Genomic DNA, 57,671 nt, shown 5'->3' with positions numbered 1-57,671 from the left:
GTGGTAATCAGCGTGGCGCGCAGGTTTTGCAGGAATACCAGCATCACCAGGAATACCAGGCCGATCGCTTCAAACAGCGTTTTCACGACTTCCTCAATCGAAGCGCTGACCACCGGTGAAGTATCGTAAGGAAACTTCACCTCCACGCCGTCCGGCAGGGAAGATTTAACGTTGTCGACCGTGGCGCGCACCGCGTTGATCGCATCCAGCACGTTCGCGCCGCTGGCCAGGCGCAGCGCCATGCCTACGGAGGGCTTGCCGTTATAGGTGGCGGAGATGCTGTAGTCCTGCGGGCCCAAATCGACTTTAGCCACATCTTTCAGGCGAACCTGTGACCCGTCCGCATTCACCTTCAGCAGGATATTTTCAAACTGTGCCACGGACTGAAGACGCGTTTTGCCGATAATGGTCGCGCTGAATTTCGCGCCGGGAATGGTCGGTAAACCGGCCAGCTTGCCGCTGGAGATCTGCACGTTCTGCTGAGTGATGGCGGTGGAAACATCGCTGGGGATCAGCTGATATTTGTAGAGTTTGGCCGGATCCAGCCAGATGCGCATGCCGTATTCGGAGCCCATCACCAGGAAGTCGCCAACGCCTTTGGTGCGTGCCACCTGATCTTCCAGTTTCGAAACCAGCAGATCGGCCAGATCGCCGTTGCTCATCTTGCCGTTGGTGGAGATCAAACTGACCACCAGCATAAAGTTGGCCTGATATTTACGGACGTTGATGCCCTGCTGCGTCACCTCGGTCGGCAGCTGCGACTCGGCCAGCGAGACTTTGTTCTGCACCTGCACCTGAGCGGTATCCGGATCGGTGCCCTGGTTGAAGGTGACGATGATAGTGGCGCTGCCGTCGCTGTTGCTCTGCGATTCGATATAGCGCAGGTTGTCGATGCCGTTCAGCTGCTGTTCAATCACCTGTACCACGGTGTTCTGCGCGGTTTCGGCGCTGGCGCCCGGATAGGTCACCTGAATGGAGATGGCGGGCGGCGCGATGTTCGGATACTGGTTGATCGGCAGCTTGAGGATCGCAAGAAAGCCGACCAGCATCACGATAATCGCCACGACCCAGGCGAAGATCGGGCGCTCGATAAAGAATTTAGACATGGGTTTCCCTTACTGCGCCGAAGGATCGGTTGTGGTCAGATTGGCCTGCGGCGCGGCTTTTGCCTGCGCTTCCGTCGGCTGAACCCTGCTGCCGGATCGCACATCCTGCAGCCCGTCCACCACGACGCGGTCGCTGGCCTTCAGCCCGGAGGTCACCAGCCATTTGTCGCCAATCATCTCGCCGGTCGTAATGCTTTGCTGCGCCACGCTGTTGTCCGCCTGCACCACAAAGACGTAAGGCTTGCCTTTGGTGTCGTGCATGATCGCTTCCTGCGGCGCCAGAATGCCCTGGTCGGCGACGCCCTGCGGGAAGCTGGCATGCACGAACATGCCGGGCAGCAGCACGCGCTGCGGATTAGGAAAAACGGCGCGCAGAGTGACGCTGCCAGTACCCTGATCGACCGTGACTTCCGAGAACTCCAGCCTGCCCTCCTGCTCGTAAGCCGAACCGTCTTCCAGCTTTAGCTTCACCGCTGCAGCGTTGTCGCCTGCCGCCTTCAGCTTGCCTTCCGCCAGCGCGCGGCGCTGACGCAGAAGATCCTGGGAAGATTCGCTGACGTCGACATAAATAGGATCGAGCTGCTGGATGGTGGTGAGATAGCTGCTCTGGCCGTTGGTGACCAGCGCGCCTTCGGTGGAGAGCGAGCGGCCGATATGCCCGGCGATCGGCGCGCGCACTTTGGTGTAGTTAAGATTGACCCGCGCGGTTTCCAGATCGGCCTGCGCTTCCCGCGCGGCGGCAACGGCGTCGTCATAGGTCTGTCCGCTGATGGCGTGCGCGGCGGCCAGCGGCTTATAGCGCTGCGCCAGTTTATTGGCGTTGACCAGCGTCGCTTCGGCCTTGTCGTAAGCTGCCTGATAGCTGGCGGGATCGATCTGATACAGCGGATCGCCCGCCTTGACTTCCGCGCCTTCCTTAAACAGGCGCTTAAGGATAATGCCACTGACCTGCGGACGAACTTCCGCCGTTCGCACGGCCGTGGTGCGGCCCGGCAGTTGGGTAAACAGCGTCACCGGCTCGCTGTGCAGCGTGACGACGCCAACGGAAAGCGGCTTGTCGCTGGTGGGCGCGGCGTGCTGGTCGCAGGCGGCCAGCATCAATATCAGGCTCGCGGAAAGGATCTTCAGGCGCATGGTGGGGTCTCAACAGAGTGAACTGAAATAGTAACGAGAGTGATCATTCTCATAAAAAGAGGCTAATTATAGAGGGGCGGCTGAGTTACCAGTGTTAAGTTTTCGCTAATTTAGTTATCCAAAAGCTTCCAGTTAGCGCCTGACAGGAAAACAGTCTGTGCTGTTGAGGGACACCAGCAGAAAGCAGGCTGACATACTGTTTCCCTGATGCAGAATATCGGTCAGAAGTTGTATGCTCTTTTGTTTATGTCATGACGTCAGCAAAGGAATAACGATGCCAGCAGAAATCCGTGAGAGTAAAATTACCGGCATCAAGGCGGGTAAAGATGTCGTTATCTATCAACCAGCGAATATTTATGGCTGTACGTTAGAGGATGGCGTTTTTGTTGGCCCTTTTGTCGAGATCCAGCGCCATACGGTGGTGGGAGCAGGAACTAAAATTCAGTCGCACTGCTTTATTTGCGAATATGTCACCCTAGGCCGCGACTGTTTTATCGGGCACGGTGTGATTTTCGCTAACGATATGTTTCGCCAGGGCCGTCCCGATCCTGACAGCGACAGCTGGGGGCGCATCACTCTCGGCAATAACGTTTCTGTTGGCAGCGGCGCGAAGATCCTGGCCGTAACTATTTGCGACGGCGCGGTGATTGGCGCCGGCAGCGTGGTTACCCGCGATATTCTGCGCAAGGGCGTTTATGCGGGCAATCCGGCGCGGCTGCTGCGGGAACTGTAGCGCCTGAAAAAAAGCTGGCCCGGAGCCAGCTTTTCAACTCAGAACGCGATATCGACGCCGCCGCGGAAGACCGATTCGTCGCCCTTCTCCGCCACGTGCTTATCCGCCCGCAGGAACAGCCGCGCGTCTCTGGCTTTGCCTACATCCAGCCTTACACCGTACCACTGCGAATCTCTGTCCAGCGTCATGCCCGGAATAGAGAAGCTTTCGCCTTCCGCTCCCGTGCCTGTCCACCTGGCGGTAACATCCAGCGAAGGATTGGTAAAGGCATGCTGATGCTCGCCATATATCGACAGCAGCGACCACCACTGGCCGACATCAATCAGCTGCGAGCTCAGATTCAGTCCGGTCAGGCCTACCGTGCGGCTGTAGCGTTCGCTGTCGCCTTCCAGACCCAGCGCGCCGCCCTTGTCGCTGAAGTCGCCGGTGTAGAGCTGGCTCAGCTTCATGCCGACATAGGGCTGCAGCGTCAGGCGATCGATCGGCGACCAGCGGTAGCCGGTTTTCACCAGCGCCTGCCAGCTGTCGTTGCTCGTCTCTGAAGAGGTTGAGCGCACGCCGTTCAGCAGCATTACGCGATCGAGATCGGTATCGCCATGCTGATAGCTCAGATTGCCCTGCCAGAACCACTCCGGCGTCACGGCATACTGGCCGTAGAGCATCACGCCCTGCAGACTGTTGGTGCTGTTGCCGCCGCTGCCTTCATAGCTGGCGCGGATTTCGCTGTCGGTGACGGCAGCGCCCAGCCTTAAGCCCGGCACGTCGAAGCTGCTGTCCACGCCGATTGCCGTGGTGTTGGTGCGGTAGTGGCTGCCCAGATAGCCATCCTGCTGCAGATCGCCGTGCAGCGTGCCGGTTTCCGCCCATACGCCGTAGTTCTTCTGCCGCTCGGGATCGAGACGGTTGCTCAGCAGCTGGTTCTGATAATCCAGGCTGTTAAAAAGAATCGCGTTGCCGCTGGCGTGCGCCTGGCCGGAAAGCGAGTCCAGCACCGCTTCGGCGGCCGCGCCGCTACCGATCCTCTGGAAAGCGGCCGCATCCTGCAGCAGCTCGCTTTGCTGTGCGGAAAGAGCCGACTGCGTCGAGAGCCTGTCCGCGACCTGCAGCGCTTTTTCAACGTTCGCCGCGCTTTGCAGCGTCGCCGCGCCGCTCAAACCTGCCGCCTGCGCCGCCTGTAAGGTATTTACCCGCTGGAAATGGCCGGTAACACTGTTGGCGCTGTAATCCACCGAGCCTTTCAGGAACACGCCGGTATCGACGCTGGTGAACTGGCCGCTGACGCCCTGACCGCTTTGCAGCAGCGACTCGTTGGTCTGTACGATATAGGTATCAGACGGCAGCGTAACCTGCAGCGCGCCGTTTAGCGTCGCCGGCCCGGCTACCGTCAGCGGCTGCGACAGCGTAATACGCAGCGTGCCGTCGGCGCTTTGCTGGTAGCTGCCAACCACATGCAGCGCGCCGGCGGCAGTCGTCACTACCGTTCCCTGATTGCTCAGGTTGCCGTTAATCCTGCCCGCGCCCGCCAGCACGCCGCTGCCGGTCACGCGCACATCGCTGGCGACGCTGCCGTCGATGTAAAGCGTGTTGCTTTTAACCTGAGTCGCACCGGCATAGGTGTTATTACCGGTAAGCCGCAGCACGCCGCCCGCATTGCTGGTGCCGCTGACGATCAAACCGCCATCGCCGCTGATATCATTGGCGAAAACGTAGTCGCCGTAGGTCAGCGCAGCGGTGAAATCGTCGCCGTAGAACATGCCCGGCCCTTTCAGCGCCTTATCAACATTGACGTTGCCCCAGCCGAAAGTGCTGTTATAAGGACGGCCATTCGCGGTGTCGGCGCTGACTCCCGCCACGGCATCGCTGTGATAATCCGCCGTGGTCAGCAAAGTTTGCTGAAAGTTATAACCGGTCATCCACGGGAACTGCGCCGAGACTCTGGAAGCGGCACCGGTTACGCGCGGCGCGGCGAAAGAGGTGCCGTATTTACGGGCCAGCGTACCGTTATCCTGCAGATAGTCGGCATAGCCCGGCGCCGCCAGGCACCACGCGGCCGCATCGCCACAGGCATCGAAAACAAACAGCTCCGGCGGACGACTTCCCTGCGCCACCGTATAGCCAGGCACATAGCCGGTAACGGCGATCAGCCCTTTTTGCAGGCTGGCGTCATTGTAAATCAACGGGATCTGGGCGTTTGGCGAAGGCGTTGAGGTGCCGTTGTTGCCGGTTACTACCACACCCAGCGCATCGGCATTGACGATGCTGCTTAAACTGTCGCGCAGCAGATCGTAACGCCCGCTTGTCCGGGCGCTTTGCTGCTGCGCCACGGTCGATAAACGCTCGCTGGAAGCGTAAGACATGTTAATTATTTTTACGCCGTTATTGAGTAGCCCGTTGATGGCTTTATTCGTATCCGAGTAATAAAACTGGTTATTACTGGAAGCCTGCGCTATCCACAATTCGCTGTCCGGCGCAACGCCGCCAGCGAAGGCGCCGCTGGCGATCCCGGCCGCAGTCAATGCCACCAGGGTACCGTGTCCGGCCTGCCCCATATTATCGTTCAGGCTTTGGCTGCCGCCGGATAAATAGGAGGCAAAATGCACGTTGTCGTAATTGATGTCAGAACGACCGGAGGCCAGCCCTGAGTCGACAATGCCCACTTTGACTTTGCCGTAAGTCACTACCGGCGAAACCGGCGTCGGCGCTGAATCCGTGTTCGGCGTCAAATCGGTGATGGACGTGGTTTCTTTGGTTGGCGTTGGTTCAACAACGGGTGTCGGCGTTGGCGTTGGCGTTGCGTTCAGCGTTTCGTTGCTTCCGCCGCCGCCACCGCCGCCGCATCCTGTAAGCAACAGCGTACTGATTAAAACAGCCAGTAATGACAGCTGAGAAGGCGCGGACAAGGTCGGTGTGATTCTGGTAATTTGCACGGATATCCTCTTTGATCGCCATTGCAGAAGGTAGAGCTATCCATGCTTGAATTTATACAGTTTAGATCCCAACTGGAGAGATAACAGATATTGATAGTTTAAAAGATCAAGGCTTTTCCAATTATGAGAAAAGCTGATGCTTTGATGGGCTATTCGGTGATTAAGGTTGTGCGACGGGAAGGGAAAAAAGGCGTAAAAAAACCCACGCCTTAGCGTGGGCTGGGAGTTGACGCTCTTATCGCGTCAGGCCGCCTGCGCGTTTACGCAGATTTCTGTTGGTCACCAGGATCAGGTTCCGCTGTGCGTGGAATAGAGCGCGTCCGGCGCCACGTTCATATGCTTGAGCACCGGGCCGATAATATTACCGAAGACCGGCGCGGCTACCGAGCCGCCGAAGTGATCGCCTGCCGTTGGATGGTTGATCATGATGACCAGCGCGACCTGCGGATTGCTGGCGGGCGCCACGCCTGCGGTATAGTTGATATAGCCGCCGTCATATTTGCCGCTGGCGCCCATTTTCTCCGCGGTACCGGTTTTAATCGCCAGGCGATAGCCGGGAACAGCTGCACGAACGCCACTGCCGCCAGGCAACGCGTCGCTCTCCATCATATGAATTACCGAGCGCACGATATCTTCATCCGCGACCCGTTTACCGATAACCGGCGGCGTCACTTTGGTGATAGAAAGCGGACGATAGACACCGAAAGATCCCAGCGTGGCGTATTCACGCGCTATCTGGAGCGGCGTGACGCGCAGACCATAGCCGAAGGAGAAAGTGGCGCGCTCGATATCGGCCCAGCGCTCGCGATGCAGCGGGAAGTAGCCCACGCTTTCGCCGGTCAGTCCCAGCCCGGTGGGTTTCCCCAGGCCGAAAGAGTGAAAGGTGTTGACCAGCACTTCCGCCGGCATCGCCAGCGCGATATGAGAAACGCCGATATCGCTCGATTTTTGCAGGATGCCGGTCATCGTCAGGCGAGGCCAGTGACCGACGTCGCGGATCAGATGGCCGTTGACGCGGTAAGGCGTGGTGTCCAGCACCGAGTCAGGACGCACCAGCTTGCGCGCCAGCCCTTCCATCACCACCAGCGGTTTGACCGTTGAACCCGGCTCGTAGCTGTCGTTGATCGCCGCATTGCGCATCTGCGCTGGCGAAACGTTGCTGAAATTATTTGGGTTATAGGAAGGATAGGACGCCATTCCCAGAATTTCGCCGGTATCGATTTTAACCAGCACCGCCGCGCCCGAATCGGCTTTATTCAGCAATACGCCGTCGCGCAGCTTAGTGTACAGCGTGTACTGGTCGAATTTATCAATGCTGAGCTGCACCGTTGGCGGCTGGCGAGGCGGCTCATAGTTGATCATGGCGATGATATTGCCGTGGGCATCCTGACGATATTTCTCTACGCCCGACGTTCCCTGCAGGACTTTATCGAAGCCTTTTTCCAGGCCGTTCAGGCCGGTATTGTCCGCGCCAACGATGCCGATAAGCGGCGCCGTGGCTTCGCTCATCGGGTAGAAGCGGCTGTCGTCATAAACGGTGGAAATACCGGTCAGATGCAGTTTGGCGATATCTTTAGCGATGCCCAGCTCGATCTTATGACCTAAATAGAGAAAGCGACGATTAGGATTGGCTTTGATTTGTCGGGCGATCTCTTCGGGACGCTGATCCAGCGCGTTGGCCAGATATTCCCATTTCGCGCTGGTAAAATCGGGGTTTGCTTCCAGTACGCGCTGCGGATCGGCGATGATGTCACGCGAAGGCACGCTCAGCGCCAGCGCTTCGCCGTTGCGATCCAGCAGCGTGCCACGATTGGCAGGAATCGTCACCGTACGCAGCGATCGCTCGTCCGCCTGCTTTTCCAGCATGGGATGGTTGATCAGCTGTAGATCGCCGACCCACACCAGCAGCAACAGCATCGAAGCGAAGACGCCAAGACAGATCAGGCGAAAGCGTGCGGGATGAAAAGGCGTTTTGGCCTGGTCTTTAGCCAGTGATTTTTTTAAGCGGGGCATGACTCTTCTGTCGGCGAAATAGCGAGTAACTGACCGGGAGTTATACAAAAAATGCGGGAGCGATAACAGAAAAACTGTGTTTCAGATCGTGATTGTTGCCGTACGGTTTACCCGATAAAAAGAGCCACAGCCCGGCTCAGTCGTTGGCGCAGCGGATAAAAAAAACCTGCGCGTCTGCGCAGGTCGGTGAAACAAAATAGCTTTTGATGTTCACCCATCAATACCTCTGGGACTTCAACTGTAGCAACGGCCTACGCGCGCTCGCTACTGCGCATTCGCAACAGTTGCCCGCAAAATGTAACCAGCCATGTGATTTCTGTGGCGTTTTGAAACGTCATCGGCCCGTCAGCGTCAGAACATCCCGCACCAGCGGGATGTTTATCAGGCCTCAGGAGGACAAAAAGAGTTTGATGATTGCCGGGATAGCAGGGATGAGCTGGGCAAAAATCACCGCGCTGACCATCCACATAATGATCGAATTTTTCGTTTCGCTGATTAAAGTGCGGGTATCGCTAATAGCGATTTTCAGGTTGGTCACTTCTTCCTTGAGCGTGCCGGTATTTTCTTTCACCTCTTTACTGAGCGCGTAGCTCCCCTCTTTCAGCTCGTCGATATCTTCTTTGAGCTCGTTCCTGAGTGCGCTGATATCTTCTTTGACCTCTGCCCTGAGTGCGCTGATATCTTCTTTGACTTCCTCCCTGAGTGCGCTGATATCTTCTTTAACTTCTGCCCTGAGTGCGCCGATATCTTCTTTGACCTCTTCCCTGAGTGCGCTGATATCTCCTTTGACCTCTTCCCTGAGTGCGCTGATATCTCCTTTGACCTCTTCCCTGAGCCCGCTGATATCCCCTTTCGTTGCGTAATTAGATTTTATTACGGCCACGTCAATACGGATTTCCGTAATATCCTCTTCCAGCTTCCTTACACGGTTGCGCATATCCCTTTCTCCGTCGTCGTCGCCGTTTCCCCAACAGCCGGGAAACGGCATTGCTTCCGTTCCGTACATCCTTTTGTCCTCCCTGATGCCGGGCCTGTGCTGAGTGTCAGGTCTGACCGTGCAGAGTGCCGCTCCATCCATTGACGCCGTTTGACTCTGCTCCCGGCGCTATCACATTGATCCGGTCACGTTTTCCCCCGCATCAAATCAGCCTGAGTTTTATGCTCTTTTTGCCGTCATAGCAATAACTACTGGCGCTAAAATTTACAATTTTCAGACAGCGCTTCCATATTATGCCTGGCTTTGTGCCATCGCCGCCTTTTTGATCTCTACCAGACAGCTCATGGCGTTCGGCCCCTGAGTCAACGACGAGGTACCGATATCCAGCGTCAGCACGTTCGGGTTGCCTGCGCGATCGAACGGCTGCCAGGCTTTGCCGAATCCCGGATCGAACCAGGCGCCGGTAGCGATCAGCACCACGCTGCGGCTGACGCCAGTGGTAAGCCGCGCGCCCGCCAGCATACGGCCACGATCGTTGCAGACTTCAACAACGTCGCCGTCGGCTATGCCGCGCTTTTCGGCGTCGAGCGGGTGCATCCACAGCGTTTCCCGACCGGCGGTTTTATTCGCCTGTACTGTCGGCGTGGCGTCCATCTGGCTGTGCAGGCGATCGCCTGGCTGAATGGAGATCATATGCAGCGGGAAGCGCTGACCGATCTCCGCGCCCAGCCACTCCTGCGGCGGCCGCCATTCAGGATGCGGCGCGAAATCCTCCAGCCCGAAGCCCGCAATGGTTTCGCTGAACAGTTCGATTTTGCCGCTGGCGGTCTGAACAGGGTTTTTCAGCGGATCCTGGCGAAAGTCTTCCATATAGATGAAAGGCTTGCCGCCTTCCGGAACCTCTACGTAGCCTTGTTCCCAAAAGCTCTGGAATTCAGGCCAGTGAATGCCCTTGCGCTGATGCGACACTGCACACTGCTGATAAAGATGCTCGATCCACTGCGCTTCGTTGCGGTTTTCAGTAAAGGCCTCACGGTAGCCCAGACGCTCTGCCAGATCGGCAAAGATATCGAAATCGTTGCGCGCCTGATGCAGGGGTTTAATCGCCTGATGCATCGCCAGCACAAAACGATCGCGTGAGGAGCCGCCAATATCGTTGCGTTCCAGCGTGGTAGTAACCGGCAGCACGATATCCGCCATCTGCGCTGCGGGCGTCCAGACGATATCCTGCACGATCACCGTTTCAGGCTTCTGCCAGCCCTGTACCAGCCGGTTCAGCTGCTGGTGATGATGGAAAGGATTACCGCCAGCCCAATGGATCAGATGAATATCGGGGTAAGTATGCATTTTGCCCTGGAAAGCGTAAGGCTCGCCCGGATGCAGCAGCATATCGCTGATGCGCGCTACCGGAATGGCCTGGTCGGCGATCGGGTTAACGCCGGTGGACATCAGCGGCGCCGGGCCTTCCACGCGTGGATTGCCTACGCTGTTCATGGAGCCGTGCCCGAAAGAGAAACCCGCGCCCGGCAATCCCGGCTGGCCCAGCATTGACGAGAGCGCGATCATCATCCAGTAAGGCTGCTCGCCGCGATGGGCGCGCTGCACGGAGTAAGAGCTGGTGATAAAGCTGCGTTTGCCAATCAGCTGCTTCGCCAGTAATGCAATGCGCGCAGCGGGAATGCCGGTGATTTCGCTGGCCCAGCCCGGCGTTTTCGCCACGCCGTCGCTCTCGCCCAGCAGATAGCCGCGCAGCTGTGGATAGCCCACGCAGTGCGACGCCAGAAAAGCTTTGTCGGCCGCGCCCAGACGCTCAATTTCGTAGCCCAGCGCCAGCATCAGCGCCACGTCGGTATTGGGACGAATAGGGATCCATTCAGCGTTAACAAACTCCGGGCAGTCGTCGCGCATGGGACTGATATTGATCACCGGCGTGCCTTTGGCCGCCAGCGCCAACAGCGCCGGTTTCAGGCTGTGCTCGCCCGCTCCGCCCGAAGCGACCTGACCGTTTTTCAACGCCAGACCGCCAAAAGCCAGAAAGATTTCGCAATGTTCCACCACATTCGGCCAGTCGGTTACGCGGCCGGTTAACGGCATATAGGTGCCGATAATATAGGGCAGAAAAAACTGCGCGGCGCCCCAGCTGTAGTTACCCAGCTGATCGACGCCGCCACCGCCGTTGAAGTAGAAACGGCGCACCAGCGTGCGGGCGTGATTGACGCGGCCCGCCGAAGACCAGCCGTAGGAGCCGTTAAAGATCCCTGACGCGCCGTAGCGGTCGCGCACTCGCCGATTCTCCTCCGCCACCAGATCCAGCGCCGTCTCCCAGTCGACCGCGACGAAATCTTCTCGTCCACGTAACGTGCGATCGCTTTTTTCGCGTGATTTTAACCAGGAGCGGCGCACCATCGGCTGGCGGATGCGCCTGTCGGAATAGACCAGTTCTGGAATGGTATTCAGCATCGGCGAAGGATCGCGGTCGGCGAAGAAAGGCTCGCAGCGCTGCAGCTTGCCGTTTTCAACAACGGCAGTAAAGGCGCCCCAGTGAGCGAGGTGCGGCACTTTTTTTAGGGTCATGGCAGGTTCCGGCAGGTGGTGTTTTCTGGCAACAGGCTATCATTTTTCGCCCACGCCGGAAAACTTCTCCTCTGCTTTCGTCTCTTGCTGCCGACAGAGATTAACGTCGAAGCCAATCTAGAGCCTGACGCGCTGAAATACCTCCACCGGCGAAGCCCTTTCCGAATAGTTGACGATGGCGATACCCAGCTGCCGGGCCACGCTGTCGGCCAGCTGCATTTTTGTTTTTATATAATCCAGTCCCAGTCCTGTTCGTAGTGGATCGGGCGTGCCGTGCCCATAGAAAAAGTCCGGCCTGAATTCTTTAAAAAAGCTTTCCGACCAGCTATTAATATTCGGAACTTTTTCAGGCTGATTAAACTGATTCTGAATATTGGGCTCGCCCGCCTGCTGCCATTTCACCACTTTATTTTGATCGTAGTCGTGGTCGAAGCCGAGCAGGCCGATGGTGGTGGGCGAAAGCGCCATCATTATCCAGTAAAGGCCCTGGAAAAACATGGTGTAGCCGATATAAAACTCGGGATCTTCATGGCGCCAGCCCAGCTTTTTGCCGATCCAGTCGCTGGCCTGCACATAGCGCTCATAGCCGATGTCCGCTTTGAAATGGGTGGCGACCGGATAATTTTCCTGTGGAAAGTCACCCGAATGCAGCCAATAGTCGAACGAGCCGCCGGCGAAAATTCGCCAGGCGTTATTGAGACAGACAATAATATGTCCCTGATATTTTTCCTCACGCGCCTGTAGCGCCGATATTCCGCTGCCTATATATAAAACTTTCATCATCTGTCCTGTATTTTTCAACGGCTGTCGCCGTCCGGCATGACCCTTTGCCCGGTGAAAGTGGCGTCACTTTATCAAAAAAGTTATCTCCTCAAAAAAATTATCAGATAATTGCCCGCTCCAATGCTTTTCATCAGCTTTGCGATGCCGTCAACATTCTGTTGCTTGAAGTAGCAGGAAATTTCCGCAACACTGGTGCGATGTAAACGTTTACCCTGGAAAACTTAGTCTCTATGGCCACCATTAAAGATGTTGCCAGGCTGGCGGGCGTCTCCGTCGCCACGGTTTCCCGCGTTATCAACAACTCACCTAAAGCCAGCGAGGCTTCACGCCAGGCCGTTAATCGCGCCATGGAAGAGCTGCAGTATCATCCCAATGCCAACGCGCGCGCGCTGGCGCAGCAATCGACAGAGACGATGGGGCTGGTGGTGGGCGACGTGTCCGATCCCTTTTTCGGCGCGCTGGTTAAAGCGGTCGAGCAGGTCGCCTACGGCACCGGCAACTTTCTGCTGATTGGCAACGGCTACCACAATGAGCAGAAAGAGCGTCAGGCGATCGAGCAGCTAATCCGACACCGCTGCGGCGCGCTGGTGGTGCATACGAAAAAAATTCCCGATGCCGATCTGATCCCGTTGATGCAGCAGATCCCCGGCATGGTGCTGATCAACCGCGCGCTGCCCGGTTTTGAAAATCGCTGTATCGCGCTGGATGACCGCTACGGCGCCTGGCTGGCGACCCGCCATCTGATCCAGCAGGGTCACCAGAACATCGCTTTTATCTGCTCGAACCACCCTATTTCCGACGCGGACGATCGCCTGCAGGGCTATTATGACGCGCTGAAAGAACACGATTTGCCCTGTAACGATCGCCTGGTGGCCTTTGGCGAACCGGACGAAATCGGCGGCGAACAGGCGATGACGGAGCTGCTGGGACGCGGCAAAGCTTTTAGCGCCGTGGCCTGCTATAACGATTCGATGGCGGCCGGAGCGCTGGCAGTACTCAGCGATAACGGCCTGCGGGTGCCGGAAGAGATGTCGCTAATCGGCTTTGATGACGTGCTGGTTTCTCGCTACGTGCGCCCAAGACTGACCACGGTGCGCTATCCCATTGTGACCATGGCGCAGCAGGCAGCCGAGCTGGCTTTAGCGCTGGCTAACAATCAGCCGCTGCCTGAGGTGACCAATCTGTTCAGTCCGACGCTGGTGCGCCGCCATTCGGTCGGCTCGCCGGATTAAATTTCCAGCGCCAGCAGCTCCTGCACGGTCTGCGGCCGACGAATTTGCCGCGGCTGGCCGTTTTCAAACAGCACTTCCGGCAGCAGCGGCCGACTGTTGTAGTTAGAGGACATGGAAGCGCCGTAAGCGCCGGTATCGTGAAAGACCAGATAGTCACCCGGTTTGACCTGCGGCAGCGCGCGGGTTTCTACTTTGCCGCCTTCCAGTTGGGTGAAGACGTCGCCCGATTCGCACAGCGGCCCTGCCACTACGGTGTCGATGGTCTTTTCGTCCAGCTCGCGTCCGTCGCCGGCGATAGCGGAGATATGGTGGTAGCTGCCGTACATGGCAGGTCGCATTAAATCGTTGAAACCGGCATCCACCAGCACGAAATGACGACTGCCCATCTGTTTAACCGCGCGCACCTGCGATACCAGCACGCCGGATTCAGCGACCAGAAAACGTCCCGGCTCGATTTCCAGCTTCACCGCATGGCCAAGATGCTGCGCCACACGCTGGCGCGCCGCATCCCACAGTCCAAAATAGTGCGCCGTATCAATCGCCTCTTCGCCAAAACGATAGGGAATGGAGAGTCCGCCGCCCGCAGAGATAGCCTGCAGATCCTGGCCGAAATCGATCACCAGCCGCACCATCGCGTCGCAAACCTGTTCCAGATGGCCATAATCCACGCCGGAGCCGATATGCATATGGATGCCGATTAGCTTCAGCCGATGCTGCTGAATCGCGGCCAGCGCCAGCGCCAGATCGCCATGCCAGATACCGTGCTTGCTATTTTCGCCGCCGGTATTGGTTTTCTGACTATGGCCGTGGCCGAAGCCCGGATTGACGCGCAGCCAGACTTCATGGCCCGGCGAGACTTCGCCCAGCTGATGCAGCATATCGACCGAACCGGTATTAACCGGGATTTTCAACTCCGTCAGACGGGCCAGCGTAGGCTCGTCCAGCAGATCGGCGGTAAAGACGATCTCTTCGCCGCCCGGCTGAAAGCCTGCCGCCAGCGCACGCTCCACTTCGCCCAGCGAGACGGAATCGACCCGCACGCCCGCCGCGCGCATTAGTCTGAGAATATGGATATTGGAGCAGGCTTTCTGGGCGAAGCGCACCACGTCAAACTGCTGCAGCTGCGCAATGCGCTCAGCGATAACATCGGCATCGTAAACCCAGACAGGCCCGCTGTAGCGGCGCGCCAGCGTCAGCAGATTTTCTTGAGTCAGAGCGGTTTCGGTGGTGGTGAGCGGGTGTGGCATAAGGCTTTCTCCTGTCAGTAATGGCTTTATTACGCCACGACGCGGAGATGATGAAAAATATCTGTTTTAGAGGAATCTATTCATTCATGATATGGATACCCTTTTCCTTTGAGAGCGCTTTATGGCTGGCATCACGCTGCGGCATATCGAGATTTTTCATGCGGTTGTCACTACCGGCAACCTGACCGAAGCGGCGGCGCTGCTGCATACTTCGCAGCCGACCGTCAGCCGCGAGCTGGCCCGCTTTGAGAAGCTTATCGGACTCAAGCTATTTGAACGTGTTCGTGGCCGCCTGCAGCCGACCGCGCAGGGGCTGCGGCTGTTTGAAGAGGTACAGCGCTCCTGGTACGGGCTGGATCGAATTATCAACGCGGCGGAAAGTCTGCGGCAGTTTCGCCAGGGCGAGCTGTCGATCGCCTGCCTGCCGGTGTTTTCCCAGTCGCTGCTTCCCCTGCTCTGCCAGCCTTTTCTGCAGCGCTATCCCGATGTCAGCCTGAATATTATTCCACAGGAATCACCGCTGCTGGAGGAGTGGCTGTCGGCGCAGCGCTACGATTTAGGGTTAACGGAAACCAGCCAAACGCCAGCCGGCACGGAGCGGAGCGAAATTTTTACCGCCGATGAGGTCTGCGTGCTGCCACAGGATGATCCGCTGGTGGAAAAAAGCTGTCTGACGCCGCAGGATTTCGCAGGGAGGAATTTTATCAGCCTGTCGCAGACCGACAGCTATCGCCAGCTGTTGGATCAGCTGTTCAACGAACAGGGCGTGCAGCGTCGGATGGTGATGGAGACGCACAGCGCCGCTTCGGTTTGTGCGATGGTCAGAGCGGGTATCGGCCTGTCGATAGTCAATCCGCTGACCGCGCTGGATTATGCGGGCAGCGGCGTGACTATCCGGCGTTTCAGTATTGCGGTGCCTTTTACCGTCAGCCTGATCCGGCCGCGCCATCGTCCCGGCTCGGCGCTGGTCGATGCTTTCAGTCTGCATCTGCAGCAGCAGAGCGGTCTGTTCAACCAGCGCCTTGAGGCGTTGCTGATTCAGGCGTAAGCCTGTTCAGGCGACGCCCGGCTCTCAGGCGCGTACAGGCTGTCGCTGACCGCCCGCGCGTCGAAAGGTCAACAGGCAAATCAGCAGTCCCACCGCGGCCAGCACCGCAGCGGCGATCGGCACGGCGGTCAGGCCGTAGCCGCCGTCAATCACCGCCCCGCCCGCCCAGGCGCCGAAGGCGTTGCCGACGTTAAATGCGGAGATATTCAGCGTGGAAACCAGGTTTGGCGCCTCTTTGCCGTGGCGCACCACGTTGATTTGCAGCCCGGGTACGGTAGCAAACGTTGCCATCGCCCATAAAAACAGGGTGATTTCCGCCAGCCACAGCGCGTGGCTGGTCCAGCTGAAAGCGAGCGAAAAGAGCGCGATCAGTGAAAAGCTGAGGATCAGGCTGAAGGAGACTTTCCAGTCGGCCAGCTTGCCGCCCAAAATATTGCCAACGGTCAGGCCAGCGCCGATCAAAAACAGCGTCCAGCTGACGCCTTTGCTGCTGATGCCGGTTACCTGCAGCAGCAGCGGCGCGATATAGCTGAACAGCGCGAACATGGCGGCGGCGAAGAATACCGTCATCAGCAGCGACAGCCACAGTTTGCCGTTAGCCAGCGCGCTAATTTCACTGGCCAGATCCACCGGCTTTTCGTCACGATTAGCAGGCAAGCTGACAATCAGCGCGATAAAAGCCAGCACGCCGATAACCGAAACGCCCCAAAAAGTTGTGCGCCAGCCAAACAACTGGCCGAACCAGGTGCCCAACGGCACGCCCAGCACGTTAGCCAGCGTCAAACCGGTAAACATCAGCGCCACGGCGGAGGCCTGTTTACCGGGCGCCACCAGGCTGGCGGCCACCACGGCGCCGATCCCGAAGAAAGCGCCGTGACAAAGCGCGGTGATCACTCTTGCCAGCATCAGCAGGTTATAGCTCCAGGCCAGCGCGCAGAGGATGTTGCCAATAATAAAAATCGACATCAGCAGGATCAGCGTGCGCTTGCGCGGCAGCCTGGCCGTAAGCAGCGCCATTATGGGCGCGCCAATCGCCACGCCCAGCGCATAGCCGCTGATTAACCAGCCTGCGGAAGGAATAGTCACGTTGAGATCGCCCGCCACATTCGGCAGCAGGCCCATAATAACGAATTCCGTAGTGCCGATAGCAAAGGCGCTTAGCGCCAATGCCAGTAAGGAAACGGGCATCTCATTTTCTCCAGGAAAAATTATCTTTCCGCCGGCAGTGACCGACAGGCAGGAACAGCGAAGGGAAACTATTTCAGAGTGTGAATCTTGATCTACATCACAGAAGAGATTAAAGCACAGGCCATCAGAGACTTACACCCCTGTTCAGGCAACAATCCCTTGCCTGAACGGCAATAATCGTTGGCAATTAAAGGATGAATGGGTCATTTCTGACGCTTTTTCACCGTTTTCAGGCTTCCTCACTTGTCTATACTTTATCAACAGGCTGCAGATTCTGGCTGTTTTACCGACTAAACAAGGCACAATAGATTACAGAAAATTATCAATTAACGGACAATCATTTGACGCGAATTGCGATTAAATAGATAAAGTTTTCTGAGCGTTAGCCGATACCTCGATGATGGATGCAACGGGCGTTTATTGAGCTTTGATTGATCGATTCATTACCGAGGAGTAAAGATGCGATTGGCTATTTGCCTGCTGGCGCTGAGTATCACCGGATGTTCGGTAGGAAAATATGAGTACAGCAGCGAAGCGGAAAAGCGTGTGGATATGACCGTGACCGGCATTCCCACTATCCTGGGTATAGGCACGCTGGGCACCACCATCCCGCTGACCGCCGATTACAGTCTGACCGCAGCGCACGTAGCAAAATATTCTCTTTACCGCGTTAAGTCTCGCCATCCTGACTGCGACCTGGCCGTGGTTTATCACAAAAACGGCAATGTCTCCGCGCCGCGTTTCCGCAACGGCTTTATGGGCGACAAGATTAATATGTATGGCTACAGCTTTATCTCCGCCATGCCGGTCGCCTCAACCGGCACCAATCTGGTTAACACCGGACTGAAAAACAGCTGGAATAAGCTAAGCTGCGTCGTGGTGGCGACCAACGCGGGCGTAGTGCAGGGCATGTCCGGCGGCGCGGTCTATAACGCTTCCGATGATTCCGTTGCGGGCGTTATCGTCGGCTACTCTGACAGAATCAACGATATTAAAAGCGGCAAAACGCTCTATAAAAACGTCTCTCTCTATGTGCCCTACGCCCGCTTCAAAGAGTGGCTGGACGAGGCGACCCGATCCTGACCGCTGTTTTACGACAGCATAAATTCCACCGCCATATCGGCGTGCAGCATGGTGGTGTCAAATACCGGAACGGCACACTCCTCCGCTTTCAACAACGGGCCAGGTACAGCCAAACCCTGCGCTTTCTGCGCCTCGATAACCTGTTGAGGCGACCGTTTCGACAACTTTATGCCTGGTGCTAACGCGGATCGCAATGCCCTCCGCACCCACTTATTTCGCTCTCTGAGCTTCGCACGGCGGCAGAGATAAAAAAAGGGGCGAAAATTCGCCCCTTGATGTTGTTATCGTCGCTTACTTGCCTGAAGGGCGCAGCGCCGGGAACAGGATTACGTCGCGGATGGTGTGGCTATTGGTAAACAGCATTACCATGCGGTCGATGCCGATGCCCAGACCTGCGGTCGGCGGCAGGCCGTGCTCCAGCGCCGTAACGTAGTCTTCATCGTAGAACATCGCTTCGTCGTCGCCCGCGTCCTTCGCGTTAACCTGCTGCAGGAAACGCTCGGCCTGATCCTGCGCGTCGTTCAGCTCGGAGAAGCCGTTGCCGATTTCACGACCGCCGATAAAGAATTCAAAGCGATCGGTGATTTCCGGATTCTCGTCGTTGCGGCGCGCCAGCGGCGAGACTTCCGCCGGATATTCGGTGATAAAGGTCGGCTGGATCAGATGGCTTTCCGCCGTCTCTTCGAAGATTTCGGTAACGACGCGACCAAGTCCCCAGCTCTTCTCAACCTTGATGCCCAGCGACTGTGCGATGGCGCAGGCTTTGTCGAAATCGTCCAGATCCGCCAGATTGGTTTCCGGACGGTATTTCTGAATCGCTTCCTTCATCGTCAGTTTGGCGAAAGGTTTACCGAAGTCGAACTCCTGGTCGCCGTAAGGCACTACGGTAGTCCCCAGCACATCCTGCGCCAGCGTGCGGAACAGGCTCTCGGTCAGCTCAATCAGATCCTTGTAGTCCGCATAGGCCATATAGAGTTCCATCATGGTGAACTCAGGGTTATGGCGCGGGGAAATACCTTCGTTGCGGAAGTTGCGGTTGATTTCAAACACGCGATCGAAACCACCGACCACCAGACGTTTCAGATAGAGTTCCGGCGCGATGCGCAGATACATATCGATATCCAGCGCGTTGTGATGGGTGATAAACGGACGGGCCGAAGCGCCGCCAGGGATCACCTGCATCATCGGCGTTTCCACTTCCATAAAGTCGCGGCCGACCATAAAGCTGCGGATGCCCGCCATGATCTGCGAACGAATTTTAAAGGTGTTGCGCGACTCGTCGTTGGAGATCAGATCCAGATAGCGCTGACGGTAGCGGGTTTCCTGATCGGCCAGGCCGTGGAACTTGTCCGGCAGCGGACGCAGCGCCTTGGTCAGCAGGCGCAGCTCGCTGCAGTGAATGGACAGCTCGCCGGTTTTGGTTTTAAACAGCTTGCCGCGAGCGCCGACGATATCGCCGAGATCCCACTTTTTAAACTGCTCGTTGTAGATGCCTTCCGCCAGATCGTCGCGGGAAACGTAGAGCTGGATACGACCGCCCACGTCCTGCAGCGTCACAAAAGAAGCCTTGCCCATGATACGGCGGGTCATCATACGGCCAGCGACGCTGACCTCGACGCCCAGCGCCTCCAGCTCTTCGTTCTCTTTCGCGTCATACTCTGCGTGCAGCCGATCGGAAGTGGTGTCGCGACGGAAATCATTGGGAAATGCCACGCCGTTCTCACGCAGCGCGCTCAGCTTTTCGCGACGCGCTTTCAGTTCGTTGTTCAGCTCAAGTGCGGCGTCGGCGCCCTGCGGTTGTTGTTCTGACATGTCAGTTCCTTATAGCCCTGCTTTCAAACTTGCTTCAATAAATCGGTCCAGATCGCCGTCCAGCACCGCCTGAGTATTACGGGTTTCCACGCCGGTGCGCAGATCCTTGATGCGTGAATCGTCAAGCACGTAGGAGCGGATCTGGCTGCCCCAGCCGATATCGGATTTGTTGTCTTCCAGCGACTGCTTCTCAGCGTTTTTCTTCTGCATTTCCAGCTCGTACAGCTTCGCCTTCATCTGCTTCATCGCCTGGTCTTTGTTCTTATGCTGAGAACGGTCGTTCTGGCACTGCGTGACCGTGCCGGTTGGAATATGGGTGATTCGCACCGCCGATTCCGTACGGTTAACGTGCTGACCACCGGCGCCGGAAGCGCGATAGACGTCGATACGCAGGTCGGCCGGGTTGATCTCAATATCGATGTCGTCATCCACTTCCGGGTAAACAAACGCGGAGCTGAAAGAGGTGTGGCGACGGCCGCCGGAGTCGAACGGGCTTTTACGCACCAGACGATGCACGCCGGTTTCAGTGCGCAGCCAGCCGAACGCGTAGTCGCCGCTGATGCGCAGCGTGGCGGATTTGGTGCCGGCCACTTCGCCTTCCGACTCTTCGATGACTTCGGTTTTAAAGCCTTTCGCTTCCGCCCAGCGCAGATACATGCGCACCAGCATACTGGCCCAGTCCTGCGCTTCAGTGCCGCCGGAACCGGCCTGAATATCGATATAGCAGTCGGCGCTGTCGTATTCGCCGGAGAACATGCGACGGAACTCCAGTTCGGCGAGCTTTTTATCCAGCCCTTCCAGCTCGGCAACGGCCTCGTTGAAGGTTTCTTCATCGTCCGCTTCCATGGCAAGCTCCAGCAGACCGGAGACATCTTCCAGCCCCTGACTTAGCTGATCCAGCGTGCCGACGACCGCTTCCAGCGCGGAACGTTCTTTGCCCAGCGCCTGCGCGCGTTCAGGCTCGTTCCAGACATCCGGCTGCTCCAGCTCGGCATTAACTTCTTCTAAGCGCTCTTTCTTGGCATCGTAGTCAAAGATACCCCCTGAGAACGCCGCTGCGCTCGCTGAGATCCTGAATACGGTTCTTTACCGGATTAATTTCAAACATGATTTAGATCTTCAAAAGTCTGCAATGTAACTACGCAGTTTAACCGAATTTGCGGGGAGTTTGTAGCGTTTGCGCGCCGGCAATTTAGCGGCGCGGGCCGCCGCCTCGGTCGAAAAGCGGAACGGCTACGCCTGCTGGCGCCTGATTGATTTGGGCCGACGTTCCGCCGGATATTCAGCTACCAGCGAAGCGATAACGGCGCTGGTGGTACCCTGCTTTGCCCTCTTTAAAGACGCAGCCCGTAGCGCTATGTTCTGGCGGAACCACGGGCCGACACGGCTTTTTACAGCGGCCAGAGATGCTCGATAATCAGCTGCACGCTGCGGTTGCCGCGAAACTCGTTGATATCCAGCTTATAGGCCAGCTCGACCTGCTTCACGCTGGGATCGGGCCAGAGCGTGGTGTCGATATTAAAGGCGATGCCGTCAAGCAGTGGCCCGCCGCCCAGCGGTTCCAGCATCACCTTGAGGTGGCGCTCGCCAACCAGTCGCTGCTGGATAAGCTTGAATTTGCCATCGAACTGCGGCTCCGGAAACGCCTGGCCCCACGGGCCCGCTTCGCGCAGCAGCTCTGCGGTAGGCAGCGTCAGCTCCTGAGCCATCAACTGGCCGTCCGACCAGACCACCCCCTGCAGCGACTCCTCGCTCAGCCAGTCGCCAATCAGCTCGCCGAAGCGCTGGCGGAACTCATCGAACTTTTCCGCCTCCAGCGACAGGCCGGCCGCCATCGCGTGACCGCCGAATTTAAGGATTAGCCCGGGATACAGCGTATCCAGCCGCTCCAGCGCGTCGCGCATATGCAGTCCGCTGATGGAACGCCCGGAACCTTTCAGCGTACCGTCGCCGGCTGGCGCAAAGGCGATGACCGGCCGGTGAAAGCGCTCTTTCAGCCGCGATGCCAGAATACCGACCACGCCCTGATGCCATTCGGGATGGTACATGGCTATGCCGAGCGGCAGCGCTTCGCTGCTGCGTTCCAGCGCGTCGCACAGCGCCAGCGCTTCGGTCTGCATGCCCTGCTCTATCTCTTTGCGGGTCTGGTTCAGCGCGTCCAGCTCGCTGGCCAGCATCCGCGCCTGGGCGATATCCTCGCTGAGCAGCAACGCGACGCCCACCGACATATCGTCAAGCCGTCCGGCGGCGTTGAGGCGCGGGCCCAGCGCAAAGCCCAGATCGCTGGCAGCGAGCTGCCGCGCATCGCGATTGGCGATTTCCAGCAGCGCGCGGATGCCGACGCGGCATTTTCCGGCGCGAATGCGGCTCAGCCCTTGCCAGACCAGAATACGGTTGTTGGCGTCCAGCGGCACTACGTCCGCCACGGTGCCTAACGCCACCAGATCCAGCAGCTCGGCCAGATTCGGTAGCGTGGTTGCGCCGCTGTCGCGCAGCCTTGCGCGCAGCGCCAGCATCAGATAGAAGGCGACGCCCACGCCCGCCAGCGAGCGCGAAGGAAAGGCGCTGTCGGCAAGGTTAGGGTTAACGATGGCTTCGGCATCCGGCAGCGTTTCGCCGGGCAGGTGGTGATCGGTAATCACCACGGCGATGCCTTTTTCGTGGGCCAACGCCACGCCAGCGTGCGAAGAAATGCCGTTATCCACCGTCATAATCAGCTGCGCGCCGCGCGCCGCCGCCTGCTCGACCACTTCCGGGCTGAGGCCGTAGCCGTCGTCGAAGCGGTTCGGCACCAGATATTTAATATTGCGGCCGCCCATGCTGCGTAAAGCCAGTACGGTCAGCGCGGTGCTGGTGGCGCCGTCGGCGTCGAAATCGCCGACGATCATAATGCACAGGTTATCGGCGATCGCCTTTTGCAAAATCTCCGCCGCCCGCTCAATGCCGCTGAGGGAGTGAAAGGCGTGCAGATTTTTGGCGCCGCGCTCCAGCTCGACGGCCTGCTTAACGCCGCGATGCGCATAAAGGCGGCGCAGCAGAGGATGTAAATCCTGCGGCAGCTCGCACTCCGGCGCCGCCACGCGACGACGTAGTTCGGTTTTTCCTTTCACTCCGCTCAACCGCCCGTCTTCTGGCTATCCAGCAGCTTTTTCATCTCCTGCGGCCCCTGATAGCCCGGGATCATCATGCCGTTCTGCAGCAGGATGGCTGGCGTACCCTGAATGCCGTACAGAATGCCGAGCTGGTAGTGCTTAGCGAGATCGATTTTGCAGTCAGCCGCCATTGGCGCTTCGCCTTTCATCGCTGCGTCGAACGCTTTGTTGCGATCGGCTGCGCACCAGATCGACTTCATGTCTTTCGCGACCTGACCGTTCATGCCCTCACGCGGGAAAGCCAGGTAGCGCACTGTGATGCCCAGCGCGTTGTAGTCCGCCATCTGCGAATGCAGCTTGTGGCAATAGCCGCAGGTGATATCGGTGAATACGGTAATGACATGCTGCTCTTTCGGCGCTTTATAAACGATCATTTCGCCGCTCAGCGCTTCGATCTTTTTCTCCAACAGTTTGTTGGTGACATTGACCGGCTGGTTGCCGCTGACGTCGTACAGCGGCCCCTGAATAAAGTGTTTGCCGTCTTCGCTGACGTAGAGCACGCCGCTCTCGGTCAGCACGGTTTTCATCCCTGGCAAAGGAGAAGGCTGAATCTCCGTCTGCTGCAGCCCCAGCTTCGCCAGGGATTGTTTGATGGCCGCCTCGTCGGCATTCGCCAGACCGGCCGCCATCAGCAGAGAAAGGAGAAAGTAACGCTTTTTCATTTATTATCCTCAGAGCCTGATGTTCAGGCCGTTTAATCTCCGCGTCAGGCGCGGGGATGATGCTGTTGATGTAACTGCCGTAGCCGCTCGGTGGCGACATGGGTATAAATTTGCGTGGTGGACAGATCGCTGTGTCCCAAAAGCATTTGTACGACACGCAGATCGGCGCCGTGGTTCAGCAGATGCGTGGCGAACGCATGGCGCAGCACGTGGGGAGAGAGCTTTTCGCTGTCGATGCCCGCAAGCTGAGCGTAATGCTTGATGCGGTGCCAGAAGGTCTGCCGCGTCATCTGCTGCGCGCGATTGCTGGGAAAGAGCACGTCCAGCGTCTGGCCATTCAGCAGCCACGGTCTGCCGTATTCGAGATAGTACTCCAGCCAGTGCCGCGCCTCTTCGCCCAGCGGCACCAGCCGCTCTTTATCGCCTTTGCCCACCACGCGCACCACGCCCTGGCGCAGGCTGACGTTGCTCAGCGTCAGGCTGACCAGTTCGGTCACGCGCAGACCGGTAGCATAGAGCAGCTCCAGCATCGCCTTGTCGCGCAGCTCGACAGGCACATCCGTGGAGGGCGCCTGCAGCAGCCGATCTATCTGCGCCTCGCTGAGATCTTTCGGCAGCCGCTGCGGCAGTTTGGGCGAGGCCAGCAGCGCGCTGGGATCGTCCTCGCGCAGCTTCTCGCGATAGAGGTACTGGAACAGACGCCGCATGGCGCTGAGCAGCCGCGCGGAGCTGCTGGCTTTATAACCGCCCTCTACGCGTTCGGCCAGAAAATTTTGTAGCCCGGCGCTATCCACCCGCAGCAGGTCAAGCTGATGATGTGCCAGCCAGTTGACCAGCGACATCAAATCGAGCCGATAAGAGGCTACCGTATTTTCCGCAAGGTTGCGCTCTATCCACAAGGCGTCGAGAAACTGCTCTGTAAGCTCGCTATCCTGCACGTTTTCTCCTCTCTCCGCTTAACCGACGACCACGCCGTCAAAGCCCAATTCTGATATAATTCGCGCCATTGAACCAGGAGAATTGAGTAAACCGCATATGAACATCGGGCTTTTTTACGGCTCCAGCACCTGCTACACCGAGATGGCGGCGGAGAAGATCCGCGATTTTATCGGCGAGGATCTCGTTACGCTGCACAACCTGAAAGAGGATTCGCCGCAGCTGATGGAGCAGTACGATATGCTGATCCTGGGCATCCCAACCTGGGATTTCGGCGAGCTCCAGGAGGACTGGGAAGCGATCTGGACCGAGCTGCCGACGCTGAACCTGCGCGGCAAAACCGTGGCGCTCTACGGCATGGGCGACCAGGCGGAATACAGCGAGTGGTTCCTGGACGCGCTGGGTATGCTGCATGAAGTGCTGCAGCCGCTGGGCGTGGCTTTTGTCGGCTACTGGCCCGTTGAAGGCTACGAGTTTATCAGCAAAAAGCCGCTGACCGCCGACGGCGCCCGCTTTGTCGGCCTGGCGCTGGACGACATCAACCAGTTTGAGCAGACGGATGAACGCATCGCGCAGTGGTGCGAGCAAATCCTGACCGAGATGGCCGCCTCGCTGTAAGCCTGGCGCTTTGCGGAGCGCCGATTCAGCCCAACGTCTTCGCCAGACCGCCCGGCCAGAACACATAAGCGCCGTCGCGGTTTCTGCGGGTTATTCCGCCGTCAGCAGCAGCTGTCGCAGCCCACGCCATTCGGCTTCGGCCATGCTGTCGCGCAGCAGCCAGAGCTTCTCCTGCTCGCCGCTAACGGCGCGCAGCCCCAGCAGGATCGCCTGCTTCGTTATCCACGGCCTGGCGCAAAGGCGCCAGTTTTGCCGCCGCCACTGCATCTGACCATCGGCCAGCAGTGCGATATCGCCTTCCCGACTGCGGATACGCCGCAGGCTGCGCGCGCATTCGACGCCCACGAGTATGAACAGCGCCAGTCGAACCGCCGCAAAGCCTGCCGACCAGGGCGCCAGCAGCAGCGCCAGTATCGCCAGAGCATGCAGCAGCAACGACAGCCGTTGCGCCTGCCCGGAAACGCGCAGATCAGTACGCCACAGGACCACGCTGCTGGTTTCGCTGTTGGATCATAGCCACCATACGTTTCAGTTCCGGATCGGCCGGCTCGCCGTGATTCATCAGCCAGTTAAACAGATCGGGATCGTCGCTTTCCAGCAGCCGCACAAACACCTGTTTGTCCGTGTCGTTCAATGAGTCATATTCAAACCTGAAAAACGGCATGATGGAGATATCCAGTTCGCGCATGCCGCGACGGCACGCCCACTGCACACGAGCTTTATTGTTAATATCCATGCTTTCCATCGTCAGTCGGTGAAAGATGGCCGCTAGTGTAGCGCTTTTTTACGGCGATGTTGATGCCAGGTTTCGGCTTTGCGCGCCGCCTCGCAGAGAAGAAACCACCTCACCGCGCGTTTTGTGCGTCGCTTTCAGAAAACTGGTTGCAAAGCCGGGCGGCTCTTTTAACATGAAAGCAGGCTTATTTGACTTCAGGAATCCGCTATGCCGACTTTATCTTTCCCGCCTCGTCAACCTGCGGCCTCAGCCCGTTTGCCGCTTACGCTGATCTCGCTGGAAGAGTGGGCGCTGGTTAACGTGACCGGCGCGGACCGCGTCAGCTATCTGCAGGGCCAGCTGACGCTGGACGTCGCCGCGCTGGACGCCAACGCGCATTTGCCCGCCGCCCACTGCGACGCCAAAGGAAAAATGTGGAGCAATCTGCGTCTGTTTCATCGCGGCGAAGGGCTTGCCTATCTGGAGCGCCGCAGCCTGCGCGATACGCAAATCAGCGAGCTGAAAAAGTACGCCGTGTTCGCCAAAGTCGCTTTCGAAGCGGATGACGAAGCGGTGCTGCTGGGCGTGGCCGGTTTTCAGGCGCGCGCCGCGCTGACGCCGCTGTTCGACGCGCTGCCGGACGCGGAAAATCCAGTGGTGCAGCAGGAAGAGACCACGCTGCTGTGGTTCGCCTCGCCTGCGGAACGTTTTCTGCTGGTTCTTAGCCGCGACAAGGCTCTGGCGCTGCGCGAGGCGCTGAATGACCAGGCGCAGCTAACCGACAGTTCGCAGTGGCTGGCGCTGAATATCGAAGCAGGTTTGCCTGTGATCGACGCGGCCAACAGCGCGCAGTTTATTCCGCAGGCCTGTAACTTACAGGCGCTGGATGCCATCAGCTTTAAGAAAGGCTGCTATTCGGGTCAGGAGATGGTCGCGCGCGCTAAGTTCCGCGGCGCCAATAAACGCGCGCTTTACTGGCTGGCCGGGAAAGCCGGTCGCGTACCGGAAGCGGCCGACTCACTGGAGATGAAGCTGGGCGATAACTGGCGCCGTACCGGCACCATTCTTGCCGCCTGCCAGCTGGATAACGGCGAGGTCTGGGTGCAGGCGGTGCTGAACAACGATCTGGAGCCGGAAACGGAGCTGCGCGTACAGGGCGACGAAGGCGGCAGCCTTGTTATTCAGCCGCTGCCTTATTCGCTGGATTAATGATAAAGGGGCCGTACGGCCCCTGACAAACTCCTGGTCGCGTTTGAATTGGCGACAAAGCAGCAGAAGCAGATCGGAACATGGACACGCCGTGGATACGCTCCCTGTAAGCTCGGTTGGCGCGTCCATGCGCCAAACGGTCCACTTATCCGCTCTGCCTCTGCCGCTATGAAACAACCGTGTTGCCGTGTCCGGCGAATGCTTCAGGTTTGTCAGCAGTTTGAAGAGGGGCCGCACGCCCCTTATTTACGAGACGTAAAAGTAGATCGCCAGGAAATGGCAGATGCTGCCGCCCAGCACGAAGCCGTGCCAGATGGCATGGTTATAGGGTATGCGCTTTGAGACGTAAAAGATGACGCCGAGCGAATAGATAATTCCGCCCGCCGCCAGCAGCCAGACGCCGCCTGGCGAGAGTTTTAGCGCCAGCTGGTAAATCACAATCAGCGACAGCCAGCCCATCAGCAGATAGGTGATAACCGACAGCGCCTCGAAACGGTGAACAAAGGCCAGCTTAAACAGCACGCCCACCAGCGCCAGACACCAGATCACCACCATCAGGCCGTGCGCCAGCGGCGACTTTAGCCCCACCAGCAGAAAAGGGGTGTAGGTACCGGCTATCAGCAGGTAGATAGCGCAGTGATCCAGCCTTTTCAGCCAGAATTTAGCGCGTTGATGGGGAATAGCGTGATAAAGCGTCGAGGCCAGGAACAGCAGGATCATGCTGCCGCCGTAAAGACTGTAGCTGGTGATGGCTACCGCGTTCGCCTGGCTGTCGATCGCCTGCGACAGGAGCAGCACCAGTCCCACAATGCCAAAGATAAAGCCGATGCCGTGGCTAACGCTGTTAGCTATCTCCTCCGCTACGGAGTAGCCCTGCGCCAGCAATGGTTTCTTATCAGTCATGCTCTGCCCTCTTCCTAAGTCTGAAGCGAACAGGCTGACCCAATCACTGTCAGTCGCCTGTCCGAAAATCGTGCACGTTCAGCTTAGCCAGGATCGATTTCAGAGTACACCTGTAAGCTTAAATAAACTGTGAAGGGCTGTAACAGTTTTTTAATCATCAAAAACAGGTTTTTAACGCTGATGCGGCGGCTTAACGTCCGCCTGCGGCATCAATTATTGAGCCGGTAATATAGGAAGCCGCGTCGCTTAGCAGCCAGAGAATAGCCTGCGCGATCTCTTCCGGCTCTCCGCCGCGCTGCAGGGGAATGGTTGGCGCCATACGATCGACGCGGCCCGCTTCGCCGCCGTCAGCGTGCATATCGGTATAGATAAATCCGGGACGCACGCCATTGACCCGGATTCCCTGCGCAGCCACCTCCAGCGATAATCCTTTGGTCAGGGTATCCATCGCGCCTTTAGAGGCGGCGTAGTCGATATATTCGTGCGGTGCGCCGCTGCGGGCAGCGGCAGAGGAAACGTTAACAATCGCGCCGCCCTGGCCGCCATGACGCAGGCTCATGCGCTTTACCGCTTCACGGCAGCAGAGAAAGGCGCCGGTGACGTTGGTGGCGAAAACGCGATTGATGCGTTCGGCGCTCAGCTCTTCAATGCCAGCCTGCTGAAAAAGTATTCCGGCGTTGTTGACCAGCGCGTGCAAAACGGCGCCATGCCGATCGAGCGTGCGAAACATCGTCACCACCTGTTCTTCATCCGCGATATCGGCCTGCACGCTGAATGCTTTGCCGCCCCGTTGATGGATCAGCGTCACTACTTCGCTGGCCGCCGCCTCGCGCTGATGGTAATTCACCGCTACCTGATAGCCCTGCTGAGCAAGCAGCAGTGCGGTGGCGCGTCCGATACCCCGACTGCCGCCAGTGACCAATGCCGTTTTCATGGTTGTCTCCCGGTAGTAAAAAGGGCGCCTGAGCGCCCTTTAGGTTTATTCGTATTCGCTCATCGGTAAACAGGAGCAGAACAGATTTCGATCGCCATAAACGTCGTCGAGACGCTTCACGGTCGGCCAATATTTGTTATCGCTGCCCGCCGGGAAGACCGCCAGCTCGCGCGTGTAGGGATGCGTCCATTCACCAACAAGCTCTTTCTGCGTATGCGGCGCGTTGACTAACGGGTTGTCCTCCGCTGGCCACTCGCCTTCCGCCACGCGGTCGATCTCCATACGAATAGCCAGCATAGCGTCGATAAAGCGATCCAGCTCGACTTTGCTTTCCGATTCCGTCGGCTCCACCATCAGCGTGCCCGCCACCGGGAAAGACATGGTCGGCGCGTGGAAGCCGTAGTCGATCAGGCGCTTGGCGATATCCAGCTCGCTGATGCCGGTCTGCTCTTTCAGCGGCCGAATATCCAGGATGCATTCATGCGCCACGCGGCCATCGCGTCCGGCGTAGAGAATCGGATAAGCCGACTGCAGGCGTGCGGCAATGTAGTTCGCATTGAGGATCGCTACCGAGCTGGCCTGCTTCAGTCCTTCCGCGCCCATCATGCGGATATACATCCAGCTGATCGGCAGAATCGAGGCGCTGCCGAACGGCGCGGCGGAAACCGCACCCTGCTGCGTCAGCATGTCGCCGATCTGCACCACGCTGTGGCCGGGCACAAACGGCGCCAGATGGGCTTTGACGCCGATCGGCCCCATACCAGGGCCGCCGCCGCCGTGTGGAATACAGAAGGTTTTATGCAGGTTAAGGTGGGAAACGTCCGCGCCGATGTAGCCAGGCGTGGTGATGCCGACCTGCGCGTTCATGTTCGCGCCGTCAAGATAAACCTGGCCGCCGTACTGATGAACGATCTGGCAAACCTCGCGGATGGTTTCTTCGTACACGCCGTGCGTGGAAGGATAAGTGACCATAATGCAGGAGAGCGCTTCGCCCGCCTGCTCCGCTTTCTGGCGCAGATCGTGCAGGTCGATATTGCCCTGTTTGTCACAGGCCACCACCACCACCGACATGCCCGCCATTTGCGCGGAAGCCGGATTGGTGCCGTGCGCCGAGCTGGGGATCAAACAGATAGTGCGTCCGCCTTCATTGCGGCTTTCATGGTAGCGGCGGATTGCCAGCAGGCCGGCGTATTCGCCCTGCGCGCCGGAGTTCGGCTGCATACAGAGCGCGTCGTAGCCGGTCAGCTGCACCAGCCATTGCGACAGCTGGCCGATCATCTGCAGATAGCCGGCGGCCTGGTCGGCGGGACAGAACGGATGCAGCTCGGCGAACTCCGGCCAGGTGATCGGGATCATTTCGGCGGCGGCGTTCAGCTTCATGGTGCAGGAGCCGAGCGGGATCATCGCCTGATTCAACGCCAGATCTTTACGCTCAAGGCTGTGCATATAGCGCATCATCTCGGTTTCGCTGTGGTAGCGGTTAAAGACCGGATGCGTCAGGATCGGCTCTTTGCGCAGCATCGCTGGCGCAACGGAAGCGCTGTCGGCGACGGCACCGTCCAGCTCGTCGATATCCAGCCCGTGCTCTTCACCCAGCAGCACGGAAAACAGCGCCGCCACATCTTCCCGCAGCGTGGTTTCATCCAGCGTAATGCCGACCGCGTCAGGGATATCGCTGCGCAGGTTGATGCCGAAGCTCAGCGCGCGATCCAGTACGGCGGCTTTATCCGTCACTTCTACGGTCAGCGTGTCGAACCAGCTTTGATGGCGCAGCGTCAGGCCGCCTTTTCGCAGCCCGGCCGCCAGAATATCGGTCAGACGATGAATGCGGGAAGCGATGCGTTTCAGCCCTTGCGGGCCATGAAACACCGCGTAAAGGCTGGCGATATTGGCCAGCAGCACCTGCGAGGTACAGATATTGGAGTTGGCTTTTTCGCGGCGGATATGCTGCTCGCGAGTCTGCATCGCCATACGCAGCGCCGTGTTGCCCGCCGCGTCTCTGGAAACGCCGATAATGCGGCCAGGCATAGAGCGTTTATATTCATCACGCGCGGCAAAGAAGGCCGCGTGCGGGCCGCCGTAGCCCATCGGCACGCCGAAGCGCTGCGCGGATCCAAAGACGATATCCGCGCCCTGTTTGCCCGGCGCTTCCAGCAGCACCAGCGCCATGAAATCGGCGGCGACGCTGACGACGACTTTGCGCGCTTTCAGCTCGTTAATCAGCGAAGTGTAATCATGTACTTCACCCGTGGTGCCGACCTGCTGCAGCAGCGCGCCAAAGAGATCCTGCTGATCCAGCGCCTTTTCCGCTTTATCGATCACGATCTCAAAGCCAAAGGTTTCCGCCCGCGTGCGCACCACGTCCAGCGTCTGCGGATGGATATCCTCCGCCACAAAGAAGCGGTTGGCGTTTTTCGCCTTGCTGACGCGCTTCGCCATCGCCATCGCTTCGGCAGCGGCGGTCGCCTCATCCAGTAAAGAGGCGGAGGCGATATCCAGCCCGGTCAGGTCCAGCGTCACCTGCTGGAAATTGAGCAGCGCTTCCAGACGACCCTGGGAAACCTCTGGCTGATAAGGCGTGTAGGCGGTGTACCAGCCGGGATTTTCCAGCATATTGCGCAGGATGACCGGCGGCGTCAGCACCGGCGCGTAGCCCATGCCGATACAGGATTTATAGCGCAGGTTGCGGCTGGCGATCGCCTTCAGCTCGGCCAGCGCCTGATGTTCGGTTAGCGCGTCGCCGACCGCGGGCGCGCCGGGCAGCTGGATATCCGCCGGAACAATAGAAGTAATCAGATCGCTGAGGGTCGCGGCGCCGACGGCGTTCAGCATCGCCTCCTGCTGCGTCTGCGAAGGGCCGATATGGCGTTCGATAAAAGCGCCGTTGTGTTCAAGCTGGCTGAGAGTCGTCATTGGCGGTAAATCCTGAATCGGGCAAAAGCATGAAGGAGAAGGATCTCCGGAGAGAGCAGAAAACCGGGCCGCGCCGCAAAGGCGCAGCCCGACGCGACCTATTCGTCGATGCTGGTTTTATAAGCGTCGGCATCCATCAGCGCATCCAGTTCGGCTTCGTCGCTGGCTTTAATGCGAAACAGCCAGCCTTCAGCGTAGGGCGCGCTGTTGACCAGCTCCGGTTCGCCGTCCAGCGCCTCGTTGACCGCCACGATTTCGCCGCTGATGGGCGCATAGATATCGGAAGCGGCCTTGACCGATTCCGCTACGGCGCAGTCGTCGCCCTGGCTGTAGCTGTTGCCGATATCGGGCAGATCAACAAAAACCATATCGCCCAGCAGCTCCTGCGCGTGTTCGGTAATGCCGACCGTATAGGTGCCGTCAGCTTCTTTCCGCACCCATTCGTGGCTCTCACGGTATTTCAATTCACCTGGCACATTGCTCATGGCCTTTTCTCCTGAAAATATTTTGGGGCCGCATTCGGCTTCGGAATGCGCTCTTTTAAGCGACCGGCTTACCGGCGCGCACGAAAACTGGTTTGGTTACGCGAACCGGCATTTCACGGTTGCGGATCTGCACGATCGCTTGCTCGCCGATACCGGCCGGTACGCGGGCCAGCGCGATGCTGTAGCCCAGCGTCGGCGAGAAAGAGCCGCTGGTAATTACGCCTTCCTGCAGGTTGCCAGCGGCGTCGGTAAAGCGCACCGGCAGCTCGTTGCGCAGCACGCCCTTTTCCGTCATCACCAGACCGACCAGCTGTTCCGTGCCTTTCTCACGCTGTGCTTCCAGCGCTTCACGGCCGATAAACTCGCGCTCGACGGGCTGCCAGGCGATGGTCCAGCCCATATTGGCCGCCAGCGGCGACACGCCTTCGTCCATCTCCTGACCGTATAAATTCATGCCCGCTTCCAGCCGCAGCGTGTCGCGTGCGCCCAGACCTGCAGGTTTGACGCCGGCCGCCAGCAGCCGCTGCCAGAAATCCGCTGCCTGCTCGTTGGGCAGCGCAATTTCATAGCCAGCCTCGCCGGTATAACCGGTGGTGGCGATAAAGAGGTCGCCAGCCTGCACGCCAAAGAAAGGCTTCATGCCGGCGACAGCTTCGCGCTGCGTCTCATTCAGCAGCGTCTGCGCTTTTGCCTGCGCCTGCGGGCCCTGCACCGCTATCAGCGCCAGATCGCGGCGTTCGGTCAATGCAACGCCGAAAGGTTCCGCGTGCTGTGAAATCCAGGCGAGATCTTTTTCTCGCGTGGCGGAGTTAACCACCAGCCGGAAAAAGTCTTCGGTCATAAAGTAAACAATCAGATCGTCGATTACGCCAGCCGAGGCGTTGAGCATGGCGGTATAAAGCGCTTTGCCGGGCTGGGTGAGTTTGGCGACGTCGTTGGCCAACAGGTAGCGCAGAAATTCGCGAACGCGCGCGCCGTGCAGATCGACGATGGTCATATGCGAAACGTCGAACATGCCAGCTTCGGTGCGCACCGCATGGTGCTCGTCCATCTGCGAGCCGTAGTGCAGCGGCATCATCCAGCCGTGAAAATCCACCATGCGCGCGCCGCAGGCCTGATGCTGTTCGAACAAGGGAGTCTGTTGAGTCATACATTCCTCGGGCAAATTATTCGGCGTCGGCAGGCACTCCGGCGCAAACGATATCCTGCCCTGAAGTTACCATCGAAAAGCAGCGTTAACCATAAGCTAAAACAGGCATGATTTTTTTCGTTGTGCTTCCTGATTAAAAACGAACGCAGAGAATGTCACCACCTTCAGTCTGAATAGCGCGCAGATCCGTTATTAATTAGCCTGAATATCAGTACAAAAGCGAGGTCTTAGCGCCGAAGGAATAAAAAACTGCTTTCCGGTTAAAATCTTCGGATTAGGATAATTAATGCGAAGTGGAAGGCTAAATTAGAATATTTCAAACGAAGCACAACGCTGGGGCGGCGTGCGCCATAAAAGTGCAACGGGATAAAAACGCTTTTAAAAGTAAGGGTCAGGACAGGGCGAAAAAGACGCGGTAAAAAGATGATGGGGAGGCGAGAACGGACAGACTTTCGTCTGCTTGAATAAAGAGCGCTGCGTTCAGGTTAAATCCCCGAACGCAGCGGGCCGTCAGCGCAGCCACTCCGGCAGATCGTGCAGCCCCATCGCCTGCTTCAGCAGACGCGGCTTCACGCCGGGAAGATTGTCCGCCAGGCTCAGGCCGATATCGCGCAGCAGCTTTTTCGCGGGATTATTACCTTTAAACAGCTCGCGAAAGCCCTGCATACCTGCCAGCATCATCGCCGCGCTGTGCTTGCGGCTACGCTCGTAGCGGCGCAGATAAAGGTGCTGGCCGATATCTTTCCCTTGCTGATGCAGGCGTTTGATTTCGCCAATCAGTTCGGCGGCGTCCATAAAGCCCAGATTGACGCCCTGCCCCGCCAGCGGATGAATGGTATGCGCGGCATCGCCGACCAGCGCCAGCCGATGCGCGGCGAAATTGCGCGCGTAGCGGCCCATCAATGGGAAGGTTTTGCGTTCGCTCTCCAGCTTGCACAAGCCCAAACGCATATCGAAGGCTACCGACAGCTGCTGGTTGAAGATCTCTTCCGGCATGGACTGCAGGCGCGTCGCTTCCTGCGGCGGCAAAGACCAGACGATCGAACAGAGATGCGGATCGCCCAGCGGCAGAAACGCCAGGATACCTTCGCCATGAAACACCTGACGCGCTACGGCTTCGTGCGGCTGTTCGGTGCGAATATTGGCGACCAGCGCATGGTGATCGTAATCCCAGAACGCCAGCGGAATATCCGCCTTGTTGCGCAGCCAGGAGTTGGCGCCGTCGGCAGCGACCAGCAGTCGTGCGGTCATCATGGTGCCGTCGCTGAGGGTCACGAAAGCTTCATTGTCGCCGAAAGCGACCTGCTGCAGCCCGGCTGGCGATATCAGCGTGATATCGCGCGATGCGCTGGCTTTCCGCCACAGCGCCTGATGGATCACCGGGTTTTCAATAATATGGCCCAGATGCGGCAGACCCTGCTGGCCGTCGTCAAACTCGATACGACCAAAGCTGTCCCGATCCCAGACTTCCATACCGTGATAGGCGCTCGCGCGACTGGCCAGAATATCGTTCCAGACATCCAGATGCTGCAGCAGGCGTTCACTGGCGGCATTGATAGCGGAGACGCGCAGCGCGGGCGCGCTGTCGCCTTGCGTCGGCTGCGGAGCTTCGCGCTCCAGCACGGCGATCTTCATGCCGCTGCCCTGCAGTCCGCAGGCGACGGCCAGTCCAACCATGCCGCCGCCGGCGATAATAACATCATAGGTTTGCATCACTGCTTTCTCCTTAACGCTCGACCCAGCCCAACGTGCGCTCGGCCAGCAAATTACGCGCCAGCGGTAGCGAATCCATCACCATCAGGCCCAGATTTCGCCCCAGCACCAGCGGCGTGTAGCGGTTAGCAAACAGCCTGACCAGACTGTCGGTTATCCCGATAGTAGCGGCGGCATCCGGCTGACGGCGCTGCTGATAACGTTGCAGCACGCTATAGCTGCCGACATCCTGCTGCGCCCGCCAGGCGGCAGCGACCGTTTCTGCCAGCGACATCACGTCCCGAATGCCTAAGTTAAATCCCTGGCCCGCGATGGGATGCAGCGTTTGCGCCGCATTGCCGACCAGCGCCAGGCGATGGGAAACATGTTGCGAAGCGGACTGCAGCGCCAGGGGATAGCTGTGGCGTCGCCCGACATGGGTAAAGCGGCCGAGCCGCCAGCCGAAAGCTTTTTGCAGCTCGTCCAGAAACTGCCTGTCGTTCCAGCCATCGACCCGCGCCTGTTGCGACAGCGGATGACACCATACCAGCGAGCTGCGCCCTTGCGACATTGGCAGCAGCGCCAGCGGGCCGTGCTCGGTAAAACGTTCGAACGCCCGGCCCTGATGAGGCTGCGCCGTTGAAACATTAGCGATTACGGCGAGCTGTTGATAATCCTGAGTCCGCCACTGAACACCGCAGGAGGCGGCGACTGCGGAACGGGAACCGTCTGCGGCGACCAGCAGCTGCGCCGTCAGCGATTCGCCGTTGTCCAGCAGCACGCTAACCTGCTGCTGCGTGCGCTCGACTTTCGCTACTTTAGCCGGACAGATCACGCGCACGCCGGGCGCTTTTTGCAGCAGCTTAAACAGCCGCTGACCGATATCGTGCAGCTCCACCACATGGCCCAGCGCGGGAATCTGGTAATCCTCCGCGTCCAGCGAGACAAAGCAGGCATGACCGCGATCGCTGACGTGAACATGGGTGATCGGCGTGGCGCACTCTTTCAGCGCGGGCCAGAGATTGATGGCGGAGAGCTGCTGACTGCTGCCTTCCGCCAGCGCTATCGCCCGGCCATCATAGCCGGGATGCGTTCTTGACGCCGGCTCCTGCGCCTCGATCAGCGTGACCGCCAGCTTACCCTGCGTAAGATGGGAAACGGCCAGCGCCAGCGTCGCGCCAGCCATACCGCCGCCTGCAATAATGATACTCATGCTGTTTTAGCCGCCGCCATTAATGCTTCAATGTCATCGGGATCTTTCACCACGCTGTCGGTCAGGTTTTCGTTGCCGTCCGCGGTAATCAGAATGTCATCCTCAATGCGAATGCCGATACCGCGATACTCCGCAGGCACCTCCGCGTCCGGCGCGATATAGAGCCCCGGCTCAACCGTCAGCACCATGCCGGGTTCCAGCACGCGATCGCGCTCGTGACCGTAATGGCCAACGTCGTGCACGTCCAGGCCCAGCCAGTGGCTCAGGCCGTGCATAAAGAACTGGCGGTGAGCCTGTTCCTCAATCAGCGTATCAACATCGCCCGTCATCACGCCCAGCTTCACCAGGCCCGTGACCATGATACGCACCACTTCCTGATTAACTTCACGGATGCTGGTGCCGGGACGATACAGCGCCAGCGCGCGATGGAGCGAAGCCAGCACAATATCGTAGATGGCGCGCTGCGGCGCGGTAAATTTGCCGTTGACCGGGAAAGTGCGCGTAATATCGCCCGCGTAGCCGTTCAGTTCGCAGCCCGCGTCAATCAGCACCAGGTCGCCGTCGCGCATCCGGCTCTCGTTTTCCGTGTAGTGCAGGATACAGCCGTTCTCACCGGAGCCGACAATGGTGTTGTAGGAAGGAAAGCGCGCGCCATGACGATTGAATTCATGATGGATTTCGCCTTCCAGCTGATATTCGAACAGGCCGGGTCGACACTGGCGCATCGCCCGGGTATGCGCCAGCGCGCTGATATGGCCCGCTTCGCGCAGCACGGCGATCTCTTCCGCCGACTTAAACAGCCGCATTTCATGTACCCACGGACGCCAGTCGGTGAGCGTGGCAGGCGCCGTAAGGTTCTGGCGCGAGCCGCGACGCAGTTTGTCCAGCGCGCTGAATAACAGCGTATCCGCCTGCTCGTACAACCCCTGCGCGTGATAAACCACATCCAGGCCGTTCAGCAGCTGCGGCAGCTGTTCGCCGATGGCGTCCCAGGGCAACGCACGATCGACCGTAAGCTTTTCCGGCGCGGCGTCCTGCCCCAGCCGACGACCAAACCAGATTTCGGCGGTCAGATCGCGAACGCGGTTAAACAGCACGCTGTGGTGATGGTTTTCTGCGCTCTTGATCAGCACCAGCGCCGCTTCCGGCTCGTTAAAGCCGGTAAAATACCAGAAGTCGCTGTTCTGGCGATAAGGATACTCGCTGTCGTTGCTGCGCGTCGCTTCCGGCGCGGCGAATATCACCGCCGCGCTGGCGGGCGCCATTTTGGTCAGCAGCGCCTGGCGACGGCGCACGAACTCTTGCTGTGTCATCAGCTTCTCCTGAATGCGTTCCATGTTATGCGCGCACCTGTTCCGTCGCGACTTCGGTTCGTTCCGGCCATCGCTGGCGCGCTGCGGCATTAATGCAGCGTCGGTTTCTTTACTTCCGGCGCTGTCGGCACGATATGGGTAAAGGTATCATGACAGAGCAGAGCCGCTACGCGCACATACTCAATCACCTCTTCCAGCGACTGCTCCAGCTCTTCCTGATCTTCATCTTCATCATAGCCGAGCTGGGCGATAGTACGCAGATCGTCAATCGCTTCGCCGGTTTCGCCTTTGACCTTGTCCAGCTTCGGCTGCGCGACGCCCAGGCCCAGCAGGAAGTGATTGACCCAGCCCGCCAGCGCGTCCGCGCGGTCGAACACGGTGATATCGTCATCTTCCGGCAGATAGAGCTGGAACAGGAAACCTTCATCCTCCAGGGTATCGCCGATGCCCTGACGCAGCTGCTGCAGAGGCTGCGCCAGCGTTTGCGAGAAAGCCATTCCCTCATTGGTGAGGTCATGAACCAGCGTCTGCCAGCTACTGTCCGTGTTGCCGCCGCAGAGAATTCCGCTGATCAGACCATGCATTTCAGCCGGGGTCATTCCCACACCCTGCTGCGTCAGTGCTGAAGCCAGCGCGTCATAGCCCGGCATTGTGTTTGTTAGTGACATAGGTTTTGGTCATCGTTGGCTGGATAAGTTCGTGTTATGCTACCACCAGGTGCCTCTTTGATTCCAGAAAGGGGTTGTTTCTTCTGCCAGGGGTAGATATAGTTGCGCCCCTCCCAAGCCATTGAGCGGTAAGGGAGATTACCGGCGAAGTAATCAGTCAGGATGGTTTTATGTCTGCACAGCCCGTAGATATCCAAATTTTTGGCCGTTCCTTAAGAGTAAATTGTCCGCCTGAACAGCAAGATGCGCTGAATCTGGCCGCCGAAGACCTCAATCAACGGTTGCAGGATCTAAAAGTTCGCACTAGAGTCACCAATACCGAACAGCTGGTTTTTATCGCTGCGTTGAACATCTGTCATGAACTGGCGCAGGAAAAGATGAAAACCCGTGATTACGCCAGCAACATGGAACAGCGTATTCGCATGCTGCAGCAGACCATCGAGCAGGCGCTGCTCGAACAGGGTCGCATTACGGAAAGAACTGGAACGCAATTCGAATAACACGTTAACGTTTTCTGTGATACAGTGACGGTGATGTAAAAAATTCTCTGAGATGTTTGCAAGCGGGCCAGTCCCCTGAGCCGATATTTCATACCAAACAGAGTGTGGCGCTCTGTAACCTGTGCGCATGCTCGGTCCGTCCGAGAAGCCTGATGGTTATGACGGTACACTCACCTTGAACCAAGGGTTCAAGGGTTACAGCCTGCGGCGGCATCTCGGAGATCCCCTACTTTTTCCTGCCTTTCCTGTTTTTTCTGCGCCAGTCGCTCTGTCCTGCTGCTATTCCGCTTCCGACATGGTGAAACTGATGAACCTCAGCCTTCTCGATCGCCAGGATATTCGCACCCATGTTCGTCGTTTGCGCCGCGACTTAACGCCGGAACAGCAACGACAGGCCGCCCTACAGGTTGTTGAACGCGCCCTGAATTTTCAGCCCATCCAGCAGGCCCGCAATATCGCGCTGTTTCTGTCGTTCGACGGCGAGCTGGATACGCGTCCGCTAATAGCCAAACTGTGGCAGCGCAAGCAGCAGGTTTTCCTGCCTGTCCTGCATCCTTTTTCACCCGGCCAGCTGCTGTTCCTGCGCTACGACGCGCAAACGGTGCTGCAGCCCAATCGCCTGCGTATTCCCGAGCCGCCGCTGGATATTCGCCGTCTGGCAACGCTGGACGAGCTGGATGTTATGATGGTGCCGCTGGTGGCATTCGATAAGGATGGACAGCGTCTGGGCATGGGCGGCGGCTTTTACGATCGCACTCTGCAGAACTGGCGACAGCACAAGATATTGCCGGTAGGCCTGGCGCACGACTGTCAGCAAGTAGAGCAGTTGCCCGTAGCGGAATGGGATGTGCCGCTGCCGGCGATAGTAACGCCTTCGCGGCTCTGGCAATGGTGACGAAAGCAGAGCTATCAACATCCCGGCAATCGCTGTCAGAAAAAGGCGCTCCGTTATGCGGAGCGCCTGTCGTCCTCAGTAAAGCAGACGAGCGCGGATAGTACCGGGAATCGCCTTCATCAGCTGCAGCGCGGTATTGGCCACATCCTGCGGCGCGTCGATATCGATTACCACATAGCCCATCTTCGGCGTGGTTTGCAGATACTGCGCGGCGATGTTGATGCCCTGCTCCGCAAAGATGTTGTTGATGGCGGTCAGCACGCCGGGACGGTTTTCGTGAATATGCAGCAGGCGGCTCTGATCGCCATGCATCGGCAGCGAAACTTCCGGGAAGTTGACAGCAGAGAGCGTGGAGCCGTTGTCAGAGTACTTCGCCAGCTTGCCTGCCACCTCAATCCCGATATTTTCCTGCGCTTCCTGAGTCGAGCCACCGATATGCGGCGTCAGGATCACGTTGTCGAACTCGCACAGCGGCGAATTAAACGGATCGGCGTTGGTCGCCGGCTCTTCCGGGAAGACGTCAATCGCTGCGCCGGAGAGGTGTTTGTCCGCCAGCACTTTGCACAGCGCCGGAATATCCACCACGGTGCCGCGCGAGGCGTTGATCAGCAGCGAGCCAGGCTTCATCATCGCCAGCTCTTCCGCACCCATCATATTCTGGGTAGAAGGCGTTTCCGGTACGTGCAGGCTGACCACGTCGCTCATATTCAGCAGTTCGGAGAGGTAGCGCACCTGAGTGGCGTTGCCCAGCGGCAGCTTGCTCTCAATGTCGTAAAAGTAGACGTGCATACCCAGGCTTTCCGCCAGCACGCCCAGCTGCATGCCGATATGGCCGTAGCCGATGATGCCCAGTTTTTTACCGCGTGCCTCATAAGAGCCGACCGCCAGCTTGTTCCAGATGCCGCGGTGCGCTTTGGCGTTCGCCGCCGGCACGCCGCGCAGCATCAGCAGCAGCTCGCCGATAACCAGTTCCGCTACGGATCGGGTATTGGAGAATGGCGCATTGAAGACCGGAATACCGCGTTTTTCCGCCGCCTGCAGATCGACCTGGTTAGTGCCGATACAGAAGCAGCCTACCGCTACCAGTTTTTCCGCCGCAGCGAAAATCTCTTCAGTCAGATGGGTACGCGAGCGGATGCCGATAAAGTGCGCGTCGCGGATCGCTTCTTTCAGCGTTTCGCTGTCCAGCGCGCCCTTGTGGAATTCAATGTTGGTGTAGCCAGACGCCCGCAGGTTATCGATCGCGCTCTGGTGCACGCCTTCAACCAGCAGAAACTTAATCTTGTCTTTCTCCAGTGATACTTTTGCCATTTCCCGACCCTATTCAGCAGACTTCAGAAGTGGCTGACGTTGTCTGTAATAAGTCAGCCTTCTGCCAAAATATCAAAATTTACGCTCGCGGCAATACAAACGATTGCCCGGCCCTCAGCACAGCGGCAGAAAGCACCCGTCTAAATTGGCAGATAATCATGAGGTGGAAGGCATCATCAGCAGGATCGCGAGGCAGAGATCAATTACGTGATATAAGTCACTAAATTTCATGCGCGGAAGAAAAGATGTTTTTTTATAAAAATTAACCGACGCGGCCCGCGCGCCGGTAAGATCCTTTTTTTATGACGATAACCCGCTGTTAACTCGCACCATTTGCTGATTAGCCGCCCAACACCTTCACGCCATCGGCGGTACCGATCAGCGCTACATCGGCGCCACGCGCGGCAAATAGCCCTACCGTCACCACGCCGGGCAGCGCGTTGATCGCTTTTTCCAGCGCGACGGCGTCCAGGATCTTCAGATTATGCACGTCCAGGATGACGTTGCCGTTATCGGTCACCACGTGCTGACGATACTCCGGCTGGCCGCCCAGCTTCACCAGCTCGCGCGCCACAAAGCTGCGCGCCATCGGAATCACCTCCACCGGCAGCGGAAACCTGCCCAGCACGTCGACCTGCTTGGATTCGTCGGCGATGCAGACGAACTTTTTCGCCACCGCGGCGATGATTTTTTCGCGGGTCAGCGCCGCGCCGCCGCCCTTGATCATCTGCATCGCGCCGTTGATCTCGTCGGCGCCGTCCACGTAGATCGACAGCGCATCCACCTCATTGAGATCGAAGACCGGAATGCCCAGGCTCTTCAGCCGCAGCGTAGAGGCCTCCGAGCTGGAAACCGCGCCTTCGATCTCGTTTTTGATCGAGCCCAGCGCGTCAATAAAGTGGGCGGCGGTCGAGCCAGTGCCCACGCCAACGATAGTGCCGCGCTCAACATATTTTAACGCGGCCCAGCCGACGGCTTTTTTCAGTTCATCCTGCGTCATGGTAAATTTAGAGTCCGTGCTGCTACTGTGTGGCGACAGTATAAAACAACCCTCGCGGAAAAAACCGCCTCACGACGCCATTTGTTGTCACTCTGGAAGACACGCCGCAAAACCAGCAGGCTGCCGTTGAAGCGCAGGGCAAAATGGCAAAAATATGGCATAGTGCAGGTTCCACACCTGAAAGAGAGCTAAAACAACAATGAAACGCCCGGACTATCGAACGCTTCAGGCGCTGGATGCAGTCATTCGCGAACGCGGCTTTGAGCGCGCGGCGCAAAAACTTTGTATCACTCAGTCAGCCGTTTCCCAGCGCATCAAGCAGCTGGAGAATATGTTTGGCCAGCCGCTGCTGGTGCGCACCGTGCCGCCGCGCCCGACTGAACAGGGCCAGAAGCTGCTGGCGCTGCTGCATCAGGTGGAGCTGCTGGAAGAGGAGTGGCTGGGCGATGAGAACAGCGGCACCACGCCGCTGCTGCTGTCGCTGGCGGTCAACGCCGACAGCCTGGCGACCTGGCTGCTGCCCGCGCTGAAAACGGTGTTAAGTGATTCGCCGGTGCGCCTGAACCTGCAGGTGGAAGATGAAACCCGCACTCAGGAGCGGCTGCGCCGCGGCGAAGTGGTCGGTGCGGTCAGTATTCAGCCGCAGCCGCTGCCCAGCTGCCTGGTGGATCAGCTTGGCGCGCTGGACTACCTGTTCGTTGGCTCGAAAGAGTTCGCCGCGCGCTACTTCCCTAATGGCGTCACGCGTTCCGCGCTGCTGAAAGCGCCTGCGGTCGCCTTTGATCACCTGGATGATATGCATCAGGCGTTTTTACAGCAGAACTTCGATCTGTCGCCGGGCAGCGTGCCCTGCCATATCGTTAACTCGTCAGAGGCTTTTGTGCAGCTGGCTCGTCAGGGCACGACCTGCTGCATGATCCCACATCTGCAGATCGAGCGCGAGCTGGCAGAAGGTGAACTGATCGATTTGACGCCGGGTCTGTTTCAGCGCCGGATGCTCTACTGGCACCGCTTCGCGCCGGAAAGCCGCCTGATGCGCAAGGTCACCGACGCGCTGATCGCGCACGGCCATAGAGTGCTGCGCCAGAGCGCATAGCGGTTGCGGTTTGCCGCGACTAAAAAAGCGTGAAGGGAAAAGCGCGCGTCCGGCAAGCCGTTGCCGGACGCATGATTACCGGCGGGTTACTGCTTACGCTGCAGCTCGAACACCACATCCACCTGATCGTCAAAGTGAATGCTCTGCTGCTCGTAGGTTTGCGCCGCCGAGTTCATCGGCGCGGCGTCGGCGGTTTTAAACATCCGCGCCATCGGCATTGGCTGATAGTTGGCTACGTGATAGCGGATACTGTAAACCGGCCCTAACTGAGCGTTAAAACCTTTCGCCAGCGCGCCAGCCTGCTGGATAGCGTTTTCGATCGCGGCCTGGCGGGCCTTGTCGCGATAGCTGTCAGGATTGGCAACGCCCAGCTCCACGGAGCGGATCTCGTTCAGGCCGGATTTCAGCGCGCCGTCCAGCAGCTCGTTCAGCTTGTCCAGCTGGCGCAGCGTGACCTGTACCTGGCGCACGGCGCGATAGCCTTTCAGCTCCGATTTGCCGTCTTTCAGATAATCATATTCCGGCTGGGTGCGCAGATTGGCCGCATTGATATCTTTTTTATCGATGCCGTTTTTCTGTAGAAAATCAAAATATTGGGCAACACGGCTGTCGGCCTGCTTTTTGGCTTCCGAGGCGTCTTTTGAGGAAACGGCAACTTCAATCGCCAGCGTGGCGATATCTGGCGTCGCGTCGACGCTCGCCTGTCCGGACGTAACGACGTGTGGGCCATTCGGCAATTCATCCGCGACCGCGGCGAGAGGAGAGGTAAAAATCAGGGCGGCCAGCGCCAGTTTGGTCAGCTTCAAAGGGGATCCTCCGTGGGAGTTCGATCATAGCAGAGGAAACCGGCCTGACTACAGCGCGCCGGCTTCCGCAATATATTCCATCAGTTCGCATCTTAGTGTGATTTTGCCTGCCAGACTATGACCTTAATTCCTGGAATGAGTTCGCTGACGCTTACCAGAAATCCAGCGCCTGTAGCGCCAGCTTCAACGCAATCGCCCACATCACCAGCCCTACCAGCAGATTGATAATGCGCTGGGCTTTCGCGGTGTTAAGCCGCGGTGCCAGCCAGGCTGCGAGGATAGCCAGGCCGAAGAACCAGATTAGCGAGGCGCTGGCGGAGCCGAGCGCGAACCATTTGCGCGCCTCTGCCGGAAGCTGGCCGCCCAGGCTGCCGAGCACCACAAAAGTGTCCAGATAAACGTGCGGATTCAGCCAGGTGACGGCCAGCATGGTGGCGATAATCCGCCAGCGGCTCTGCTTCATCGCCTCTGACGAAGCCAGTTCGATATTGCCGCTGAAGGCGGTACGCAGCGCACCCCAGCTGTACCACAGCAGAAACAGCACGCCGCCCCAGGTCACCAGGTTCAGCAGCAGCGTGGAGTGGGTCAACAGCGCGCTGCCGCCAAAGACGCCGCCGCAAATCAGCAGAATATCGCTCAACGTGCAGAGCGCGGCAGTCATCAGATGATAATGGCGACGCACGCCCTGGTTCATTACAAAAGCGTTCTGCGGCCCTAACGGCAGGATTAGCGCGGCGCCCAGCGCCATGCCCTGAAAGAAAACGGCAAACATACCTCTCCCCTGAAATGGTATTGACTGGCGGCGAGTGTATAGCGCCTGTCACATTAGAGGAAACGCAATAATCTTATAGGCTATCAGCTAAGCTAATGATAAAACATTAAAAAAAAGGCGGAACCTTTGTCCGCCTTTTAAACCGGGTAGTTGCCTTATTCAGGCTTCGCTACGGGAGCCTCTGGTTTCGCCTCGCCGGATTTATCCTGATGAAGATGGACATCCATCTGTGGATACGGAATACCGATGTTGTTGGCGTCCAGCGTGCGCTTGAAGTTCTTCATCAGATCCCAGTAAACGTTTTGCAGATCGCCCGCTTTACTCCAGCAGCGCACCACATAGTTGACGGAGGAAGCCGCCAGCTCGTTCAGCCCGATCTGCACGCCCATATCCTGTAGAACGCGAGGATCGGCATCGACCACTTCACGCAGCAGTTTAAGCACCTGATCGACATCCGCATCGTAGGAGACGCCGATAATAAACTCGTTACGACGAACCGGCTCGCGCGAGAAGTTGACGATGTTGCCAGCAATAATTTTACCGTTAGGCACCACAACGGTTTTGCCATCAGCGGTTTTCAGCGTGGTAGAGAAGATTTGTACCTGCTGTACCGTGCCCATCACACCGATATCGATAAAGTCGCCGGTGCGGAACGGCCGGAAGGTAACCAGCAGCACGCCAGCCGCCAGGTTAGAGAGCGAGCCCTGCAGCGCCAGGCCCACGGCCAGACCGGCGGCACCCAGCACGGCGATAACCGAGGCCGTTTGTACACCCACGCGACCCAGCGCGGCAATCAGCGTAAAGGCGATAACGCCATAGCGCACCAGCGCAGAGAGAAAGTCCGCCACGGTGGCGTCGATATGACGGGCGCGCAGCACCTTGTTCAGCGTCCTGGCGATAATGCGCGCCACAATGGAGCCGATAATCAGGATGATAACCGCCGCGACGATATTCACCGCATAGCTCAGCAGCAGCGCCTGGTTATGCACCAGCCAGCTGCCAGCCCGGTTAACGCCGTTAACTACGTTCAGATCTTCCATTTTGCTTATCCTGTTGTTTTTCCCGAAGTGCCCCTACAGGGAAGTCAGCCCTTATCGATTGCCAGACAACACCGGCATCCCAAACCACAAGCGTAACCAAAAACGTGACCTGTGCCAAATAACCAGCGAAATTAGCGTGTTGGTTGGGGCGCTCGATAGCGCTTATAAAAAAGCGGTCACTATCCGGATGCCGCCAGTTTCTGTAATGATGATGGGTAAGCTGTCAGGGATGGCGGCAGTTGAGCGTTGCTTAAAAATGACGCTTTGTTGCCGGATTATGCAGAGAAAAATATTTCCGCCGCGTGGCGGCTGATTAAAGTGCGTAGAACCGGCTGGGTAAGTATTGCATTACTTCCTGGTAAGAAGGCGTAAAAAAGGCCCATGTTAAACATGAGCCTTTTATTACGTTGTGAACGAGCGTCGGCCGATTACAGTACGTCTACCGCGTTCAGCTCTTTGAACGCCTGCTCCAGACGGGTAATCATAGAGGTCTGAGCGGAACGCAGCCATACGCGCGGATCGTAGTATTTCTTGTTCGGCTTGTCAGCGCCTTCCGGGTTACCCAGCTGCGCCTGCAGATAGCCTTCGTTCTTTTTGTAGTACTGCAGAATACCGTCCCAGGTTGCCCACTGAGTATCGGTATCGATGTTCATTTTAATCACGCCGTAGCTGATTGACTCTTCGATCTCTGCGGCAGAAGAACCGGAACCGCCGTGGAAAACGAAGTCCAGCGCGTTGTGCGGCAGGTTATGCTTTTTAGTCACATATTCCTGAGAGTCGCGCAGGATGGTTGGGGTCAGCTTAACGTTGCCTGGCTTATACACGCCGTGAACGTTACCGAAAGAGGCCGCGATAGTGAAACGTGGGCTGATCGCGTTCAGTTTCTCGTAAGCGTAATTAACATCTTCCGGCTGGGTATAGAGTGCGGAAGCATCCATGTGGCTGTTGTCCACGCCGTCTTCTTCGCCGCCGGTGCAGCCCAGCTCGATTTCCAGCGTCATGTCGATTTTCGCCATGCGCGCCAGATATTTGCTGCTGATTTCGATGTTTTCTTCCAGCGATTCTTCAGACAGGTCGATCATATGGGAAGAGAACAGTGGCTTACCGGTTTTCGCGAAGTGGGCTTCGCCCGCTTCCAGCAGGCCGTCGATCCACGGCAGCAGTTTTTTCGCGCAGTGGTCGGTGTGCAGGATAACCGGCACGCCATAATGTTCCGCCATCTGATGCACGTGATGCGCACCGGAAATCGCGCCCAGGATGGCTGCAGCCTGTGGCTTATCGGATTTCAGGCCTTTACCGGCGATAAAGGCTGCGCCGCCGTTGGAAAACTGGATGATAACCGGCGCTTTTACTTTAGCGGCTGTTTCCAGAACAGCGTTGATAGAGTCGGTGCCGACACAGTTAACCGCAGGCAGGGCGAATTTGTTCTCTTTTGCGACTTTGAAGATTTTCTGTACGTCATCACCGGTGACAACGCCTGGTTTTACGAAATCAAAAATTTTAGACATGTCTTTTGTCCTGTTTCGTCGGCAGTGGTAAAAGATTTTGCGCCTTATCGGGCAAATCATTCAGGCGGAGGCAGCCCTCCGCCACAGAGGTTACTGTTTCGCGCGCTCTTCCAGCATGGCGACCGCCGGCAGTTTTTTGCCTTCCACAAACTCCAGGAAAGCGCCGCCGCCGGTAGAGATATAGGAGATTTTATCTTCAATACCGAAGAGGTCGATGGCAGCCAGCGTATCACCGCCGCCTGCGATAGAGAATGCGTCGCTGTCGGCGATGGCTTTCGCGACAATTTCGGTGCCTTTGCGGAAGTTCGGGAACTCAAAGACGCCAACCGGGCCGTTCCACAAAATAGTTTTGGCTTCTTTCAACAACTTAGCCATTGCTTCCGCCGTTTCGTCGCCGAAGTCCATGATCTCTTCATCATCTTTTACTTCGGAGACTTTCTTCACGGTAGAAGGCGCAGTTTCAGAGAATTCCGTGCCGACGCGGGAATCGGTTGGCACCGGGATTTTGTATTCGTCGCGCAGTTTTTTCGCCGCATCAACAAAATCTGGCTCATACAGGGATTTGCCAACCTTGTTGTCGATAGCGACAAAGGTGTTGGCGATGCCGCCGCCCACAATTACCGTGTCGGCGATTTTCACCAGCGAGTTCAGCACGTCGAACTTGGTAGAGACTTTAGAACCGCCAACTACCGCCACCATTGGGCGCGCCGGCTCTTTCAGCGCTTTGCCCAGCGCTTCCAGCTCGGCGGCCAGCAGCGGGCCTGCACAGGCTACAGGCGCGAATTTGCCCACGCCATGGGTAGAAGCCTGAGCGCGGTGCGCGGTGCCGAAGGCGTCCATAACGTAGATGTCGCACAGCGCGGCATATTTTTTCGACAGCGCCTCGTCATCTTTTTTCTCGCCTTTATTGAAGCGAACGTTTTCCAGCACCACCAGCTCGCCTTCTGCAACCTCAACGCCGTCCAGATAATCTTTCGCCAGACGCACCGGCGAAGAGAGCTTCTCTTTCAGGTAGTTCACCACCGGCAGCAAAGAGAACTCTTCGTTGTACTCGCCTTCGGTCGGACGACCCAGGTGAGAAGTGACCATCACTTTCGCGCCCTGCTTCAGCGCGGCTTCGATGGTAGGCAGCGAAGCGCGGATACGTGCGTCAGAAGTGACTTTGCCTTCTTTAACCGGCACGTTTAAATCAGAACGAATCAGTACGCGTTTCCCGGCAAGATCCAAATCGGTCATTTTAATTACAGACATGGTGAGTCCTCTCGTTGATTCTCTAAATTTTAAAGGCGCAATCCGCGCCCTGGCTGAAACCGCTGGCGGCCATTGCTAACGTGGTGTCGATCATGCGGTTAGCAAAGCCCCATTCGTTGTCGCACCAGACCAGCGTTTTGATCAGGTGCTGACCGCTGACCCGCGTTTGCGTGCCGTCCACAATGGCACTGTGCGGATCGTGGTTAAAATCAATGGAGACTAACGGTAATTCCGTATAGTCAACTATACCACTAAATGCCTCTTCTGATGCGTTTCGCAGCAGCGCGTTGACTTCGCAGGCCGTGACCGGCGTACGTACGCTGACGCTTAAATCAATGGCGGTCACGTTAATGGTAGGCACGCGTACGGCGATCGCCTCGAAGCGATCGTTGAATTTCGGAAAAATACGCGTAATGCCCGCAGCGAGGCGAGTATCCACCGGAATAATCGACTGGCTCGCCGCGCGAGTACGCCGCAGATCGCTGTGGTAGGCGTCAATAACCTGCTGATCGTGCATCGCGGAGTGGATCGTGGTGACGGTGCCCGACTCGATGCCAAAGGCGTCGTCCAGCAGCTTGATCACGGGAATAATGCAGTTGGTGGTGCAGGAAGCGTTAGAGACGATCAGGTCTTCCGGCCGCAGCGCCTTCTCGTTCACGCCATAAACCACAGTAGCGTCAAGATCGTTGCCGCCCGGATGGGAAAACAGCACTTTTTTGGCGCCGGCAGCCAGATGGGCTTCGCCGTCGGCGCGGCTGCCCCAAACGCCGGTGCAGTCCAGCACGATGTCGACGTTCAGTTCGCGCCAGGGTAAATCAGCGATATCGGCGTGATGCAGAATGCGGAGCGTATCTTCGCCGACCCAGAGCAGATCCCGTTCCTGACGAACATCCCAGGCGAACCGGCCGTGGCTGGTGTCATACTTCAGCAGATGCGCCATGCCGGCGGCTTCCGCCAGCTCGTTGATGGCTACGACGGTGATTTCGGCACGGCGTCCGGTTTCATAAAGCGCGCGCAGCACGTTGCGCCCGATGCGACCAAAACCGTTTATGGCAATACGAACCGTCATATCACTCCTGCATGCAAATTCAGTGTAAAACCGGAGCGTTAGCCTGAGCCAGACGTTGCCGTTTGTACAGGGAATTTTTGCCTTTCCGGACCGTATCTCCGGTGAGAATTCGCCCGTTCCAGTGCTTGTTGAAACGGTTCAGCTACAATAAAGACAATATGGAATAATTGGAATGCGCCAGATCAATCGACAGTGCGAAAATCTGACCTGCATCACATTTAAGTAAGGTTCTGCCTAAAAAATAGCCCAACCCTCGCCAACAAAGTAGTAAAGTGGCCGTTACTGACAGTTACCTACAGATAACTAGCTGGCGACAGGTTTTACGGAATCGTCTTATTTTTACAGCTTTTTATCAGAATTTTCTCTCTGACAATCGTTTCCAGGAAGGAGACGCCCACAGCAGCGCGCCACAGGCGCGGCTCGCTGTAGCAGGATCGGGAAGGATCCGGCGTCCTCTTCTGGCTATTAACAGTGCCGGACTATGAATTACAACCTGCTTTGGTATCTCTGGATAATTTGGGCTTCAGCACTGGTCGTCTATTCACTGAGCTGGGGCACGACGCTGTTGCTGATCCGCCAGCATCGGGGGCTGCTGATAGCGGCAGCCTCAGCCGTCGCTACCTGGCTTGCATTCAGGAAACTCACGTTAAATAAGGAAATAGTGATGTTTAAACGTAAAGAGAGCGCGCAACCGCTGACGCATTCCCCACTGAACTACACCGCGCCAGCGAAGGAAATTCCGACGCCGCCGACAGAGGACGATTTTGAAGAGAGCGTCTCCGCCGCAACGGTGGTCAATGTCGCCAGCGTACCGGCCGCGAATCTGACCACCATTCCGCAAACCTGCACCATTGTGGGCGAAGTCAGCGCGGCGGGCGATATTCATATAACCGGCAGCGTCAACGGCAAAGTGCAGTCGGATAAAACCGTGTTCGTGCAGAAAAATGGGCGGGTTGAGGGTGAAATCCGGGCGCAGCGCGCGGAGATTAGCGGCGAGTTAAAAGGGTTATGCCGCAGCCAGGAAGTAGCCATTAACGCTAACGGCTTTATTGACGGCACCATTGAGTGCGAATCGCTTTCGATCGACCAGCAAGGCAAGTTCTATGGCCACTCTAAACCCTATACGGAAAGAGAGCCGGAGAGTAACAACGTGGTGAAAAGCTTCGTGGAGCCACTGGTGCCGCCCAGCCAGGATTTTCACCTGCGGGACGCGCAATAAGGCAAGTTCGCCTGCGTAATGCAGGCGAACCTTAATCGTTACAGCAGCGCTTTCGCCTGAGCCACAACGTTATCTACGGTGAAGCCGAAGATTTCGAACAGCTTCTCAGCCGGAGCCGATTCGCCGAAGGTGGTCATGCCGACGACCGCGCCGTTCAGGCCGGTGTACTTGAACCAGTAATCCGCAATACCCGCTTCAATCGCCACGCGCGCGCTGACTGCTTTCGGCAGCACCGCTTCGCGATAAGCCGCGTCCTGCTTTTCAAACGCGTCCGTAGAAGGCATAGACACCACGCGCGCCTTACGCCCTTCCGCGCTCAGCCGCTCGTAAGCGCCAACCGCCAGCTCGACTTCGGAACCGGTAGCGATCAGGATCACTTCCGGCGTGCCTTCGCAGTCTTTCAGGATATAGGCGCCGCGAGCGACGTTAGCCAGCTGTTCCGCGTCGCGATCCTGCTGCGCCAGGTTCTGGCGAGAGAAGATCAGCGCGGTCGGGCCGTCGTGACGCTCAATCGCATATTTCCAGGCAACCGCCGATTCCACCTGATCGCAAGGACGCCAGACGCTCATGTTCGGCGTCACGCGCAGGCTCGCCAGCTGCTCGACCGGCTGGTGCGTCGGGCCATCTTCCCCCAGACCGATAGAGTCGTGGGTATAGACCATCACCTGACGGATTTTCATCAGCGCGGCCATACGGGCGGCGTTGCGCGCATATTCCACAAACATCAGGAAGGTCGCGGTGTAAGGCAGGAAGCCGCCGTGCAGCGTGATGCCGTTGGCGATGGCGGTCATACCGAACTCGCGCACGCCGTAGTGGATATAGTTGCCCGCCGCGTCTTCATTGATCGGCTTAGAGCCAGACCACATGGTCAGGTTGCTTGGCGCCAGGTCAGCGGAACCGCCCAGATATTCCGGCAGCAGCTTGCCGAAAGCTTCCAGCGCGTTTTGCGAGGCTTTACGGCTGGCGATTTTCGCCGGGTTAGCCTGCAGCTGTTCGATAAATTTCTGCGATTCGGCCTGCCAGTTTTCCGGCAGCTCGTTTTTCACCCGGCGCTGGAATTCCAGCGCCAGTTCCGGATGCGCTTTAGCGTAGGCGGCGAACTTCTCGTTCCAGGCCGCTTCTTTCGCCTTGCCAGCCTCTTTAGCATCCCACTGCGCGTAGATATCCTGCGGGATCTCAAACGGCGCGTGGTTCCAGCCCAGCTGCTTGCGGGTCAGTGCGATTTCGTCTTCGCCCAGCGGCGCGCCGTGGGAATCGTGCGTGCCGGCTTTGTTCGGCGAACCGAAGCCGATGACGGTTTTACACATCAGCAGCGAAGGCTTGTCGCTGACCGCTTTCGCTTCTTCGACCGCTTTGCGAATCGCTTCCGCGTCATGACCGTCCACGCCGCGCACGACGTGCCAGCCGTAGGATTCAAAACGCTTAGCGGTATCGTCGGTGAACCAGCCGTCGATATGGCCGTCGATAGAGATGCCGTTGTCGTCATAGAAAGCCACCAGCTTGCCCAGCTTCAGCGTGCCGGCCAGCGAGCAAACTTCGTGCGAGATGCCTTCCATCATGCAGCCGTCGCCCATAAAGACGTAAGTATGATGATCGACAACATCATGGCCTGGACGGTTGAACTGCGCGGCCAGCGTGCGCTCGGCGATCGCCATGCCGACGGCATTAGCAATGCCCTGCCCCAGCGGGCCGGTAGTGGTTTCAACGCCTGCGGTATAGCCGAATTCCGGGTGACCTGGAGTTTTGGAGTGCAGCTGACGGAAGTTTTTCAGTTCTTCAATCGGCAGATCGTAGCCGCTGAGGTGCAGCAGGCTGTAGATCAGCATAGAACCGTGTCCGTTGGACAGCACGAAGCGGTCGCGGTCGGCCCACTGTGGGTTGGTCGGGTTGTGGTTCAGGAAATCGCGCCACAATACCTCGGCAATATCCGCCATGCCCATAGGCGCGCCAGGGTGGCCGGATTTCGCTTTCTGTACAGCATCCATACTTAATGCGCGAATGGCATTCGCAAGCTCTTTACGAGAAGACATGTATTACTCCAGGTCGGATTAGAGGCCTCGCCGTTGTTAACCTATTCTAATCAATCAGTTATCAGGCAAAGCTGCAAAAGACGTTTCACAATGTACATGAAAGAGCCGCCTCGTGTACATGGTGAAAAATGCAAATAAACAGCACCATACTTGCGTTTTTTGAACTATGGTACTATGTCTCCAGGCACAAGGAGTTAACACAGTGCCGGCATTCCTATCCTGCCCTTAACGACAGGTGTTTGTTTTTATTACCTTGTTATCTAATGGATGAAAATATGAAAATACCCGCATCACTGCTGGCCCTGACCGTGGCTACCGCACTTTCCGGCTGCCAGAATGTAGACAGCAACGCGCTGATGCAGTCCGGCGCCCAGGCTTTTCAGGCCGCTTCGCTCAGCAACGATGAAGTAAAAGAGCTCAGCGTGAAATCATGCGAGCAGATGGATAAAGAAGCGCAGATCGCGCCGGCCGACAGCGTTTACACGCAGCGACTGAATAAAATCGCCGCCGCGCTTGGCGACAATATTGACGGCACGCCCGCCAACTATAAGGTCTATCTGACCAAAGACGTTAACGCCTGGGCGATGGCCAACGGCTGCATCCGCGTTTACAGCGGGCTGATGGATATGATGACGGATAACGAAGTGGAAGGCGTGCTGGGTCATGAGATGGGTCACGTGGCGCTGGGCCATACCCGTCGCGCGATGCAGGTCGCTTACGGCACTACTGCACTGCGTACGGCTGCCGCTTCCGTCGGCGGTATTACCGCCACGCTTTCACAGTCGCAGCTGGGCGAGCTGGGCGAAAAGCTGGTCAACGCGCAGTTCTCGCAGAAGCAGGAATCGCAGGCGGACGACTACTCGTTCGATCTGCTGAAGAAACGCGGCATCAGTCCGCTGGGGCTGGAAACCAGCTTTGAGAAGCTGGCGAAGCTGGAAAACGGCAGCAGCAGCACCATGTTTGACTCGCATCCCTCTTCCGAATCGCGCGCGCAGCATATTAAAGAGCGCATCGCGGCCGGTAAGTAAAAGGAAAGGCCAGCCTTTCGGCTGGCCTTCAGGTTCGCGGCAGGCTGGAGCAGCCTCGCTGTTTTACTCGCCTTTATTTACTGCCTGCACGTGCAGCATATCCAGCGCCAGCGTCGCCGCAGCTAACGCGGTGATATCGGACTGATCGTAACCCGGCGCGACCTCCACCAGATCCATACCGACAATATTAAGTCCCTGCAGACCGCGCACCAGTTTGGTGGCTTTATCTGAAGTCAGCCCGCCAATTACCGGCGTGCCGGTGCCCGGCGCGTGAGCCGGATCCAGACAGTCGATATCGAAAGTCAGATAAACCGGCATATCGCCGACGATCTCTTTTACCTGCGCGATAATATCGTCCACGCTGCGATCGTTGACCTGCGCCGCATCCAGCACATTAAAGCCCAGCGACGCGTCGAACTCGGTACGGATGCCGATCTGCACGGAACGAGCCGGATCGATCAGGCCTTCCTGCGGCGCGGTATAGAACATGGTGCCGTGATCGAATTTCGGGCCGTTGGAGTAGGTATCGGTGTGCGCATCGAAATGTACCAGCGCCATCTTGCCGAAATGCTTCGCATGAGCGCGCAGCAGCGGCAGCGTGACAAAGTGGTCACCGCCAAAGGTCATCATGCGCTTGCCGTTGGCCAGCAGTTTTTCCGCATGGGCCTGCAGCTTATCGCTCATATCCTGCGAGTCGCCGAACGCGTACACCAGATCGCCGCAGTCAACGACTTTCAGGCGCTGACGCAGATCGAAGTTCCACGGCCAGCGACAGCCTTCCCAGGCCAGGTTAGTAGAGATCTGGCGGATAGCGCCCGGCCCCAGACGGCTGCCGGGACGACCGGAAGTGGCCGCGTCGAACGGTACGCCGGTAATGACCCATTCGGCGTCGCTGTCGTAAGGCTGGAAGTTAACCGGAAAACGCATAAAACCAAAGGCGTTGGAAACCAACGAATTATCGTACTGGTTGCCCAGAGTGTTATACATAAGATCCTCTCTTGCTGTCGGCCTGCCAGGCCTTGCTGTTTAAGATAAAAAAAATCCCTGCCGCGTCGTTAGGCCCGACGAGGAAGGGATTAGGGTCATTTAGCCGGGCTTTCGCCCTGGCGCGCAAGCGGCTAAGGCTTACTCATCTTCCAGATAAGTGTAGCCGTAAAGGCCTGCTTCAAACTCTTCGATAAACTGCGCGCGCAGCTCGTCGTCCAGATCGCTTTCGGCAATCTGCTTGCGGAAATGCGTCAGCAGCTCGTTGGGATCCAGCTGCACATATTCCAGCATATCCGCCACGGTGTCGCCTTCATCCGACAGCTGCACATCGACCCGACCATCCGCGTAGGCGTAAACGTCCACCGCTTCGGTGTCGCCGAACAGGTTATGCATGTTGCCCAGGATCTCCTGGTAAGCGCCGACCATAAAGAAGCCCAGCATCGGTGGATTATCCACATCGTACTGCGGCATAGGCATGGTGGTGGCGATACCGTCGCCGTCTACGTAGTGATCGATAGTCCCGTCGGAGTCGCAGGTGATATCCAGCAACACTGCGCGACGTTCCGGCTTTTTATCCAGCCCTTCCAGCGGCAGCACCGGGAACAGCTGATCGATACCCCACGCGTCCGGCATCGACTGGAACAGCGAAAAGTTGACGTAGATCTTGTCCGCCATTCGCTCCTGCAGCTCGTCAATGATCGGACGATGCGCGCGGTTGCCCGGATCCAGATGCTGCTGAATATAGTTACAGACGCTCAGGTAGAGCTGCTCCGCCCAGGAGCGCTGCTCAAGATTGTAGATCCCCTGAGAGTAGCCGGTATGGATATCAAACAGATCCATCTGGCTGTCGTGCAGCCATTCGCGCAGCGAGCGGCGGTTGCCCGGCTCGTGCATCTCCTGCCAGGTGTTCCACAGGCTGATAACTGGACGAGGCGCGTCTGCCGGCGGCGACTGCGGCGTGATGAATTCGTTGCGCTCCACGCCGATAATATTGGAAACCAGCACGGTATGGTGCGCGGTCACCGCGCGGCCCGATTCGGTAATCACCGTTGGATGAGGCAGATTGTGCTCTTCGCAGGCGTCGCCGATGGCCCAAATCACGTTGTTGGCGTATTCGTTCAGGCCGTAGTTGACCGAACAATCTGACTGCGAGCGCGTACCTTCATAGTCCACGCCCAGGCCGCCGCCGACGTCGAAGCATTGAATATTCACGCCCAGCTTCGCCAGCTCGACATAGAAGCGGGCCGACTCACGCACGCCGGTAGCGATGTCGCGGATGTTCGCCATCTGCGAACCAAGATGGAAGTGCAGCAGCTGCAGGCTTTCCATCCTGCCCGCCTCGCGCATAATTTCCACCAGTTTCAGCACCTGGGTCGCCGACAGGCCAAACTTCGATTTTTCGCCGCCGCTGGACTGCCATTTACCGGAACCCTGAGAAGCCAGACGCGCGCGAATACCCAGACGCGGCACCACATTCAGACGCTCGGCCTCTTCCAGCACCAGCTGTACTTCGGTCATCTTTTCCAGCACCAGATAGACCTTGTGGCCCATCTTCTCGCCGATCAGCGCCAGACGAATATATTCGCGGTCTTTATAGCCGTTGCAGACGATCACCGAACGGGTCATCCCCGCATGCGCCAGCACCGCCATCAGCTCCGCTTTGGAACCGGCTTCCAGCCCCAGCGGCTCGCCGGAGTTAATCAGCGATTCGATCACGCGTTTGTGCTGGTTAACCTTGATGGGGTAAACCAGGAAATAGTCGCCGCGATAGCCGTATGATTCCCGCGCGCGCTTAAACGCCGCGTTAATAGAGCGCAGGCGATGCTGCAGAATTTGCGGGAAGCAGAACAGCGCAGGCAGGCGCTGCCCTTCAGCCTCGCGCTCTTTGACCAGCTTCGCCAGATCGACGCGCGCTTCCGGCACGTCCGGATCGGGACAAACGCTGATATGTCCCAGCTCATTGACGTCGTAATAGTTATTGCCCCACCAGGCAATATTGTAGGTGCGCAGCATTTTGCTGGCATCTTGATCGCTCATGGCCACCTCCTGCATTGAGCGGAGTACACCCTGTTCGCCTGCTGACGAACCCTTAATCATCTTGCTGTCGTCAGACATCGCGAGCCTCGAATTTCAATGATACGGAACAGTTCACTACTATCGCAGGGAAAACCTGCGACAACAACCCATCGACTAGCGGGCAACTCAGCATAAAACGCTGAGACGCAGGGGATAGCAGAAGTATAACATTAAACACGCGCGGACTCCGGGAAGGGTCAACAGACTCAGCCAAGCCGAGGGGAAACAGCCTGAAAATTAGCGCCAACAGATGTCGGCATGATGACCGTTGCTACATCGGCAAGGCGCAAGCGCGCAAAGAGGATACGGCATATATTTTCGCGCGCCGGAATGGCGCAGAGAACCGCTGGCAATCATGACCGCATTCAGCTCCGCACAGGGAAACCGTAAAGGAAAAGCCGACGCGATATCTTTTCGCCGGCCTGTCTGGCGCTGCTCCGCACGGGACCGGGAGAGCCGCGGCGTTTTATACAACCCGTACGGCTGGAATGCAAAATTTAAATGTAAGGAACAGGGAAAGCCGCAGCAATTTTTGCTCCTCCTTACAAAATTCCCGCATTGTCCGCGTTAAAAAGTACTGGCAATCTGCTTAACGAGTAACCTAAAATAGCCGTCCAGATGTGAATCCATCTATACTGGTTAACTTCTAAGCGTCTTAAATAGTATTGTACTGCTCACGGCTTTGCCTGAGGGGGCGCAAAGA

49 protein-coding genes and 1 other RNA gene (1 of these 50 cut by a window edge) are annotated in these 57,671 nt (G+C 57.8%); 12 read left to right on the top strand and 38 right to left on the bottom strand.

What is annotated here, in order from left to right:
• Together MKZ79_RS10575 and MKZ79_RS10570 are read right to left on the bottom strand one after the other, a co-directional pair.
• Positions 1-1,106, bottom strand: the start of a protein-coding gene (locus tag MKZ79_RS10575) for an efflux RND transporter permease subunit (protein ID WP_336141879.1). It extends 2,005 nt beyond the left edge of the window; only the first 1,106 of its 3,111 coding nucleotides appear in the window; it begins with the start codon at positions 1,104-1,106; its stop codon lies off the left edge, out of view.
• Between the two features lie 9 nt (positions 1,107-1,115).
• The gene (locus MKZ79_RS10570) at positions 1,116-2,240 is read right to left on the bottom strand and encodes an efflux RND transporter periplasmic adaptor subunit (RefSeq protein WP_336141878.1); all 1,125 of its coding nucleotides are present in this window, start codon (positions 2,238-2,240) and stop codon (positions 1,116-1,118) included.
• Between the two features lie 274 nt (positions 2,241-2,514).
• Between MKZ79_RS10570 and MKZ79_RS10565 the strand changes: the two genes are divergently transcribed.
• A complete protein-coding gene (locus MKZ79_RS10565; RefSeq protein ID WP_336141876.1) occupies positions 2,515-2,973 on the top strand; it encodes an acyltransferase in 459 nt (152 codons plus the stop codon).
• Between the two features lie 38 nt (positions 2,974-3,011).
• Here MKZ79_RS10565 and MKZ79_RS10560 read toward each other — a convergent pair whose 3' ends face one another.
• The 5 genes from MKZ79_RS10560 to MKZ79_RS10540 form a co-directional block, all read right to left on the bottom strand.
• Positions 3,012-5,900 carry an autotransporter domain-containing protein gene (locus MKZ79_RS10560; RefSeq protein WP_336141875.1) on the bottom strand — a complete coding sequence of 963 codons (2,889 nt, stop codon included), beginning with the start codon at positions 5,898-5,900 and terminating at the stop codon, positions 3,012-3,014.
• A 288-nt stretch (positions 5,901-6,188) separates the two neighbouring features.
• Positions 6,189-7,913, bottom strand: a complete 1,725-nt coding sequence (locus MKZ79_RS10555; RefSeq protein WP_336141872.1) for a penicillin-binding transpeptidase domain-containing protein — start codon at positions 7,911-7,913, stop codon at positions 6,189-6,191.
• A 388-nt stretch (positions 7,914-8,301) separates the two neighbouring features.
• A complete protein-coding gene (locus MKZ79_RS10550) occupies positions 8,302-8,919 on the bottom strand; it encodes a hypothetical protein (RefSeq protein ID WP_336141870.1) in 618 nt (205 codons plus the stop codon).
• A 222-nt stretch (positions 8,920-9,141) separates the two neighbouring features.
• A complete protein-coding gene (locus MKZ79_RS10545; protein ID WP_336141868.1) occupies positions 9,142-11,424 on the bottom strand; it encodes a molybdopterin guanine dinucleotide-containing S/N-oxide reductase in 2,283 nt (760 codons plus the stop codon).
• A 117-nt stretch (positions 11,425-11,541) separates the two neighbouring features.
• A complete protein-coding gene (locus MKZ79_RS10540; protein ID WP_336141866.1) occupies positions 11,542-12,204 on the bottom strand; it encodes a hypothetical protein in 663 nt (220 codons plus the stop codon).
• A gap of 233 nt (positions 12,205-12,437) precedes the next feature.
• Between MKZ79_RS10540 and galR the strand changes: the two genes are divergently transcribed.
• Complete coding sequence (gene galR / locus MKZ79_RS10535; protein WP_336141862.1) at positions 12,438-13,439, top strand: HTH-type transcriptional regulator GalR; 1,002 nt, start codon at positions 12,438-12,440, stop codon at positions 13,437-13,439.
• Here galR and lysA read toward each other — a convergent pair.
• Positions 13,436-14,686 (bottom strand): diaminopimelate decarboxylase, encoded by a 1,251-nt coding sequence (lysA, locus tag MKZ79_RS10530; protein ID WP_336141859.1) that lies wholly within the window; start codon positions 14,684-14,686, stop codon positions 13,436-13,438. The genes galR and lysA overlap by 4 nt on opposite strands.
• Before the next feature lie 121 nt (positions 14,687-14,807).
• On the opposite strand from lysA, the gene MKZ79_RS10525 reads away from it, so the two are divergent.
• Positions 14,808-15,734 carry a LysR family transcriptional regulator gene (locus MKZ79_RS10525; RefSeq protein WP_336141857.1) on the top strand — a complete coding sequence of 309 codons (927 nt, stop codon included), beginning with the start codon at positions 14,808-14,810 and terminating at the stop codon, positions 15,732-15,734.
• A 24-nt stretch (positions 15,735-15,758) separates the two neighbouring features.
• Here MKZ79_RS10525 and MKZ79_RS10520 read toward each other — a convergent pair whose 3' ends face one another.
• A complete protein-coding gene (locus MKZ79_RS10520; protein ID WP_336141856.1) occupies positions 15,759-16,922 on the bottom strand; it encodes an MFS transporter in 1,164 nt (387 codons plus the stop codon).
• 459 nt (positions 16,923-17,381) lie between these two features.
• On the opposite strand from MKZ79_RS10520, the gene MKZ79_RS10515 reads away from it, so the two are divergent.
• Positions 17,382-18,005, top strand: coding sequence for a serine protease (locus MKZ79_RS10515; protein WP_336141854.1), 624 nt, complete (start codon positions 17,382-17,384; stop codon positions 18,003-18,005).
• Between the two features lie 8 nt (positions 18,006-18,013).
• Here MKZ79_RS10515 and MKZ79_RS10510 read toward each other — a convergent pair whose 3' ends face one another.
• The 6 genes from MKZ79_RS10510 to xerD all read right to left on the bottom strand — a co-directional run bounded on the left by MKZ79_RS10510 (position 18,014) and on the right by xerD (position 24,569).
• Positions 18,014-18,169, bottom strand: coding sequence for a hypothetical protein (locus MKZ79_RS10510; protein WP_336141853.1), 156 nt, complete (start codon positions 18,167-18,169; stop codon positions 18,014-18,016).
• Between the two features lie 127 nt (positions 18,170-18,296).
• The gene (lysS, locus tag MKZ79_RS10505; RefSeq protein WP_336141852.1) at positions 18,297-19,817 is read right to left on the bottom strand and encodes a lysine--tRNA ligase; all 1,521 of its coding nucleotides are present in this window, start codon (positions 19,815-19,817) and stop codon (positions 18,297-18,299) included.
• Positions 19,818-19,826: 9 nt separating this feature from the next.
• Positions 19,827-20,925, bottom strand: a protein-coding gene (gene prfB / locus MKZ79_RS10500; protein WP_336141849.1) for a peptide chain release factor 2 whose coding sequence is annotated in 2 segments (ribosomal slippage) — positions 19,827-20,849 and positions 20,851-20,925 — 1,098 coding nt in all. Because the reading frame shifts where the segments join, the coding sequence is not laid out codon by codon here.
• 283 nt (positions 20,926-21,208) lie between these two features.
• On the bottom strand, positions 21,209-22,927 hold the full coding sequence (gene recJ, locus MKZ79_RS10495; protein ID WP_336142193.1) for a single-stranded-DNA-specific exonuclease RecJ: 1,719 nt from the start codon (positions 22,925-22,927) through the stop codon (positions 21,209-21,211).
• A 5-nt stretch (positions 22,928-22,932) separates the two neighbouring features.
• The gene (dsbC, locus tag MKZ79_RS10490; protein WP_336141848.1) at positions 22,933-23,631 is read right to left on the bottom strand and encodes a bifunctional protein-disulfide isomerase/oxidoreductase DsbC; all 699 of its coding nucleotides are present in this window, start codon (positions 23,629-23,631) and stop codon (positions 22,933-22,935) included.
• A gap of 44 nt (positions 23,632-23,675) precedes the next feature.
• Positions 23,676-24,569 (bottom strand): site-specific tyrosine recombinase XerD, encoded by an 894-nt coding sequence (gene xerD / locus MKZ79_RS10485; protein WP_336141842.1) that lies wholly within the window; start codon positions 24,567-24,569, stop codon positions 23,676-23,678.
• Between the two features lie 97 nt (positions 24,570-24,666).
• On the opposite strand from xerD, the gene fldB reads away from it, so the two are divergent.
• Positions 24,667-25,185, top strand: coding sequence for a flavodoxin FldB (gene fldB / locus MKZ79_RS10480; protein WP_336142190.1), 519 nt, complete (start codon positions 24,667-24,669; stop codon positions 25,183-25,185).
• Positions 25,186-25,275: 90 nt separating this feature from the next.
• On the opposite strand, the gene MKZ79_RS10475 is transcribed toward fldB, so the two are convergent.
• A complete protein-coding gene (locus MKZ79_RS10475; RefSeq protein ID WP_336141839.1) occupies positions 25,276-25,620 on the bottom strand; it encodes a protein YgfX in 345 nt (114 codons plus the stop codon).
• A gap of 34 nt (positions 25,621-25,654) precedes the next feature.
• On the bottom strand, positions 25,655-25,921 hold the full coding sequence (sdhE, locus tag MKZ79_RS10470; RefSeq protein WP_336141837.1) for an FAD assembly factor SdhE: 267 nt from the start codon (positions 25,919-25,921) through the stop codon (positions 25,655-25,657).
• A 207-nt stretch (positions 25,922-26,128) separates the two neighbouring features.
• On the opposite strand from sdhE, the gene ygfZ reads away from it, so the two are divergent.
• A complete protein-coding gene (ygfZ, locus tag MKZ79_RS10465; RefSeq protein WP_336141835.1) occupies positions 26,129-27,109 on the top strand; it encodes a tRNA-modifying protein YgfZ in 981 nt (326 codons plus the stop codon).
• A 246-nt stretch (positions 27,110-27,355) separates the two neighbouring features.
• On the opposite strand, the gene trhA is transcribed toward ygfZ, so the two are convergent.
• The 9 genes from trhA to MKZ79_RS10420 form a co-directional block, all read right to left on the bottom strand.
• Positions 27,356-28,012 carry a PAQR family membrane homeostasis protein TrhA gene (gene trhA, locus MKZ79_RS10460; protein WP_336141831.1) on the bottom strand — a complete coding sequence of 219 codons (657 nt, stop codon included), beginning with the start codon at positions 28,010-28,012 and terminating at the stop codon, positions 27,356-27,358.
• A 190-nt stretch (positions 28,013-28,202) separates the two neighbouring features.
• The gene (locus MKZ79_RS10455) at positions 28,203-28,946 is read right to left on the bottom strand and encodes an SDR family oxidoreductase (RefSeq protein ID WP_336141829.1); all 744 of its coding nucleotides are present in this window, start codon (positions 28,944-28,946) and stop codon (positions 28,203-28,205) included.
• Between the two features lie 45 nt (positions 28,947-28,991).
• On the bottom strand, positions 28,992-31,859 hold the full coding sequence (gene gcvP, locus MKZ79_RS10450; RefSeq protein ID WP_336141825.1) for an aminomethyl-transferring glycine dehydrogenase: 2,868 nt from the start codon (positions 31,857-31,859) through the stop codon (positions 28,992-28,994).
• Between the two features lie 98 nt (positions 31,860-31,957).
• Positions 31,958-32,344, bottom strand: a complete 387-nt coding sequence (gene gcvH, locus MKZ79_RS10445; protein ID WP_336141824.1) for a glycine cleavage system protein GcvH — start codon at positions 32,342-32,344, stop codon at positions 31,958-31,960.
• A 55-nt stretch (positions 32,345-32,399) separates the two neighbouring features.
• Complete coding sequence (gene gcvT, locus MKZ79_RS10440; RefSeq protein ID WP_336141821.1) at positions 32,400-33,494, bottom strand: glycine cleavage system aminomethyltransferase GcvT; 1,095 nt, start codon at positions 33,492-33,494, stop codon at positions 32,400-32,402.
• A gap of 510 nt (positions 33,495-34,004) precedes the next feature.
• Complete coding sequence (ubiI, locus tag MKZ79_RS10435; RefSeq protein ID WP_336142187.1) at positions 34,005-35,207, bottom strand: FAD-dependent 2-octaprenylphenol hydroxylase; 1,203 nt, start codon at positions 35,205-35,207, stop codon at positions 34,005-34,007.
• A gap of 13 nt (positions 35,208-35,220) precedes the next feature.
• Positions 35,221-36,399, bottom strand: coding sequence for a 2-octaprenyl-6-methoxyphenyl hydroxylase (gene ubiH / locus MKZ79_RS10430; RefSeq protein ID WP_336141820.1), 1,179 nt, complete (start codon positions 36,397-36,399; stop codon positions 35,221-35,223).
• The gene (pepP, locus tag MKZ79_RS10425; RefSeq protein WP_336141819.1) at positions 36,396-37,712 is read right to left on the bottom strand and encodes a Xaa-Pro aminopeptidase; all 1,317 of its coding nucleotides are present in this window, start codon (positions 37,710-37,712) and stop codon (positions 36,396-36,398) included. The genes ubiH and pepP overlap by 4 nt, the downstream gene beginning before the upstream one ends.
• Before the next feature lie 89 nt (positions 37,713-37,801).
• Positions 37,802-38,380 carry a YecA/YgfB family protein gene (locus MKZ79_RS10420; protein ID WP_336141816.1) on the bottom strand — a complete coding sequence of 193 codons (579 nt, stop codon included), beginning with the start codon at positions 38,378-38,380 and terminating at the stop codon, positions 37,802-37,804.
• A 170-nt stretch (positions 38,381-38,550) separates the two neighbouring features.
• On the opposite strand from MKZ79_RS10420, the gene zapA reads away from it, so the two are divergent.
• The 3 genes from zapA to MKZ79_RS10405 all read left to right on the top strand — a co-directional run bounded on the left by zapA (position 38,551) and on the right by MKZ79_RS10405 (position 39,775).
• Entirely contained in the window at positions 38,551-38,880 is a 330-nt protein-coding gene (zapA, locus tag MKZ79_RS10415; protein ID WP_125287340.1) for a cell division protein ZapA, read from the top strand.
• Between the two features lie 41 nt (positions 38,881-38,921).
• Positions 38,922-39,106, top strand: a non-coding RNA gene (ssrS, locus tag MKZ79_RS10410) — 6S RNA.
• Positions 39,107-39,187: 81 nt separating this feature from the next.
• Positions 39,188-39,775: a 5-formyltetrahydrofolate cyclo-ligase gene (locus MKZ79_RS10405; RefSeq protein WP_336141814.1), complete on the top strand. Its 588-nt coding sequence runs from the start codon at positions 39,188-39,190 to the stop codon at positions 39,773-39,775.
• 75 nt (positions 39,776-39,850) lie between these two features.
• Here MKZ79_RS10405 and serA read toward each other — a convergent pair whose 3' ends face one another.
• Together serA and rpiA are read right to left on the bottom strand one after the other, a co-directional pair.
• Complete coding sequence (gene serA, locus MKZ79_RS10400; RefSeq protein ID WP_336141811.1) at positions 39,851-41,086, bottom strand: phosphoglycerate dehydrogenase; 1,236 nt, start codon at positions 41,084-41,086, stop codon at positions 39,851-39,853.
• A 340-nt stretch (positions 41,087-41,426) separates the two neighbouring features.
• Positions 41,427-42,086, bottom strand: coding sequence for a ribose-5-phosphate isomerase RpiA (gene rpiA, locus MKZ79_RS10395; protein ID WP_336141809.1), 660 nt, complete (start codon positions 42,084-42,086; stop codon positions 41,427-41,429).
• A gap of 199 nt (positions 42,087-42,285) precedes the next feature.
• On the opposite strand from rpiA, the gene MKZ79_RS10390 reads away from it, so the two are divergent.
• Positions 42,286-43,182, top strand: coding sequence for a LysR family transcriptional regulator ArgP (locus tag MKZ79_RS10390; RefSeq protein WP_336141807.1), 897 nt, complete (start codon positions 42,286-42,288; stop codon positions 43,180-43,182).
• Between the two features lie 86 nt (positions 43,183-43,268).
• Here the strand turns inward: MKZ79_RS10390 and MKZ79_RS10385 are convergent, their stop codons facing one another.
• The 6 genes from MKZ79_RS10385 to epd all read right to left on the bottom strand — a co-directional run bounded on the left by MKZ79_RS10385 (position 43,269) and on the right by epd (position 49,628).
• Positions 43,269-43,988 (bottom strand): oxidative stress defense protein, encoded by a 720-nt coding sequence (locus tag MKZ79_RS10385; RefSeq protein ID WP_336141805.1) that lies wholly within the window; start codon positions 43,986-43,988, stop codon positions 43,269-43,271.
• A 151-nt stretch (positions 43,989-44,139) separates the two neighbouring features.
• Positions 44,140-44,760, bottom strand: coding sequence for an arginine exporter ArgO (gene argO / locus MKZ79_RS10380; RefSeq protein WP_336141804.1), 621 nt, complete (start codon positions 44,758-44,760; stop codon positions 44,140-44,142).
• 155 nt (positions 44,761-44,915) lie between these two features.
• Positions 44,916-45,800, bottom strand: a complete 885-nt coding sequence (gene mscS, locus MKZ79_RS10375; protein ID WP_336141803.1) for a small-conductance mechanosensitive channel MscS — start codon at positions 45,798-45,800, stop codon at positions 44,916-44,918.
• A gap of 428 nt (positions 45,801-46,228) precedes the next feature.
• The gene (gene fbaA, locus MKZ79_RS10370; protein ID WP_336141800.1) at positions 46,229-47,308 is read right to left on the bottom strand and encodes a class II fructose-bisphosphate aldolase; all 1,080 of its coding nucleotides are present in this window, start codon (positions 47,306-47,308) and stop codon (positions 46,229-46,231) included.
• 90 nt (positions 47,309-47,398) lie between these two features.
• A complete protein-coding gene (gene pgk, locus MKZ79_RS10365; protein WP_336141798.1) occupies positions 47,399-48,559 on the bottom strand; it encodes a phosphoglycerate kinase in 1,161 nt (386 codons plus the stop codon).
• A 22-nt stretch (positions 48,560-48,581) separates the two neighbouring features.
• Complete coding sequence (gene epd, locus MKZ79_RS10360; protein WP_336141797.1) at positions 48,582-49,628, bottom strand: erythrose-4-phosphate dehydrogenase; 1,047 nt, start codon at positions 49,626-49,628, stop codon at positions 48,582-48,584.
• Positions 49,629-50,109: 481 nt separating this feature from the next.
• On the opposite strand from epd, the gene MKZ79_RS10355 reads away from it, so the two are divergent.
• Positions 50,110-50,847, top strand: a complete 738-nt coding sequence (locus tag MKZ79_RS10355) for a bactofilin family protein (RefSeq protein ID WP_336141796.1) — start codon at positions 50,110-50,112, stop codon at positions 50,845-50,847.
• Between the two features lie 38 nt (positions 50,848-50,885).
• Here the strand turns inward: MKZ79_RS10355 and tkt are convergent, their stop codons facing one another.
• Entirely contained in the window at positions 50,886-52,877 is a 1,992-nt protein-coding gene (tkt, locus tag MKZ79_RS10350) for a transketolase (protein WP_336141791.1), read from the bottom strand.
• A gap of 275 nt (positions 52,878-53,152) precedes the next feature.
• Here tkt and MKZ79_RS10345 point away from each other — a divergent pair, with 275 nt between their 5' ends.
• The gene (locus MKZ79_RS10345) at positions 53,153-53,905 is read left to right on the top strand and encodes a M48 family metallopeptidase (RefSeq protein WP_336141789.1); all 753 of its coding nucleotides are present in this window, start codon (positions 53,153-53,155) and stop codon (positions 53,903-53,905) included.
• A 63-nt stretch (positions 53,906-53,968) separates the two neighbouring features.
• On the opposite strand, the gene speB is transcribed toward MKZ79_RS10345, so the two are convergent.
• The 3 genes from speB to MKZ79_RS21245 all read right to left on the bottom strand — a co-directional run bounded on the left by speB (position 53,969) and on the right by MKZ79_RS21245 (position 57,101).
• Positions 53,969-54,892 (bottom strand): agmatinase, encoded by a 924-nt coding sequence (gene speB / locus MKZ79_RS10340; protein WP_336141787.1) that lies wholly within the window; start codon positions 54,890-54,892, stop codon positions 53,969-53,971.
• A 138-nt stretch (positions 54,893-55,030) separates the two neighbouring features.
• On the bottom strand, positions 55,031-57,007 hold the full coding sequence (gene speA / locus MKZ79_RS10335) for a biosynthetic arginine decarboxylase (protein ID WP_336141785.1): 1,977 nt from the start codon (positions 57,005-57,007) through the stop codon (positions 55,031-55,033).
• Positions 57,000-57,101, bottom strand: coding sequence for a virulence promoting factor (locus tag MKZ79_RS21245; protein ID WP_442897146.1), 102 nt, complete (start codon positions 57,099-57,101; stop codon positions 57,000-57,002). Before MKZ79_RS21245 ends, speA begins: the two co-directional genes overlap by 8 nt.
• Between the last annotated feature and the right edge of the window lie 570 nt (positions 57,102-57,671).

It is taken from the genome of Erwinia sp. CGal63 (genome assembly GCF_037026505.1).
GTDB lineage: Bacteria > Pseudomonadota > Gammaproteobacteria > Enterobacterales > Enterobacteriaceae > Erwinia.
This window is presented reverse-complemented; position numbering and strand designations above follow the sequence as displayed.

What these genes read in the sequence shown, in the direction of transcription:
- gcvT (WP_336141821.1), bottom strand. Translation starts at nt 33,494, where the DNA reads ATGACTCAACAGACTCCCTTGTTCGAACAGCATCAGGCCTGCGGCGCG.
- MKZ79_RS10540 (WP_336141866.1), bottom strand. Translation starts at nt 12,204, where the DNA reads ATGAAAGTTTTATATATAGGCAGCGGAATATCGGCGCTACAGGCGCGT.
- MKZ79_RS10405 (WP_336141814.1), top strand. Translation starts at nt 39,188, where the DNA reads ATGAACCTCAGCCTTCTCGATCGCCAGGATATTCGCACCCATGTTCGT.
- zapA (WP_125287340.1), top strand. Translation starts at nt 38,551, where the DNA reads ATGTCTGCACAGCCCGTAGATATCCAAATTTTTGGCCGTTCCTTAAGA.
- epd (WP_336141797.1), bottom strand. Translation starts at nt 49,628, where the DNA reads ATGACGGTTCGTATTGCCATAAACGGTTTTGGTCGCATCGGGCGCAAC.
- sdhE (WP_336141837.1), bottom strand. Translation starts at nt 25,921, where the DNA reads ATGGATATTAACAATAAAGCTCGTGTGCAGTGGGCGTGCCGTCGCGGC.
- MKZ79_RS10355 (WP_336141796.1), top strand. Translation starts at nt 50,110, where the DNA reads ATGAATTACAACCTGCTTTGGTATCTCTGGATAATTTGGGCTTCAGCA.
- lysS (WP_336141852.1), bottom strand. Translation starts at nt 19,817, where the DNA reads ATGTCAGAACAACAACCGCAGGGCGCCGACGCCGCACTTGAGCTGAAC.
- trhA (WP_336141831.1), bottom strand. Translation starts at nt 28,012, where the DNA reads ATGACTGATAAGAAACCATTGCTGGCGCAGGGCTACTCCGTAGCGGAG.
- dsbC (WP_336141848.1), bottom strand. Translation starts at nt 23,631, where the DNA reads ATGAAAAAGCGTTACTTTCTCCTTTCTCTGCTGATGGCGGCCGGTCTG.
- pgk (WP_336141798.1), bottom strand. Translation starts at nt 48,559, where the DNA reads ATGTCTGTAATTAAAATGACCGATTTGGATCTTGCCGGGAAACGCGTA.
- galR (WP_336141862.1), top strand. Translation starts at nt 12,438, where the DNA reads ATGGCCACCATTAAAGATGTTGCCAGGCTGGCGGGCGTCTCCGTCGCC.
- MKZ79_RS10570 (WP_336141878.1), bottom strand. Translation starts at nt 2,240, where the DNA reads ATGCGCCTGAAGATCCTTTCCGCGAGCCTGATATTGATGCTGGCCGCC.
- mscS (WP_336141803.1), bottom strand. Translation starts at nt 45,800, where the DNA reads ATGGAAGATCTGAACGTAGTTAACGGCGTTAACCGGGCTGGCAGCTGG.
- speB (WP_336141787.1), bottom strand. Translation starts at nt 54,892, where the DNA reads ATGTATAACACTCTGGGCAACCAGTACGATAATTCGTTGGTTTCCAAC.
- MKZ79_RS10520 (WP_336141856.1), bottom strand. Translation starts at nt 16,922, where the DNA reads ATGCCCGTTTCCTTACTGGCATTGGCGCTAAGCGCCTTTGCTATCGGC.
- fldB (WP_336142190.1), top strand. Translation starts at nt 24,667, where the DNA reads ATGAACATCGGGCTTTTTTACGGCTCCAGCACCTGCTACACCGAGATG.
- MKZ79_RS10545 (WP_336141868.1), bottom strand. Translation starts at nt 11,424, where the DNA reads ATGACCCTAAAAAAAGTGCCGCACCTCGCTCACTGGGGCGCCTTTACT.
- MKZ79_RS10565 (WP_336141876.1), top strand. Translation starts at nt 2,515, where the DNA reads ATGCCAGCAGAAATCCGTGAGAGTAAAATTACCGGCATCAAGGCGGGT.
- ubiH (WP_336141820.1), bottom strand. Translation starts at nt 36,399, where the DNA reads ATGAGTATCATTATTGCAGGCGGCGGTATGGCTGGCGCGACGCTGGCG.
- pepP (WP_336141819.1), bottom strand. Translation starts at nt 37,712, where the DNA reads ATGACACAGCAAGAGTTCGTGCGCCGTCGCCAGGCGCTGCTGACCAAA.
- MKZ79_RS21245 (WP_442897146.1), bottom strand. Translation starts at nt 57,101, where the DNA reads ATGCTGAGTTGCCCGCTAGTCGATGGGTTGTTGTCGCAGGTTTTCCCT.
- MKZ79_RS10555 (WP_336141872.1), bottom strand. Translation starts at nt 7,913, where the DNA reads ATGCCCCGCTTAAAAAAATCACTGGCTAAAGACCAGGCCAAAACGCCT.
- ygfZ (WP_336141835.1), top strand. Translation starts at nt 26,129, where the DNA reads ATGCCGACTTTATCTTTCCCGCCTCGTCAACCTGCGGCCTCAGCCCGT.
- argO (WP_336141804.1), bottom strand. Translation starts at nt 44,760, where the DNA reads ATGTTTGCCGTTTTCTTTCAGGGCATGGCGCTGGGCGCCGCGCTAATC.
- fbaA (WP_336141800.1), bottom strand. Translation starts at nt 47,308, where the DNA reads ATGTCTAAAATTTTTGATTTCGTAAAACCAGGCGTTGTCACCGGTGAT.
- rpiA (WP_336141809.1), bottom strand. Translation starts at nt 42,086, where the DNA reads ATGACGCAGGATGAACTGAAAAAAGCCGTCGGCTGGGCCGCGTTAAAA.
- tkt (WP_336141791.1), bottom strand. Translation starts at nt 52,877, where the DNA reads ATGTCTTCTCGTAAAGAGCTTGCGAATGCCATTCGCGCATTAAGTATG.
- lysA (WP_336141859.1), bottom strand. Translation starts at nt 14,686, where the DNA reads ATGCCACACCCGCTCACCACCACCGAAACCGCTCTGACTCAAGAAAAT.
- MKZ79_RS10550 (WP_336141870.1), bottom strand. Translation starts at nt 8,919, where the DNA reads ATGTACGGAACGGAAGCAATGCCGTTTCCCGGCTGTTGGGGAAACGGC.
- ubiI (WP_336142187.1), bottom strand. Translation starts at nt 35,207, where the DNA reads ATGCAAACCTATGATGTTATTATCGCCGGCGGCGGCATGGTTGGACTG.
- MKZ79_RS10515 (WP_336141854.1), top strand. Translation starts at nt 17,382, where the DNA reads ATGCGATTGGCTATTTGCCTGCTGGCGCTGAGTATCACCGGATGTTCG.
- MKZ79_RS10390 (WP_336141807.1), top strand. Translation starts at nt 42,286, where the DNA reads ATGAAACGCCCGGACTATCGAACGCTTCAGGCGCTGGATGCAGTCATT.
- serA (WP_336141811.1), bottom strand. Translation starts at nt 41,086, where the DNA reads ATGGCAAAAGTATCACTGGAGAAAGACAAGATTAAGTTTCTGCTGGTT.
- MKZ79_RS10455 (WP_336141829.1), bottom strand. Translation starts at nt 28,946, where the DNA reads ATGAAAACGGCATTGGTCACTGGCGGCAGTCGGGGTATCGGACGCGCC.
- gcvH (WP_336141824.1), bottom strand. Translation starts at nt 32,344, where the DNA reads ATGAGCAATGTGCCAGGTGAATTGAAATACCGTGAGAGCCACGAATGG.
- MKZ79_RS10525 (WP_336141857.1), top strand. Translation starts at nt 14,808, where the DNA reads ATGGCTGGCATCACGCTGCGGCATATCGAGATTTTTCATGCGGTTGTC.
- gcvP (WP_336141825.1), bottom strand. Translation starts at nt 31,859, where the DNA reads ATGACGACTCTCAGCCAGCTTGAACACAACGGCGCTTTTATCGAACGC.
- MKZ79_RS10420 (WP_336141816.1), bottom strand. Translation starts at nt 38,380, where the DNA reads ATGTCACTAACAAACACAATGCCGGGCTATGACGCGCTGGCTTCAGCA.
- MKZ79_RS10345 (WP_336141789.1), top strand. Translation starts at nt 53,153, where the DNA reads ATGAAAATACCCGCATCACTGCTGGCCCTGACCGTGGCTACCGCACTT.
- speA (WP_336141785.1), bottom strand. Translation starts at nt 57,007, where the DNA reads ATGTCTGACGACAGCAAGATGATTAAGGGTTCGTCAGCAGGCGAACAG.